Raw genomic sequence first — 56,236 nt, 5'->3', positions numbered from 1 at the left:
ATTGCTGGAGACTTCCGTCGTCTGAGATCTCCAGCTGGTTCAGCTTCTTTTCGTGTCTGTGAGGCGGGAAACCGGCAATGAATATGATAATTTGGCAATTCACATAAAATCATACTGAATGTGATATTTGTCATTAATATAAACATCATATCTGATATGATATATACCACTTCAGTAAATAATCATTCATGAGATGAATTTTCACTTAACCGGACATTATCAGACGGAGCGGGCAGGATGGATGACGAAATGATGTTTTCGCTCAGCTATGAGCAAATGACGCAGATGGCAGAAGAGGAAATAAAGCAATGCGATTTTCGCAGGGATGGAACCCATTATGTCTGGGAAGTGAACAAGGCTCATGACATCCTCCGCTTCTGGTATCTCCTGGCGCTGCGTGGACACACGGGCCTGGCCACCACACGGGTCGAAGCAGACTATAAACGGCTAAAAACGCTCATTTCTCAGAGGAACGAGGGACAATGATGCGGGAAAAATCCCGACGTCCGTCGCCGCTGCAGCGGCGGGTGCTGATTGTGCTGGCCGCCCTCGATGCGAAATGTCCGGGGCCGGTGGCGACGCGCGATATCGAGCGGGTGCTGGAGCAGGGCGGGGACGCCCCGGTGTACGGGCCGAACCTGCGGGCCTCCTGCCGGCGCATGGAAGCCGCGGGCTGGCTGCGCACCCTGCGCGCCCCGAACATGCAGCTGGCCGTTGAGCTGACGGACGCCGGCAGGACGCTGGCCGCCCCGCTTCTCGCTGACGAACAGGCGCGCGTCCTGGCGGAGCAGCGCGCGACGGCAGTCCGGGTTCTGCCCCTGGTCCCGCCTGTCCAGGCAGATGAGGCTGACGACCGGCCGGTGGCGCTGGACGATCGCTGGCACCTGGCGTGCCGGGCCGACTACGTGATCCGTCTTGACGACACCACCTGCCTGCAGCTGTGGAGCACGGCCGGGCAGGTGACACGCCTGGAAGGCGATCCCCTGCAGGTCGCCACCTGGCTGCAGGCCTGCCACGATGCAGGGATTGCGGTCCGGGTGCAGATCAATGAGAGCGCCGCGCCGGAGGCGGGCACGCGGAACGTTACCGCGCCGGCGGACCAGACCGGCACCTGGTACCGCCAGCTGGACGCCGCGCTGCAGGCGCAGGGGATCACCGGGCTGACTGAGGATATTCGACTCGCCGTGGTCAGTCCTGAAGCGTCCCTGCGGGCGCTGCCGGCGCCGGCGCGCCTGCTGCAGGTTCTGCGCGACAGTCCGGAGGCATTCCCGCTCACGGCGACCGGCTTTGAGGATGACACGCAGGCCGCGCTGGCTGACCTGCTGGCCCGCGCGGGGTTCTCGGTCGACCAGGCGCAGGAGCTGCAGTGGCACCGCATCCGCTGGCCGCTGATGAGTCAGGAAGAAGCTGACCGGCGCGACCTGAACAGCCTGCTGGACGACCTGGAGCAGCGCCAGCTGTACTGCAACCGCGAGCAGCTGGCGGAGATTGTGTTTTCGCCGGTACGCAAACCCGGCGAGCACTGGACGGAACGACTGCAGTGGCTCCTGATGACGGACGGATTCGGGTTCTGCAGTCCGCTGTCGCGTGAAGCGGGCGCCATGGCGCTGGCTATCCTGGCCGGTTACATAGGACGGGAGGTGGCGGAGCATCTGGCCAAGGTGATGGTGTGGAACGACGCCGGAACAGGAGAGAGGCCCTGAGCCCATTGTCTTCAGCAAGCCACGTTCATCCTGGCGTGAGCGGCACGCGCTGCAAAAACTGACTGACGATCTCCGGCCCGGAGCATGAGAACCGGGACTGTACCCAACCACCACAAGGAACAAGAGCTGAACCATGAAAGTCACTGAAACCCGACTGGACACCCTGATCGATAATCTGAACACCCTGATTTGTGAAGATGATCTGCTCACCCGCCAGGAGCGTGAAACCCTGGTGCGGGCCGTGGCGGCCATCGGCGCCATGAAAGCACGCGTCAGCATGAAAAAGCCTACGGTACCGGCAGCATCGAAACCGAAGGAAGAGAAACAGGCACCTGTACCTGACCCACGCTTTCCGAATGCCCGCCAGGCCTGGGTGGCTGAAGAGGAAACTTTATTACTGGATGCGCTCGATGGCGTCCCGAATGATGATATTGGTAAGCATCTTTTCTGGCTTTCCGAGAAACTGGGGAGAACGCCGTTCAGCGTCGCCTGTAAAATCGCGTCGCAAAGACATCTGACAAATGGCTGGAAAGAGCAGTTCAGGGAGGTTTCGGATAAAATCCGTTTGTCCGGTCTGAGCATTAGTGAATATCAGAAACAGAACGGCACGGACCTGAACGCCTGAATGCCATTTGCGTTATCGACAAATTATATAATGAGGGGCAGTGATGAAAACAGCGGTATGGTTGGTGGTGTATTTCGCGATTTGTTTTCTGATGTTCACAGGATGGATGTTCGGCTTTGCGCAGTACACACCCTTTAACGGGCAGGAAAAGGTGTTTTCTCTGACGTATCTGCTTAATTTATTTTTTCTGCATGTTGTGATGGAACCGTACTACCATTTTCTTAAGATTGAAACTTACAGCAATGCATTAATGAGTCTTGCAGATGACTCCGGCCAGATGATACGATTTCATCAAACGGTACCTGTTCTCCGGATATACAGCCTTTCCGCACTCATAACTTTTGTGGTTTACATCATATCGGCAAAATGGTTCACTCATAACCGAGTGAAAGGAAAGTATATTACAAAATGAAATTACCGGGACACCTCAGGATGTAGCAGAAGATGACGAAACAGGAATGGATTTTACGACTTCGACGCTGTACCTCGAAGGACACCCTGGAAAGGGTTATAGAAAAAAACAAATATTCCCTGTCAGATGATGAGCTTGAGCATTTCAATGCCGCGGTGGATCACCGGCTGGCGGAGATGACGATGGGAAAGTTATATGACCGGGTACCGCCAGGTATCTGGAAATTTGTGAAATAGAACAGGTGACCTTATGAACAACGATAATCTGAAACTTATATTTCCGTAGGGGATCATCATGACGGGAACAGGAATTTTCACGGTACGTATCGGCGATGAAGTGAAGCACATTACCGATCTCGATGTACTAACACTCATGCATGAATGGTCAAAGCTTAAAAAAGAAAATGCTGCCCTGTATGACTATAACCGTCAGGTTAACCGGGGGGGGCGCGGCTTTATTCTTCGCCTGATGGGTATCCATTTGCCTGACAAAGACCGTGTCCGTCTTCAGGGCATTAATGCCGGAAAAGAATCCATCTATCCTGACTGAAGCCGTGCCGGCAGTGATAGTGTGCAGGTCATTGCAGTAGAGTAGTTATAATTTGACGTTAAGTGCATGATATTTAACATAAAACGCATTAAGCGTAGTGATGATGTAGTAGCTAATTTGAGATGTCCGTCTCGGGGCTGCGGATGTTTTCCTGGACTGTTATGTTGTGATCCCAAGATGCTGCCGGTACTTCACCGGACTCATTGCACCTAATGATAGCTTGATACGTTTCTCGTTATAACAGCGTATGTACCTGTCCAGGAAGCAGATAAATTTTTCCAGCGTGATACCAGCCCAGTTTCTGCCATAGAACATTTCGTTTTTGATACGCCCGAAGAAGCCTTCACACGCAGCATTATCCGACGAGCATCCTTTGCGCGACATGGACCTTATAAGTCCGGATGTGTTGATACGATCGAGCCAGCCCGACCACCGGTAATGGCCACCACGATCGCTGTGTATTACCGGTTTATCATGTTCGTTGAGCGTATCGAGTGCTTCATCGAGCATCGTATTCACCAGCGTCGCGTCCGGGCGTGTTCCTATCGACCAGCTTACAACCTGGCCATCAAAGCAGTCGATAACCGGCGACAGATAGACTTTTCCAGCCGGAAGCTGGAACTCCGTAATATCGGTCAGCCACTTCTCATTTGGCCTGCAGGAACTAAAATCCCGGGCGAGTAAATTTTCCGGTGCCGGGCCGATTTCGCCACAGTAAGGTAAGATAATGCTCAACAGCAGCAATTTTCTGTGTCCGTGAATAGCGTTCTCTTGGCTTTAATTCCCTGGGTAAATCGCCCTTCTCTTCATAAATCCGAACCCAACGGCCCAGCTGTTTTGTGGAAGGATATCCCAGCTCCATGACGACAACGGAGGCTTTCTTTCCGTACCGGTAATAGAGTTCGACGGCCCGGATCCGGTCCTCGTATGAATGCATAAATTAACCCCTGAAGGTCCAGGAATTCGTCCGCACTCCCCTCCCCCCCCTCAGACCAAATAGACATGTCCGCGCTACAGTCTCACCACAGCGATCGCTGCTTTCAAAGTATGAGACTCATGACGGCATACAGAACGATGATTTACTAAATGTTTGGTCAACCCGAGTGAGCTTTCAGCGCTCAGGGTCAACCCACTAACCTGAACGCTTTCTAGCTCTGTTTTTTATTAATCTCATTGCACTTTTTGACTGGGTGAGCCCTAGAGCCATATGGCTTTCATACTCTTTGAATAATAAGTCAAGGCTGTTGTTTATATAAGAAACATATTTCTCAGTAGCAGTTACAATCTCAGGAAAAACCTTAAAAAACTCTTCGGCATGAATATCTAAAAAATAAGATGTCGCTCTCGATAAATGTTTTTTGTTTGAACTTATCGATAGCCTCTCTTTAATCATGTCGTTATTATCCAAACAGAATGTGTAAAGAAAATCATAAGGTGGTATAAATCTTTTACTGAAAATAACCCTATTGTAAATACTTTCAATTATTTCAATTTCATTATATTCATCTTCTCCTCTCAAAAGTTTAAATGTCATGCTTTGGAAATTTTTTGCATCAAAATTGATGCTAACACCGGCTAAAATTGATTTAACCTCTTCAAAGTTAACATACGAAACAACACCATTTCTACTTAATTTCTTAGAAGTGTTGAGGATATTTGATACATAATCATTATAATATCCTATTTCATTTAAACACTTACACATATAACAAAAGTTACGCTCATAAAAACAACTAGCTTCGCTCCAAAATTCTATTTGTTCATCATCTGGCCTTTTTGTAAGGAATCTCGCTGCATAATAATCCTGTATCGATTTATGGATAAATGTATAAGCATCATAACCATCGTTTACAAGAAGATTAGTGAGGTTAATAATGTCCATCATTACATCATACTCGTTTTCAGTTTCTTTATTTATAAACTCTAAGGACTCCTTAAAAATAGATAAGCAGGTGTTTCTGTCAAGCGTTGTTTTTTGATCTAAGTGTGACATGAAAGAAAAATAAATAAAACAATTCTCGAGTTGTATATCATTTAGCGTGCTAAGTCTTTCACGGGAGAAAATTTTGTGGTAGTCATGTTTATATGCCAGAGATGAAAAAAGCGCATCATAATAGGAGGTTACATTCTCAGGGTCTCTGCCTAATCCAAAGCAAGTTACTATAAATATATCAACTAATATGGGCGTTATGATAGATTCATGAAGGAATTTTTTCTCATCTAACATTTTATTGAGTTGCCTGACGGAATTAACATTTGTGATGTTCCGATGTATGATATTTCTTACATCCAGCTCCTTTAAGTATTCTACTTTATAAGTAGTATATGCCGGAAGTTTACAAAATTCCGTATCAGGTCTAGTGGAGCAAATAACACTACAGTTCCATTGCATATCACACTCATCCAAGAATTTTATTGCTCGTTTTCTGTGGCTTACAGGAATTTCATCAAACCCATCAAGATATAAACGCACTGGGTTATTTTTCAATAATGCTGACACGTCAGTTTTACTACAGTCAACGCCGTTTGTTATGAAATGTGTCTCTAGTGCCTCAACTAATGATAATTCCTTTGAGAAATCAAGATTCCTTAAGCTTAGAAAGATTGGAAAAAAAAGAGACTTATTTAAGTCTTCAAGGAACATTTTTTTCATGGTCATTGTCTTACCTTGTCCGGCAACGCCGACAAGACAAATACGCTGCTCTTGTTCTAAGCTTTCATAATCATCTATGGTTATGTTTTTTCTTTTGTAACTGGATACATTAAGCGGATAATATATTTGATCCAAATATACATCTTTATCCCCGCTTAATATTGTTCTGAATGTGAATACCTTTTTCAAAAGGTTTTCAGTGTATTTTTTATTTGAACTGCTGTCACTAAGCGTCTTATAGATGTTTATTGATCGGATAACCTCACCAGCTTTCGAGATGGCTTTCTCTGCGGATTTTTCACCAATTTTTTTTAACAAACCAGAAATAAATGGAATCGTTAATGAGGAAACTGTACTGGCGATCATTCTATTACTCCAAAGAGGATTTAGAAGTAACGTAACAGGAAATGTACTTTATGTCAGCCATCTCACCCTTTTTTATAAATAAAAATCTACTTATTAAAAGTAAGCTTGAAAAGTAGACTTCTGCGGTACGCTCTGACGGTATCATTTACACGCATCGTGCCGGATGATTTCGGTCCGGACAGAGCCTTGGATTAGAGTTCTCCAGGTCTTTAGCACAACCATAATCAGTGCTGGTACATCAGCCTACACGGAAAACCATGTTTGCCGGAAAACCGTCTCCTTTCCTCCCCTGCCTGAAGGACGAGGTTTCCCCAAGGCATCACGGTGTCTGGTTGCATTATTTTCCACGGCCCCGGGTTGCTGTCTGTGCTGCGTTGTTGCTGCCTTTCGCACCAAAAACTTCCACTATCACCTACTGACTGCCTGTTCTGCCGAACAACACATTGCACTGACCTGCACCCCGTTAGTTAACACTAAGTGCTGTGGGCTACTTCCGTTCTTGGCACAAAGCAGACGTTAAAGCCTACAGCATCGGAAATCCTCTGGATGCCGCGTCAGCGGCATGGAGGCGCCTGATGATGTTACATGTATCGGTAGAGTCAAATGGCGCCGAAAGCCCGGCGTAGCCGGTTACCCGTTCATAAATTCTGCCTGTCTACCCCCTGCCCTGGCTAGCTTAAACCCGCTTAAAACGTTACAGATGCTTTTGTACGCGGTCGGAGTGGTCCCGGCAAGGCGTTAGCCGCAGTCGGGGCGTATCTCCGCGTTAGCGGGCCGGAGGGCCGCTTACGAGCGTGTACCAGACAACTGACCGCAGCTCCACCCACAGCGACGAAGAAGAGTAGTTACAACACCCATCATTAAAAGCGACACTACTCCCGGCCTTCGGCCGGGGGCGGCGGCGCTTTTCAGTGGTGGGGAGGGGCACCCGGCTGGCAAACCGGCGCCGGTTTTATGATGAACACCATTATGAATGCTGTAACTAATGTAGTTCTCCGGTCGGGCCCGTCGCGAAGCGATGGGAGCTACTTTTATCTGAGCGACGCGGACGCTTGCGGCCGCTGTAAGCGAAGGCCTCACTGAGTTATTCACAGAGCCGGCAAAGACAAAAGATCTCCCTGCTGCTTGCAATGCAGGGGATTAAAAAAGGGGGGGTAAGACTGTTTTGCAGGTTTGCTGTTTCCCTTTTGCTAAATTCCCTGTTTATTCATTTGCGGTTTTTTGTGGATAAGTGAAAACCTGGTGCGAACGTCACAGGGTATACGTGCTCAAACCAGCGATGGTCCGACGGCCGGAACGTCAGGTGGATAAAAAACAGGCAATTTCATGAATCCGGACAAACGCCAAAAGCCCCGGGCAGGGGCATAGAAAAAATAGCAAAACGATATCCGTCAGGACGGCGGAGCCAGGGCCAGCTCCAGCTGATACAGGTTCTGAATGGCCAGCTGCTGCAGCCGCTCCGTTGTACACCAGTAAGCCTCGTCTGCCGGCATTGTCTTCAGGATATGAAGCGACATTTCGTGGATCTGGCGCTCACGAGAATATCTGGCCAGGCGGTTAGCTCGTTTACGCCCGGCGCCACGCTGCCGACGGAACCTCAGTGCATCGAGAGTTTTTTGACGGTACCAGCGCTCACGTGCTGCACGCGGGGAGATCTCCTCATCTTCACGCAGAATCCCCTCCTCGATAAGACGACGACGCTCTTCGCTTTGCCGGAGCTTTTTTTGTTGTTCCGCATCAAGTTTTTCCAGATCCACTCCCAGCATCTGAAACCCTAACGCGGTGATATAGACGTATTTAGGAAGCCAGGTACGGGATTCCCTGTCCCAGCTATTTTCTTCAGATACAGCCAGGACACCAAAACGAACCTGTTCGTCAATCAACCGGGACAGACGTGAGACTGTTACCTCTGTTTCCGGAATAACTTTTCCATGACTGTCTTTCTGGCTGAGTTCTTTTGCCAGACGAGAAATACACATACCGACCGTCAGCTTGCCAGCATCACAGAAGCTGATCAGCACTGGCCAGATAGCATCCAGCAGACGTTGCTTTTCCGGCCGGAAGCCATACCGGCGGCCAGCCCGACGGCGTTCCCTGACGTACAGCGGATGAAGCGATACGTGCATACGCAGTCGCACCTCACCAGTGGTGCGATCTTTTTGAACAAGACGGTTATAGGCGTGCCCCAGCTGGCCACCCAGTTTTTTGTAATGCTCCGGTCGAAACCAGGTCGGGTTTTCACATTTGGGTTTTGTGGAGTGCTCGCCGCGCCGGCGACGGGTGGATTTCTTCTCCGGGGAAACCAGAAAAGATGCCACATGGCCGTCCTCTACCCCCTGCCAGAAACGGATCTGTTCTTCCGTATCCAGCTGACTCCAGTGTTGCGGATTGTGCGCATTACTCATCTGCACTCTCCCTGCCGCTGTTTTTGGCGGCCAGACACTTCAGTCTGGCTTCGCTCAGAGAGAGTGGAAATACGCCAAGAAATTCGAACAGCTTAGGAGTGAAAAAAACCTCAGCAGTTGAATAGCAATCCGATGAGCAGGCAACAAATTCAAAATCTTTTTCCAGCGATTCCAGTGCCCTGATTGCTCGTGTAATGGACACTTCGCCAGAAAGAGATTTAGTTGCAAGTCCGCACTCCAGGACAATCTCTCTGAGTGAGCGCAAAACTTTATTTGACAGGGGATCGTAATAAAAACACATCGCCATGAGCAACGCATTCATCGCTCTGCGGCGCAAAAATGGGGGTTTACGTTTTCGTATTCCGTCCCTACGCGACATCGCTGATGCGATATCGAAACTGAAACTTTCAGTGAAACCATTGGCTTTTACCATAAGTTTCAGCGAGAAAGGCCAGGGAGTGTAGTCCAGGGGAACCGTGAAAACAGGTTCAGGATTGTTTACCTGAACATACTTGCGTGGGCTTTGTTGGTTATGATCAGTCACCGCTTCCTGCGCTTATGTTGCGCGGAAGGAGTGAGCACAGAAAGTCTTGAACTTTTCTGGGCATAATTCTATACTCCCTGCATAGAGCAACACGTTCTATGCAGTTTATGAAGGCCCCGTTAATCTTCTACTCCGCCAAGAATGGAAAGATTATCGGGGTTTTTGCTTTCTGATTCCGGGGTTATACCTCAGCAGAACCAGTTCCCTGCCACTTTAAGGCGTGGCCAACCAGCAATGTCTAAACGATCAGTAATCTAGCACTCATAGCCAACCGGATCAAGAATGTGACGTCGTTACGTCAATTCCTAGTTTTGCAGATTCCCTTTCTATCAGCCTCTCAATCATTTCTGCCTGAGTAATTCCTTCATTCTCACACATAATTTGAAGCTGGTTTTTAAGCTTGTCCCGCACAAATACTCTCACCTCTTTATGCGTCGCTTTTTTTCGGGCAACAGCTTTCTGCTGACGTTCTGCCGCAGAAACAGGATTGCCCTTTCTATAGGGACGTTTAGATGAGGAAGTAACTCCGTTAACGACCTGTGACATCTCTGCCTCCTCAAGCATATAACTGAATACTTGAACAAAGATACTACACGTCGCTAGATGCAGCGAGAGTTACGTTATTTTTAGTTATATAACCAGCCCTTGTTGGCGCAACGAGCAGGTTATTGAGCTAGGGGATTAATACGAGGAACTCCAGTCTTTTCCCATCTCCCAACGAGTTTGCCAGTGCTGCAGATAGCGTTGAGCTACGACAGGATCATCCCATACGACCAACACGTTCTCTGAATTGACGCGTTCAGCGGCGCGGGTGTAGTTAAAAGACCCGACTTCAATATTGCGGCCATCAGCAATCATGACTTTATCGTGCATGATTTTGTACTGCGACACTGTGCGAACCGGGATGCCGGCATTGACCAGAAGATTCATGGCCGCCAGACTCGCCTGGTTTTGCTTGCCGGTATTGGCTTTCCAGTCCAGAACCACTTTCACATCGACACCACGCCGCTTTGCCCTGACAAGCGCGCTGGCGACTTCAGGTGAGGTAAAGGAATACCCCATCAGCCGGATTTCCTGCTGCGCAGAATCAATAGTCTTCAGGACCAGCTGCAGAGCCGTTCCTTCCGGTGAATATCCCGTCTCGATGCTGGCGGCATACACGGCTGGAACAGGTGCAAACAAAGTCAGACTAATAAGCCCCGACAGACAACATCTGCGGAGTGTACGGTTAATTTTTTTCACAGTATTTCCTTAACGGGTGTTTTAAGAAACGCCGGGAGCGGGGGAAACTGGCTTTTCCCCGTTCCCGGGGTTGGACAACGACGCCATGCGGAGGCGTCAGGATTTTGTGGTATGCCGAAACCAGTAGCAGACGGGTCCGTCGCCGGTATCGTGGACAGAGCCCAGGAGCCAGCCATCATCATCATTCGGCGGTTCCGGTATCCAGCCACGGGCATCCGGGGCTTCATCCGTAAATCCGGCAGCAAAGGCTTCAGGCGCCTCATCGCGCATTGTCATCACAAAGCACTGAAGTTTATGAGTTCTGAGCCAGTAGCTTAATTCTGCGGAAGTTTCACAACCACTGCGTGCCAGCGCTGGATGTGTCCAGTACCCCTGTTCATCACGTTTCACTTCGGCGGCGATAATCATTTTTCTTTCTCCTTGCGTTCAGTATGCTCTGTCGTTGAATTCATACCGGTTATGGATTTTTCGGCAGCATCGGCTCCGCGGTTTTTCAGAAACTCTCCGACCCTTCTTACCAGCCTCTCTGAATCCCGATCGCGTAGTAGTGGAATACCGGCCTGCCTCAGAACCTCTTCCAGCAGAATATCGCGCCGGATACGGTGTTTTTTCAGATGTGAGGCATCATCCAGTTCAACTGCGCCGATGATAGCGAAGGTATGGATGTCAACGATGACCACATCGCAGTGCCACTGTGATGCCATGCGGAAGAGTTGCCACCAGGTCCGGGATCGTGGCCGGATATGGGAAGAGAGTGTGGCAATATCTGCCACCCGGACCTGAGGACACAACAGCCAGCGATTTCGGCTGGTATGCCTCAGTAATGCCCGGAAAAAATGTTGTTCCCGTGGCGTCATCAGTGTGTCATTACCCACCCAGACCTGCTGGCGACACAACCGTTGCTCAGCCTCTGAGGGGCGAATACCCAGGGCTTTGAGTGACATCAGAACCGGGGAAGTCTTCGTTACTGCGCGTCCTTTCAGAAGCAGCACCAGAAACCCCAGCAAACTCAGCACAACAACGGTACTGCCCGCCATCATTAATATCTTTGCCATGTATTTTATTCCCTGATGTTCCTTTCTTTCCCGATGCGTTTTCCTGTCGTCGTCCTCATCTTTCTGTCCCTCTTCTGATAAGGCAGAACTCTGCCGGCAGCCTGTCGAGCAACGCGCGGCGAAATACATTCGGCAATCCTCTCCCGGCTACAACATCAGCGATCAGAACTGATATGACGCTAATCTGCAGGACGAGGCACAGGACAAAACCAATCTGATGCACCAGTTCCGCAGCAGGCATATTACGAAGAGCATTAATCAGCTGGATGGCATCCTGTGGGGAACCCCAGGCGAGAATACCGATACCGACCAGCATCACCGCCGGCGTATACAACAGCCCCCGGCTGATAACCCGTCCGGTCAGGCCTGTAAGCTCCCACCTTTGCTGGCGAAACACCTCATCGTCCCGGAAGATTTCCCATTCCAGCCGGGCCTTTTCATGGCGCGGCACCTCGGCCACCACCTGATTACCGTCGCGAATACTGACCAGCGGTGAGACCTCTGGCTTTCTCATCCGGTCGATGTGACGCGTATATAGGGCAAGGCCTGCCCAGAACAGCGCAACAGACGATAAAAGCAGATAAAACCCACTCCCCCGAAGAACGGAAGGGAACAGGAGCATAAGAACCATCGCTAGCACGATACCGCAGAAATAACAGAACAGCTGCTGCTGTTTGCGCAGAATAAAATATTTAAACATAGTATTATTCCTTTTTATTTGATGATTTACGCACGATATGAAAGCCTGTGCATTTCATATATCGCACGTCGTGATGTAATAAAAATATTGAAATCAGTTAAATACAGACAGTGGATGACTTAAATTGAAAATTGAGCACTTATAAGCGTCACATCGCCCCGGGACGTGGCAGTCCCGAAGAAGCCATTCACGGCACCGAATGGCTTGTCATTCTTCGCGTCTGCCCATACCCGGACAACACACATGCCTCAGCCACAATGCCTTTCGCCATTTACCTCTATTTCGTTTGAATATATTTGTTCTGACTATATACGACAATAAGAAACACAACAGCCCCTTCCGGACAGGAGTAATACCAGAACGGACGTAGTCACGTATAATAACCACACCATACAGGGTAAATGTTTTTAGAAAACGAGGCGTCTGTCAGGCCAGGAATATTCACAACCTGACAGCATATATTTATTTCATTACAGATCTTTCCAGTCAGGTAATTTATTCACCTTTCGCCGCCACAGATGAAAAAGTGCCATCGTCAGGCCAAATAACACGCCCGCGATAAGACTGATTTCGCAGGCGAACAGGAGAGGCATCCCCTGGGCCCGCCACACCGTCCAGTACATCCACAGCCCATATCCAAGGGAGAAATAGCCTGTCATTACGACAAAAACCTGCCAGAACGGAGCAAACGGCAGCGGGGGAATGTTTATCCCCAGCCGCCACAACAGTCGTATCAGAAGCGGTGCATAATTGCTTTTCCACATCTTACGGCTGGCCATGATCGCCAGCGCCTTTTGTTTCCGCGCTTCAAAATCCATTTCCTCTCCCCCGATTGTATTCAGTCAGCTGACTGGCTCCGCATACGCTCAGTTCGCAGGAGTTCTTTCATCATGCGCTCACTGGCGTACTGCGCTTCCTCTGCTGTGACGGTCGCGACGGCATTCCCCTGCAGATCATAGCGGGAGGCCCCCACCTTCATCCGGGACAGATAGCCCGCAGACCGGGTCAGACTCTTCAGGCATTTAATCACCTGTTTATGCGACAGCGGCAGGTCACGGTTCACGATATCCGCAAACAGCTGTTCGCGCATGCCCGTCGCCAGCAGACGTGGCGCGTTTCCGTCGAACAGCTGTGGCCAGAATGCCTTCAGGGTCATGATGGCCTGTTCCGGCGGCAGCAGGCGGAGATAACGCACCGGAGGTGGCGTCTTTACTGCTTTAACCGGCTCCGGCGCCGCGTTACGCGCGGCGGCTTCGGCCGCCTGCTTAACCTTCTCAAGTTTCGCTTTCTTTACCTTCCAGGCCGGCGGGGACGAAACCACCACGACTTTCTTACGGCGCACCACACCAGGAACTGGCGTCGCCTCCGCGGGGGCCGTACTGTCTTCCGCCGGTTTTCGTTTCAGGCTCAGTACAGGGCGTTTTTCTTCACTCATAAGGGGCCATATCAATAAAAGCTACAGGTCTGAGGTATACGATACGCTAACGGTATCATCGTTTCACCTCACAATGCAGTGGACACAACGATGATATCCCCTTGTCACGTTTACGGGCAATGTGCCCTCCCCCGGACCTGTGTCCGGTTTTTTTTTACATCGAGATGACAATACCCAGTACCGCCAGGTGCACTGCATAGAACATCACAAAGAAATGCCGCGGCCAGAAGCGTTTCACACGTTCTCCGGCAGATGAACACACGATCAGCGTCAGCAGCGCAATCGCCAGCCCGGCCGCCGATTCACTCACGTTATGCATATTCATCAGCAACACCATGAGGGCCCACAGCACCCCGTATCCCAGCCGTTCCGGTGCATGCTGTGCGCGGCAAAGCAGCCAGCTGGCGGTGAGCATACCCACTCCGGCCATGCCGTAGCTGCCGGTTGACAGGGGTATCCAGGCGACCAGCAGTCCGACCGCCGGGAGGGTGTAATACCAGGACGGCTGGCTGACCCACCGCAGGACCTGGCCCGTGACGGCAAAGGCAAACAGAATATTCCCGGTATACCACGGGTACCCGATGAGCATAAACGACACCTGGGCAACCAGCGCACAGCCCCACAGGCTGTTCAGCTGCGACTGGCGTATTTCCGCGTGCCGGGCCAGATTCATTCCCCATGCCAGACCAAACAGCGGAAAACAGCCCCGTCCCAGAAGCCGCATTATCTCGTTATTGTGTGCCAGCAGTAACCCGGCATGGTCGGTGACCATCAGGACCAGGGCCACCGTTTTAATCATATCCGTCTGACCCGGTGTCCAGGTCAGTAATGCCTGCAGCCAGCGGTCAGCGGCTCTGAAACCCATTGTGTGTGCTGTCATCTCTGTATCCTTCTCTCTTTTTACCGCGCCCCGGCAGGGGGGCCGGTGTTAACCGGAGGCCCTGCCGGGGCAGACAAGCCGCAGGCGCGTCAGTCGCCCCCGAGGGTTTTCTCGCGGTTCAGGTCACGAACCATGTCCCGCTCCACAGCCTGCAGACGCTCACGCTGCAGACTTTCTGAGGCCACCTGCTGAATCGCCGCCTCCTGGCGCCGGAACTGAGGATCATCCGGTAGCGTCGTTTTCTCCGGGCCCGGCCGGTCACGCTCGAGTCCACGGATGACGTCCCCGATAACCTCTTTCACCCGGTCCACCGGCTCGCCGGCTTTACGCGCCTCCCCGGCCACTTCCCGGGCAGTCTGTTCCGCCTGTTTTTCCATTTCGCGGCGCTGCTGTTCTTCTGCCGCCCGCTGCGCCAGAACCTCTGGCGGGAGGATAATGTCAGCCCCGGCCTGCGGTACCGGAGCCACCGGCGCCGGTTCAGCCCATACCCGCCCGCCGGTCATGGCCCCGGGGTTCCAGGGGCGGTCATCACCGGCCAGCCGCACCACCACCCCGGTATCGGGATTGTCGCGGGCCATTCTGACGCCCTCCCCCATATTCCCGGCCAGCAGGCTTTCACCATTGCGGCTGTTCTGCAGCGCCACGAACCGGGCGTCTTCATTGCCCATAATTCGTCCCTCTCCGCCGATGGCCTCCAGCCGTCCGTCCCGATCGGTCAGCGGGCTGAGCCAGATACCGGCGGCTTTCCCGTTCTTATCGAATGCCGGCAGCGCCACATGCGGCTGAGGGTACTTTTTCCCCGGAGAAATGAATTTTCCCAGTGAATTTCCCTGTGCCAGACCGGACTGCTGCAGGGCTGCCCGGCCAGCGGCGGTTTCATCCAGTGGTCTTGCCCGCCCGAACAGCAGATCGGCGCTTTTCACCGCCCGGTCGTTACGGGGTTCAAGAATATCGTGCGCCGTCGCTTTCTCAGGAGAATGCTTGATGGCCTTTATCCAGCCCTCACGGCTGTCGGTGTAGACCTGAACATGCTGTTTCATGCGGGATAAAGCCACATAGGCAGACTCAAAGCTGGCCATCTGTTCCCGACCACCGGCCACCCCTTCCAGTGCGATGGCATACGGTTCGCTGGCCCCCTGGGCGCCGTGAGCCGTGATGGCGTAGGCGAGGTCGATATGCTGCTGCGCCTGATCCGCCTTCGGGGTCAGCGTGCGGGTGGTTTTGCCATCAGACAGCGTGACACTGTCACCCGAAACAGACTGCACCTCCCAGATGCTGTTGGCTACATAGCCGCGCTCCAGGTCACTTTTGCTGAAGCGCATGCGGTCCCCCTGAGACACGGTGATCTTTTCCTGACGATAGAGCGTGACGCCTTCTGCCGATGCCTCCCGGGGTGAGATATATCGCTCCTTTCCTTCACTGTCTGTCAGGGTGATCAGCTGATTATCCTTATCCACCTTGCTGATACGGTGGTATACGTTATCAACCAGCGCCACCGCCTCCTTGTGAGCCGTCCAGGTCGACAGTTTGCGCAGTTCACCGTCACGGATGTTACTCGTGACCAGCACCGGCAGGGTGATTTCCTCTTTGCCGGTTTCCCCGTTCTCCCGCCGTGCGTCATGGATCAGACTGTTCAGCGCCCGCCTGTCCTTGTTCAGGTGGGTGATCACCAGCGTCTGCGACTGTGCATCCGGGGTCCGTCCGGTATAGTCCTTCACCAGCGCCTCGTAGAGCGTCGCGGGCTGACCTGCCGGCAGGGTTTTCCCCTCGCTCAGCGCCTTTTGTATCGCCTTTTCCTGCGCCGGCGTGAATTCCACCACAGAACTGCCCGGCGCCCAGGCGCCTTCTTTTCTCGGCACCTGCTCCGGCGTGACCTGCTCAATGGTGGTCAGGGCGCGGTGCACATCCCGCTCAATCAGGCTGTAGACCGCCGGTCGCAGCTCAGGCACCTGGCGCACAATCTCTTTCATGATGGCAACGTCGGCGGCGCTGCGCTGCTGCATCAGCCTGAACGGCTGGCCCGGCGCGATGGGCTGCAGCTGGTCGTTATCCCCGCTGGACACCGCCCGTCCACCGCCGGCGACGATGAGCGAGTGGGCTTTTGCCATATCGGCCAGCCCCACCATCGAGCTCTCGTCGAGCAGGAACAGGGTGTTGCTGAAATCGGGTGTCTGGCCATTGCGCTGCAGCAGCTGCGTGTCGTGGAGGAACGACGCCGTCGTGCGCGCATCCACGCCGGCACTCTGCATTTCCCCGACCGCGCGATGCGTCGGCGCCAGACCGATGACGCGCGGACGGGTCTCTTCCGGCAGCAGACTGATGGCACTCATGACTGCCCGGAACTGGGTGGTTTTCCCCACCCCGGCATACCCCTGAACCACCGTGAACCGATCCGTGCTTTCCAGAATCATCCGGGTCGCCGCCCGCTGTCCGGCGGTCAGGTCCGTCATCAGACTGGCCGGCACACGGTCCATCAGGGGGGCCACCGCGTCTTTACCTTCCAGCAAGTGGGTCAGGATGCTTTTTTCTGCGTCCCAGGTCTGACGGGAAATCAGCAGGTCATTGCCGTAGCCGTGCGCCACCGGTACATTCAGCAACTGCCCCGACCTGATTTGTGCCTGAATGGTCGTGTCGATGTCCGCCATAGGAACCTTCCCGCCCCCGGTTTCCAGCGCCGTCGCCAGCAGCTGGGGCCGGGAGAAGGTCAGTTTCTCACTTTCAAGCAGCGGGATGGCCAGGTGAATGGCCTGTTCTGCCGGGGTACGCAGTCCGGCCTTCTGCTGCGCAATGGCCGCATCCAGGTCCGTCTCGCCGGATCGGGTCTTCAGCTGCTCTGAGACCACGCTGAAGGCGGTATGCCGCGACAGCTTCTCCGTCGTGCGAGCCGCATCCTGCGCTGAGTACAGACGGAGATGACTTCCGCTCTGCGCCAGCTGGTTGAGGGTGGCGTTATCCAGCTCACGCTGCGTCACCGACGCAAAGACCGTTGCCGTCTCGCTAACCGACCTGCCGGGACTTTCCACCCAGCCGTGGCCGATTTTAATACCGTCAAACACGCCCGCGCCCACGGCCAGGGTCTGCGTGGTTTTCTGCCCCGGACGCTGTACCGTCAGTTGCCCGTCCTCCACTTTCATCACCGTGATGCTTTCCCCGCCCTTCAGGCGTGTGTCCGGTATCTTCCCGAGCACCGCCAGACGTTCCCCCTCGGCCACCGGCAGTGTATCTGCCCGGAACAGCGTCCACTGGCTGTCGACCGCGGAAACCTTCAGATCCAGACGGCCCCCTTCCCGGTCTTTCAGGGTCAGCATATTGCTGCTCGCGGTCACCCGGTCAATGACAAAGCGATCGTGCGTCCGGGTCTCCGGATCCCAGCGTTCCATCACCATCCCCTCCCGGTAATAATCCCGCACGCCCCGGCTTTTGCTGTCCAGCCATACCGGCGTCAGGGCTGTAATGGTCGTGTCTTTCTCACCCAGCACTCCCTCATTTCTGAGGGAGTCACGGATAAGGCCGTTGAGTACGCTCTGTTCACGCGTCCCGCTGATTTGCGCCACGCTTTCCAGCCCTTCACGCACGCTGACGGCAAACTCCTGTGCCAGCCGGCTGTAGCGTGCGCCTTTATCCGGTTCACTGATGATGTCGGCTGTGGTCTGATGGCCACCCTGCCAGCGATACGTATTCACGCCGCTGTCCTTCAGTACGGTCAGCGCGCTGCCGGTCCCGCTGCGCTTCCCGCTGTCGGAGAGCAGGACCTGCACGTTATGGCGCATCGCGCCATCGAGCAGGGAAATCGTTTCCTTCAGGCTCAGCTTCTCCGCCTGATCCACGATGAGTGTTCCGCCCGGAATAAACGCCGTCCCGTCCTGCAGGGCGGATTTACCGGTCACCGTTTCCCCGGCCAGACGCACATCCCCGGCGAGAAAATCACGTGAGCGGTTATCGGCCGCCAGGATATGGACGTCGCGCCCCTGCTCCCGGGCCATCAGGGTTAACTCGGCCACCCGCTCCCGCTGGCCGGCTGCACCGCCCTGACCGGAAACGATACCCATGACCGGGCGATCCTGCGCCAGCACGCTGACGGCATCGCTGAAAGGGACCTGGCGCACCACAGACGCATCGGGCGTGACGGAGACATGATTCTGGCGCTGCACCTCCTGACTCAGGGCTTTGACGGCGAGTTCATCGAGAACGTGGATGTTTGAGGTGAACAGGCCTTTCTCGCGATCGAGAGGGATCAGCTGCTCCCGTTCAATGGCGGCATCGATGCCCTTTCTCGCCAGCTCAAACACACCGTCCTTCGCCTCCAGCTGGCCGACCGTGCGTGCCAGCAGGTCGGCATACGTGAACTGCACCTTGCGGTCGCTGAGACCGGCAATCGCTTTCGTCACCACATCCGTGATATCCGGACCGTCAGTGTTCACCGGCGCGGCAGGTGCACGGGCCAGCTCTGCGGCTCGCGCATCGGCGGCCTCACGGTACCCCCGGATGTCAAACCCGGTCTCCTTCAGCGTGTTCATCCACTCCACCATCTTCTCTGCCGGATCGATGGCTTCTTTCGACTTGCGGGTATCGAGCGCGGCCACATCCCGGGACTTCAGGGAGGCATCGGGTCCTGCAGCCTCCCGGAGCTCCTGACTGCGCGTGGAAAACGACTCAACCGGCACGCCCTCCATCTCCCACATGCCATTCTTACCCGCATCCACTGTCTTGTAACCCATAGACTCAACATCGGCCCTGAGAGAGTTCTGGTATATCTTTCCCAAAGCGATGCGGTTGGCCAGTATGTTTTCGGAAAACCCGGTTTTACCGACGGTATCGCTGGCCAGCGTCTGCCATTTATCGCCGTTCTGTGTCGCATTGATAACCACGCTGTGCGTGTGTATCTGTGGGTCCTGAGCGCGCGATGTATCGTGGTTAAAGCGGGCAATAATCAGATTCCCGGTCAGGACCGTTTCAGAAACGCCATCTCTCTTTACCCGTGTGGAGGCAAGGGACTCCACCTGGTTAAGAGCTACTGTCACCGCGCGATTATGAGCATCGATAAGACGCTTATCGCCGCCCAGCATAGCCAGCATCGATACACTTTTCGGTGCCGAGAAGGTCAGGTCGTAACCGGGCCGGTGCTTATTCACGCCATCCTGTATCCGGGTCAGGTCGCTGCCATCCGGCAGCTTCCCTTTCAGCAGTTCCGTAAACAGCGCCTTATCCACGGCTTTCCCGTCGATCCCCAGCGCCTCAGCCCCCTTACCCTGCCAGCGTTCGTCCATGCTCCCGATGACGTAGTAATTATCTTTGTTGGTATAGTAATCCGCGGCTTTATCGGCCGATTTAACCTGGCTGAAACTGAGCATCAGATATTCCCTCCAATCTCGACATCATCCTGCTCATCGTGCCGGTGGCTGTGGTTGATATTGACTTCCTCACGCCGCTGCATATCCCGCTGTGTCTGCTCATCTGCCAGCCAGGCGTCATACGCCTGCATGTCCTCAATGACACCGTCCTCGTTCATGCCGGCCGGCAGCATGTCCTGTCCCTGTTCCGCGGACTGCTGCGCCAGTTCCTGTTCTGTCCCGCCTGCAGCAGCTGCAGGGGTACCGGCAGATGATGCTGTTGCGGCAGCAGCGGCTGCTTTTGGGTTGAGCAACGGTTCGGGCGTGACCCGCAGGACGGGAGGCTCCGTTGCTCTGACGGAAGGTTCCGCTGCCGGACTCTTTGTTGTCGGCGGCGCTTTTACCGGTGCCGGAGATACTGTCATGTCTGCTGGCGTAGGCTGACTGATCGGCTCAGGTTGTTCACCGGCGTGACTGTTTGTATCAGCGGGCCCGGATGCCGGCGCATCCGGCGTGAAAAGTGCCCTGGCAAGACTGCCTTCAGCTTCCCGCGCTTCAAGCAACGCACTGAGCCGCGCATCCACCCGCGCATCGAGAGTGCGCGGAATAAATCCTTCGGCAATTTTCGGACGCGGTTTGTATTTGAGGGCCAGCTTCACGGCCGGATACGGCCCGGGCAGCGTGACGTAACAGGACAGGTCCGGCAGCGTCTGTATATCGGAGTAACTGACCAGCGTTTCCCGCTCTTTTTCTTTCCCGGTCGATACCCCATCACGCACCGGGTCAGCACCGTAGGAGTACTGCTCGCTGGCCTTGAGGATTTCCTTCTCGCCAATTTCACCGGCAGCAAACTCCGCAATCTCCTTACTCGGGGAGCGGAAGAAGGCCCGGGTGTTCATTACGTCAAAAAGCGTGGCGGCAGGCTTGACGCCATAGATGTCTTCCAGCTGGGCATAGGACTGAATACCGAACACATAACAACCACCAAATTTACGCGCCTCCGGGAGGATTTCGACCAGGTCCGGCAGCTTGTGCAGCGTGGGAAGTTCGTCAGCGAAGATCCACACACGCCGGTTACGGTTCTCGCCCATCGCCAGGAGGCCGCGGATGGCAATCGACAGCCACATCGAGATAACCGGCTTCAGGGAAGCATGGGTGTCAGCGTTGGAGGAGATAAACAGCCAGCCATTGGGTCGGTCCTCACGGACGCCGCGCATCCAGTCCCGGATAGTGAATGGTTCGCCGTTCTTCTCAATGCCCTGCAGGTAACGAATAGCCTTAACGTAGTTGGTCAGCACAGCTCGAATGGAGATGGCGGTTTTCTCAATTTTCTCTTCAACCAGGTTCGCTGCCGGCGTGTTCTGCAGATAGGCGCGCAGCTTGTCGATCTTAATGGACAGCATGGTATCGACCAGCTTCTCGTAGCTCCGATCGTCGTCTTCGCGCATCAGATACGCGCCTTCGGCAAAGATAGTGCGACCGGAGCCCTGCCAGAACGGATCTTCTTTGGTACCCATCGGGATAAGGGTGTTGGAGATGTTGTCGAAGTCCGGCAGCGTCAGGCACTCTTTCCACAAATCCCAGGCTGCACAGCGCGAGTCCAGCGGGTTGAGGATTTTATCCAGTGACGGGTCGTAATAGCTTTTGACGAACTCACAGGAGCGATCGTAAATGATGGCCATATCGCCCCGGGCACGCACGTAGTTCAGTAGCCGGCGTATAACTTCGGATTTACCGGAACCCACGGTACCGTGGAGGCAGAAGTTCTGAATTTCGGAGTTTTTAAGAATAGGCAGGTCGCCAATTTTAATATCGGAGGCCACTCCATCACGCTTCATCTGGCGGGCCACTTCTTTGGGCTTATCGGAAAGCTGGCGCCCGCCGGTGTTCTCGTCCTCACTCTGCTGTTTCCCCTGGCGGCCCAGCACCCAGCTGGCGATGAAGAACGTCACGATACAGATAACAAGAGAAACCACGGCAGCAAAGGCGAAACCAGTCCACAGCTGCTCTCCGCACCAGACAGTATATTTATCGGCCAGGATTTGTTCTGAGGTATATTCCAGCGACTGGCCGTAATACTGAATGGTGTATACCGGCTGGGAGCGAATAATATCGCGCATCGGACCCAGCGTCGTACACCACCAGTATACGCAGCCGTTCACAAAGGTCTGCCAGCTGAGCCGGTACATCAGCATCAGTCCGCACAGCACCCAGAATAAAATAAACAGCACATAAAAAATAATATTGGCAATCTGACCAAACATGCGAAAGCGCATATTGGCGATCTGACCGCCCTGCGTCATATCTTTGGCATTAAAACTCATGGCACTAATCCGTCAGTAAAATATTAGGGTCGGAAGGACAAATTAATCAGCGGAAATACACCGGCACAGAAAACAGGATTACAGTCATGCCCGGATCCATTGATGACCAGGCCGGATACTGACTGTTATTCAGTGGTGATACAGAAGGTATAGCCCTCAGAGCCCAGGCAATGTCCGCCTTTAATATACGGCTTCGCCACCTGCCGCCCGGCCTCATCGACCAGGGCATGCAGTGTGGATGGCGATGTTTCAGCCGTGTACTGCAGGCAGACGCAGAAATACTTCACGGGATGTTTAATGATATCCGGACGTTCAAACCAGCCTGCCCCCGGGAAAAGCCGGGTACTGCAGAGCCTGTCAGAAGGAAACTGAGTCTGCACGGACCAGGCAAACACGTCGTCAGTGCTGTCGCGGCGATTGACGCCGGGGATATACAAATCTTCAGCTTCGCGCACAACACGGGAGGCGAGAGAGGACAGGACAGAATCATCCGTGCTGGCCGGGCCTTCCACACATATGGAAAGATGGAAATATTCCGGTTTGCTCTGCGCTTCTGGCTTTGCATCGGGAATAACTGACACCGTGCCTCGCTTACGTCCCGCGGAAGACGTCATTAATTTTCGAAAAAAGACACCTGCGATGAAAACAAGGACGAGAATAACCAACGCGCTGCAAAAATACATGATGTGGTCACTGAAGAGAGAACAGACCTCGCGGTGTGACAGGGAATAAGTCTCCCCCACAGCAGGATGCGGATAAATATCGCCAGGCACCAGTTCATGTGTATCAACAGACCTGACAGGTTCAGATATTGTCATAAATAACCTCTGATAAAATAAAGTCAAAAAGACTCCGCCGAAGGCGGCAACGCCTCACAGATGCACAAATAAATTGCGCAACTGTTCACCGTTTAGATGTGGAATTAACTGATTCTTTGACGAATGAATTTTGACACGCCAGAAAGGTGATGCCAGTCTGGCCCGGAGTGCCCGGGCCGAGGAGTAGAAAACCTACAGAATATTTGCGATCGATTTTGCCAGCTGGTCTTCAAGAACAGGCTGGGCTTCAGGGAACTTGAGGTTAACTTTATTAGCGTTCGAGACGACGCGAGTCTGGTATTTGTGCTGATTACCTGTTTCCGTACTTGTCTGCACTTTTGCGCCCGATGTTCCCTGACGTAATACGGCCACGTTATCAGTCTGAACCTGAGTTTTGGTTCTTTCCGCGATCTGAACATCGGTGATCATGGTGTAGTTCACATCTTCCACCATCGCGTCAGCCGCCATTCCGACCAGACCGGCTGCAAGCCCTACTCCCAGGGTTGCTCCCGCGGAACTGGAGTTGTAAGCGGTAATCCCCGCCCCAAGAGCGGCGCCAGTCACAGCGCCCTCATAACCCCGGCTTAACCAGCCCTGAGACTCACGAAGGTCCATTTTATCGGCCTTGAGCACATTAGCCTGGATCCAGTAGCCCGCCGTATCCGGGTTACTGACGACCTGATATCCCTTTGAAGTGACGGCGCTGGCAATTTTTGCCTGCAGGCCACTCATATCCTTATCGGAGGTATTTTTGATTTGCAGATAAACCGTCTTATTATTTGAAGGTTCCAGCCAGATTGTTTCGCTCATCTGGGTTTTTACTTCCAGATTTCTCTTTTTAATGGCGGTTCCCATTGCACTACATCCAGATAACACCAGCGCAGAGCTGACGACCATAACAGTCATCAATTTATTTAATTGCATACATATTCCTTGTGCCATAATCATTATGAGACATACACATTCCATTTCTGCATCCAGAATGCGCAGTTACTATATCCAACTTTTTATTTGAGTGGAAATTTATTAAAATTAATGCACTAATAATTTCGCATGTGTATTTTTAGCCTACCAACTAACCACCATAATTGATAGGCCAAATTTGAGGGGGGATTTTTTAAAACCAGCCACTCTCCCTGCTGAGTTTTAGTGGTCAAATTAGCTTAATCATTTGTTAATGATTCCGATCTATACCATACACGTTTCCTGCAACGTCTACATTTTCAATCATAGGAAGCCCACTCGCAGGATTAATATCATGGGTACTTATAGATATCTCATTTCCATATAGCCCCATAGCACTGCTACATGTACTATTAGGTTGGTCGAGGTTGACTGAACCGTCAGAACAATGCTCAAGCTGATAACTCATAAACTCTCGCTCGAAGAACACTTCCTTGTATGGTAAGGTCGTCAATGATTGTGTTCTCCCGACATAATTCCTGCCGGTCCCATTTTCGAATGCACTTTCATTATCATTACTAAATTTCACAGTTGCAAACTTTATTGCTTTATTCATAACCCAAATTGGGTATAGGACAATACTTATCAAACAGGCTATGGGATTAACAATACAACAGACTCCGGCCAGAACAAGATAAAGATTACTAACATCAGCTACTCGGCGTTTTGTTTTCGCACCAACTTTAATGAAAACATATTTGAACACCAACAACCATATCGCGGATGCTAATACTATAAAAATAGTTTCTGATACTCGCCATCCTGCTAATAGGCACGATATACCCTGAATAAGTAGCAAAGCAATCATTTTCATATTTTACTTTCCTCCCCCCTTAGTTAGGGCTTATGCTTCCGCTCAAATTCCTGGGCCTTAGCTAGGAGTTCGTCTCTTGTATCCGCTCCAGGAAGTGCTCTCTGTTCAGCCTTTTTGTCATTGTATTCTTTCTCAAATTTATTTCCTTCCAAATTATGGTGGTTTTCCAGACGAGTGTGTTCATTCTGAACATCATCCTCCTGCTTATGTATGCTATCTTGCCTATCCTTATGAGCTTGCTGGTTATCGCTAACCATGTGTTCAACCGATTGGTGAACATCATTTTTGATACCTGCATTTTTGGTCATCTCATCGATACTATCACCGTGAGAGTTGTAGTCCGCATATACTGTACCGCTTCCTTTACCTTCAGAAACTGATGGCATATTTGCGCCAATGTTTCTTCTGCCCTCCTGGTACGCCTCATCAACTTTAGGTTCAACCTGTTGTTTCACAAATTCACGAGCCAGTTGCTCCCTTTGGGCAGCGATTTCAGGTGAAGACGTGTCAGTAAGAATAGCTTCAGCATTTTGTGGGGCATTTTTCTGTACGAAATTAGCAAATTGTTGAGTCAGGTTTTCGTTCATCTGGCCGCTCATGCTTTCTGTTCGTGAGGCCATCTCACTATACTCATGGCTACGTGTTTTGCTCGTCGTATACTGGTCATAGCTATTTTTCGCACTGGCCAAAGAGGCGGAAAATTGATCAACCCGAGAAGATGCATTGTTATCAGTGATGTTTCCAGACTGACTTGATTTCTGGTTGATGAAGTAATCAGAAGACTCTCTGAAGTCTTTAACTGCCTGACTGCTGGTATCATGATTGTCAGCATTAGATTGGCGTCCTGACTCAGTAGTATTGTCTTGAGATCCAGAACTTGCTGTCCCTCTCGCCGACATCCTCCCACCGAATTCAGCTTTACCGCCATTACCGAAGAGCTCGAATCCAACACCACCTCTAGCTCCTACATATGCCTCGCCAGAAACATCACCTCTCACTGACTTGTCCATAAGCTGGCCGAATGCTTCATCACGGCTAATATGGTTAGCTTTAGCATACGAATCTACAGCATTCATCATCTTGCTTCTGGCCATCGAATCCTGCGAAGACTCGGTAGTATCGGCCCCGGCCGTTGTTGAGGCGCTGTTCCCTTTATTGGTGCCAAATTGCTGCAGACTATTCCAGGCACTTGTCACGCTGCTGTTATAGCCATGCAGCGCGCTTTCGGCCTGAACATCTGACTCACGGGCCATCTGTTGCTGCGCACTGGCTATCTGACGACCGACGTTGATATCCACCGGCAGTTTTGACATTGCACCACCACTGTCCCAGACCATCGAGCCATCGCGCGTCTGCGTGCTCATTCCCCCGTTCGCCAGCTGCCGTGACATCTGTCCGAAACTCGTTGTACTGTTGGTACCCCAGCTGTAGCCGCTGACGTTCTCCATCTGCATGTTGGCAAACGAGTAATTCCCGTCCACCACGCCGGAGGCTGCCTGCGATGTTGCACCAAGCCCGGAAGAAGAAAAATGGCTGTAGGCACTGGAGAAGGCGGCCCCCATGCTCTTCACGATCCCCCACGACAAAGGCGGTATCATCACGGCAATATAGCCCGCAGTGGTCGCAATATCCGAGTTTTTGAGCTGAACCTGCGACAACTCAGAGAGAACAACCGGCACGCCATTTTGCTTCGCATAGTAGGCCATTGCGCTGTTCAGGATGGCGAACAGCAATGGCCACGTCTGCAGCCAGATAAGCGCAAACACATACCCCTTAAGCACCTGCAGCGTCATCATGTTAAACATGGCGGCCATCACCATGATCGGGAACATCCCAATCATTAACCCCATAATGACGGTCTGCGTCAGCGGAAGTGCGCGAAGCGCCTGATGCCCCATTGTGGCCTGAGCCAGCCGCTGCTTTTCAAGAGATGAGGTGTTAGCGATATTGACCAGACTGGCGGTATCACCGCTGCGGGCTGCATAACTCTGGATCCCGCTGCGCAGGGCGTTCATCGTGACGTTCTGGCGGATAATCTGCCCGGCGCTCTGTCCCGAGCTGTAGAAGTAATTGTAGCTGTCGCCAATCATCTGGCTGAACAGCAGATCGGGATTAGGTTTGCCGCCAAACAGCTGACGAACATAGTAGTTCCAGGTTTTACCGCCTGTCTGGGTATCCAGCGCAAGAGCCGATTTCAGATCCCGTGAGGCCTCCTCGCATGTCTGGAACTGGTTGTTTTTATCAAACACGCCACGCAGTGGACTCGGGTTTGCAAAAATCAGGGTGTACGGGTCAGGTGAATTCAGTAATTCCTCAAAAGTGTACTTATGATTGAGAAAAATATCGCCCATCACACAGTTTTGTACGTAATCGGAAAACAGCGTCGTAATCTGAGGATTTTGTGACAAAAAATCCGTACTTTTCGCGACCAGATTACTGCCAAATAACATCCCCGTTTTACTGTACGTGACACTGTCCGGCAGCGCGAAGACCATCTCATAACTCTGGATAAGCGCGTTTCCCACCCGCGTTGTCAGCGACGCCGGAATAGCCAGACCAATAGGTACATTATCGACTTCATAGACCTGCGCAACGTTACTGTAATCGATGATCTGCACAGGGGTGCGAATGACAATCAGCATAGAAACCAGGGTGAGCGAAAAGACCCAGCCAATCAGCTCCATCACGTTGTGTTTTTTTACCCAGTTCCCCGCCACAATGAGTACCGAAATGGCGATACACATCTTTTCTATGGTCGACCATGTGCCGGTCCCCATAAACGCCGCAATCGCGTTCAGGTTGCCCCGTAACCAGTCACCGCCTGCAATGGCATATACCTCAAGCATTACTGATTCCCCCCAAAATGATAGTTATTCTGGTAGCGGGTCATCATGCGGGCAGAGACCTGCTGGCGCATGTAACTCATTTGCCTGTCCACCACGAGCAAGGCGTCCTGCTGAACCTGAACGCGGGACTGGAAAGCTGCAATCTGCACACTCGCCTGGTTGAGGTTTTCCATGATCATATCCATTGTCGACTGGGGATAATTACCGGTTGAGATCATCGCCCGGGCCTGCTGGATAAGTTCCTGAATGTACTGCAGCAGGATGTCGTAGCCGATATAGTCCGTCAGCTGGTAAATAAGTGAGTTAGACACCCCGAGCATCTGCGGATCGACCAGGTATTTGAATACCGGAATGGTTGTGCTGGAGATAAACCCTTTCTCCTGATCCGTCAGCTTTTCATCAGCCACCGCTTTATTCTGGATACTGCTTAACAAAGCGGAAATCTGGCTTTTCAGCGCCTTACTGGAGGTGATGGTCACGGTGGCATCAGCAACGACCTTAAGACACTTATCCGAATCATTGCAGTGATAGATTTTAGCCGTGCCGCCCTCCATCATGGCTTTAATCAGATCCTGGTCAGTGGTGCGTGCCGGCAGCGGGGTGATCTCACTGTTCTCACCAAAAATCAGCGTCCCGGTCAGGGTCATCACAAACTCTTTCAGCTCCTTATTGCCGTCAAAGAGCCGGTTTTTGGACAGGGCATCCCACATAATGTTGATGTTCTTCATTACACGCTCCTTGTCCTTATCGCTGGCTTTATCCTGCACTTTGTCCATCTGCCCCCCCACCGAACAGCCCTGACGGGAAGCCGCCCAGTCCGCAAAAATGTTGCTCTCGCCGGCAATGTCCTGGCAGACCTTTTGCTGCGCCACCTGGGTCCGTGGAAACAGACCGCCCACAATGCCCTGAGCGGCCTGGCAGGAGCTGAGGTTCATGCTGTTGATGTCGCTGGCCATCTTCTGCAGGAAGTCTTTGGCAGTTTTGATCTCCGGAACCGTGGTCTGCAGGGCAAGGTCAAAGAAGTAGCCCGCGGCGTTGGACATAATTTGTTTGCCGAAGCGCTGCAGCTGCTCGCTGTTGATAAATGAGAACGACCCCAGGTACGCATCGATGCCGCCGCAGCCGGCGTTAATATCCGGCAGGGTCATGCTGACCAGCTGGATCGTTTTCACCTGCGTTCTGGCATACAGCGAACCGCCGGAGGCGTAACCCGCCGCCTGTCCCTGCCAGACCTGCGGCTGGCTGGTATTGGACGCAAAGCCAAGCTTATTGAAGAATTGGTTCATGTCGCCATTCACGTCGGCGGCGGCGCTAAATGACAGGCCAAGCGCGGCACCGCAGAAGAGTGACAGAAGTTTAATTCGCATCCTGTCCTCCATTACGCACAGCATTATTTTTAACTCTGTCATTTCTCAGAATAAAAAGGGTCTTAAGGTGATAACTGAAAAAATTGCGGATCGCTAATGTCACTCCGGCAACAAAGAACCCCACCCCAACAGCGATCAGCGCATAAGGGATGGCGTACATCATAATATTCCACAGGTCTTTTACTCGCAGGTCACCGCTGGCTATCCAGTCAGCCACGCAGAGATTAAATAAAAATCTCATTATCCATAACAGCAGAGCACCTGCAGTGAGAAACACAATGAATAATTCCAGATAGATTTCCATACGCCTTTCCCGGTGGATAAATTCCGGCTTCAGTTGTTCTATTTTTTCTGCTGCTGTCTGCCCGGGTGCTTTTAAACTGGCTGGAAATAAAAACGCATACAGTCCCGTCGAACGTATATATTTGTTCATGGCTATTTTCCTTAATCACTTGCTAAGACCGGATATAACAGAGACTCAGTGCATCATCTGAAATACCGTATCCACTCTGGCCATAAAGCCCTGTGCATCCGTGGCGCCCTGCAGGATCGGGTACGCTGCCAGGGTGTTCACGTTGACCAGAAACGTGGTCGGGGTGGCTACCGGGATATTGGGGAAAAAGGTCTGCATCACGTCAGGAGGCGCCGGCAGCGCCTCAGGAAACGCGTCATCACCCTGTCCGTCAATGGTGTAAGAGAACACGGAGAAGCCATACTGTCCGGCCAGCTGCTTCAGTACCGGGTCAAACTTATGACAGTAGGGACAGTGTCCCTGCATGAACAGCACCACTTTCCAGTCGCGCAGGTCCACCTGCTTTCCGTTGCTGAGTCGTAACCAGCGTGGCTGAGATGCCCCGCTCACCGCCTGGGGAGTGTCGCTCTGCGGGGAAGCCGTTTCAGTACCGGAGATTCCCCGCGGATCCCAGAGCGACTTCACCTCATCGAGCGTGCCCGCCTGTGCCAGTCCGGCCAGAGCAAGGGAAAGAGCCAGCGCCGCCAGCGGCGTCTTAGCGATGTTCTTCAGGCTGCTTTTCACAAGCTTTCTCCTCTTTTTCGGCTTCAGCAATGAGGGCGTTAAGAATGCGGTATCCCCCGAACACCACCATTCCTAATCCCAGAATTTCAGCGGCCTGCACGGCCATTTCAGGCTGTTTTCTGACAAGCCGGGCTATCAGGTGGAAAAACACGCCCACGGCCAGCACCCACATCCCGGTGATATCTAAATCCGGAAAACGAATATTTCGCATGACACACTCCTTAGAAATTCGGTTTAAAGTCGCTGGAGACATAGAGGAACTGTTTCGCCAGGTCGTCCTGACTGATAAAGCCGTAACTGAGAGGCTTCACCTGGCCACTTTTCGGGTTAACCAGCATCATCGCGGGGAAGAACTTCACGCCAAGCTGCTCTGCCTGGCCCTGGTCCTTACGGCTGTCGGGCAGCATGGGGTTAATCACGCCGTCAACCGACACCGGTATCACGCTCAGGCCATAGGTTTCGCGAAAATTTTTAATCACCTGGACCAGCTGGCCATCGATCGCGTCGCGCCCCCGATAGAAGAACATCACACCGTAGTGCTGTGCGAGGGTGGAGATAGCCTGACGCTGTTCGGCATAGTCGGCGGCCAGCTGGTTTTTTACCGTGCCGTTGTAGTGGCTGTACTGCAGGTTGTAATCGAGCTCCGGGTTTTCCAGCATGGCTTTCTTCGCGCTCATGGAGAACAGGCCAGCCTGCTGCGTCCAGTAGTTTTGAAGACGGAAGAACTTCACAAAAGCCGGCACCGAGGGATACAGGATGGCTTCCGCTAATGCTTTTTTCGTTGCATGTTGCAGGACTGCCTGTTTCTCCAGGATATCCATTTGCGGCGGTGGTGCCGCTGGTACGGCTTTCCTGTCCTCATCACGGGGCTTCAGTTTCTCGTTGTACCACTGCCAGCCCGCGTCTTTGGCGAAAGCCGGCATCAGGGCGCAGCAAAGGCACCCCGCCAGCATGGCGGCATGTATTGTTCGCATGGCAAATACCCTTTTATGAATTATTGCGACTGGCGTGACAGATGCTGATAGACACTGTATTTATCGAGCTGGCGCTGTATCTTTCCTGCATCATCACGGGCTTCAAAGCGGTAACCGCTGCAGTACAGAGGCAGATGATTTATCTGAAGGTCCACCCGCTCCCCGTCCCTGACCACCCACGCGGCCTGAGAAACAGTGTCGCACTGGATCCCCCAGGCCCGGTTGGTGGTCATAAATGCGTTAACCTGTCTGTCCCGCCACAGGCTGTACGACATAATGCTCACCAGAAAAACAACAAACACGCTGACAAACAGCACCACCATTCCATACGATTTTCTCTCTTCCATCCCTGCTCCTTTATTTTCCCTTCTGTAAAAGTCTGGTCAGCGCCGAAAAAAACAGATAATTCATAAGCCCGACACCGCCCATGCAGAGAATAAAGACCACACTCTCAACATAATCACTCCCCGATGTCCCTTTGACGGCATCCCAGGAGAAATAAATCACCGGAGATATGATAATTACCGTCAGCGTCAGTCTCAGAGAAAAATCGACGGCAGGATGTTTGTGAAAATTAACTTTCATTCTTTTCTCTCCCGTTATGAGTATTCTGTTTTACACCGTCAGCCTTGTGCAGCCCGATAACGTAGAAAATGAGTGATGCCGCCCCCATCCCCATCGACTCAGACCAGCCCCGGGCAGACAGCCCTGCAAACGCAACGGCAACAGCCGCCTGGCACGCCACGGCCCCCAGGAATATCAGGAGCAGACTGCGGCCTGACATGAACAGGGCGATACAGGCCGGAATGAAAAGAAAGAGCACAAGCAAAACAACGACCATCAAGGACGCAGCCATTTAGTCACCTTTGATATGTTATTAATGGAGAGTTACTTTGCTGAAGACTGCGTGAGAAGTTCTTTAATACGCGCTTTTGTTTTTTCGGTCAGTTCGCTGTTATCCGGGATTTTCTGGTTATTTATTAAATCCTCCATGAAGTTTGTGAAATCCAGCTCGTTAAAATCAATCCCCTGGAGTTCCGCGACGGTAATGCCCCGACAGTCAGGACTGCTGGCGCCGCCAAAACCGATATGCAGCTGGCCGTTTCTGCCCTGCTGCTGAACGATCTGCGCCAGTTTTGAGTCGAACTGGCAATAGCTCCTTTTTTTCTCCAGGCAAATACCCAGAACCTTTTTAGAGCAGAACTCCCCGATACTGACCGTCAGCTTGTCTTTTTTCGCTTTGGCCAGCGCCTTTTCCTCGCTGCTGCAGCGTGCCAGCCCCACATCCTGGCCCCAGCCGCCGTCTTTGCAGCAGTTACTGAAGCCAGCCGCGAATTTTTTGCAGTATTTCGCTTTTCCGGTGAAGGCCCTGACATCCACCCCGTTCAGTGCCGCGACATCCTTCCCTGCAGCCGCCAGCGCTGCCAGCTCAGACACGGCCTGGCCAAAGTCGTTGCTCTTCCCGGACGTGGCTTTGTCACACTCCCCATCGAGGCAGAACACATCCCCGCCACAAACCATCTGTTTCCCGCTCGTCCTGGTTTCACAGGAATATGTCGCATACTCATGCAGGCAGGTTCCGTCTTCGCCGGAGAAGGCACACTGGCGGGATGACAGGGTGCAGGCCGTATTTTTCATCAGGCTTTCACAGGAGCCATAGTCCGCCGGCTGCGTGAGCCAGGTGTCCTTATATTTCCAGCAGGCTTCCGTGAACGAGTAATCCCTGCCTCCGAGGGTGATGGTTCGCGTTCCTCCCGGGCTGATACATTCCTCGCCCGTTTTTGTCCCTTCATCCTTACTGAACGGACAGCTTTCCACCCAGACGACTTCAGGTGCGTAGACGGTTTCGGTTTCCTCCATCACCAGGGTGACCGTGACCTGTACGGGTTTCTGGCTGGCCGATGATACGGTTCGTGATATTTTGCTTACAGCAAAGTTCTGCCCAGCAGTGACCGCTTTGTCCACACCAAACGACTGATGAATCTTCCCCTGCCCGTCATAGGTATACTTCGTACAATGCGTGTTCTGGCCGCCTGAACATATCGATTCTGATCGTGGCCAGCTGATCACATCAATGGGTAACGTTCGTTCAAAGAGGGCCAGGCTTTCACTGACGGCACTCTTGCAGCTATCCCGCACCTTCCCTTCGGCGTCGCATTCTTCAATCCAGGGGATCACCAGAGGCTCACCATCCACCGAGACATTCAGCAGACGCCCATCGGTCGGGATCGTCAGGTTGCCACTCCATTGCCGGGTACTCCGGGCATAATTCAGCGTCACCACCTGCTGATAGGTTCGGTTAACTTTCTGCGTGGTGGCGTTATCCTTCAGGGTCGCTTCCCGTGTGCAAAAATTTTCCACCTGCAGATCACGTTCGCAGGTATGGTTTGTGAACTCGCTGCGGTTCACAACCTGGGCGGTACAGGACTGTCCGGTATCACCGACAATGCTGTCGGCACGGGATTCGGTATCCCTGGCGGCCTGAATAAACGGCGCATCCTGAGATATCTGATCCGGTGGCCGGTTCGTGAACGACTCCGTAATCGTTTTGCCGGTATCCCCCTGGCTGAACTCCAGGGCTGAATCGCTTTTCAGGGAGCTGTCTCCGCTGGCAGTGACGCCGCCGTAGTATTTTGTCTGATCCGGGTTGGCGGTATAACCTGGCAGGTTTTGCTCACCGCTGAAATTTTTCAGTGAGTTCAGGCCATTGCCCTGCACCTGTTTCGCAAAATCCGAACCGGCTTTATAGTCGCTGCCGCTGCCGGCGCAGGCGGGGGATGCCAGCCAGATGAAGGCGCTCAGGACAACGAAATGCACGGTCAGCACGGAAATAACCGTCTTCATTTCCACCCTCCCGCATCCTTCACCATTCCCGGTAACGCCATCATGTCCTGCCGGAGAGTGTTCCGGCGCCAGCGGCTCATGTTGTTATGTGGCTTCGTCGGGTTTAGCCGGAAGCAGAGGGAATACACTGAATCAAAACTGCCGGTGATTTCCCATCCCCAGTTCAGCTCAGGCTCTCCTGATTCGGCATCTGCACGCAGACGCCGGCAAAGCCGTGAGGCCTGGGGAACAGACGAGGTGAACGCGACATAGGGCATCACGATATCGACGGGGTAGCCGTGCCCATGACAGGATGCATACGTCCTGTATGCGTATGCATTCATACAAGCCACCAGGTACCGGATATCGTTGTCGATATAATGGTACGGTTTCTCTTTCATGGCTGGCTCCCGGCGGCATTCGAGGGCGCATCAAGCATCTGCCGGGCCACCTGTGCGCAGTCACCGGTTTGTGCCACTTTCTCCAGCGCCTGTTTGACGTGAATGTTACCGCGTACCACGTCATATCCGGCCTGACACCGTACCACCAGAGACGGCACACTCCGGATGCCGTACTGCGTGTACAGTGTCGGGTCGATCTGCACCCCGTCGGTGACGCCGTCTTTCACCAGCTGCAGCACCGCGTCGGTGGTGGTCCTCATGTCGTTATTGACGAGCCCGCGCAGTGTCGCCGGAATGCCATACTGCCGGGTTTCGTGCAGCATCCGCTTCAGCCCCTCTTCAGGTATCGAGAAGGAGACAAAGTACAGCGCCCCTTCTGCCGGTTTTTCCTGATTCGCCGCTTTCTGCTGGCTGACCAGATTATCGATAAACTGGCGGTCAGATTTGGGCAGAGGATTGCGGCTGATTTGCGCCTCAAGCTCCTGCTGCAGCTGTTTATCCGGATGCTGGCGCAGCTGTTCGCTGAGGTTCTCCTGCTGTTTCAGCCACTGCTGGTCCCCGGGAGTATTAATATTGTCAGCGGCTGACGCCGTCGCACAGAGCAGACTCAGCCCCCAGGCCAGCCCGGTGATTTCTTTATTCATAATTGCCTCTATTACCGATTATAATGACTGATATTTATGTTATCCGGGATAATGACCTGTCCATGCCAAAAGGATACACAGAGTAAAGACAACCAGACCGATGAAAGAAAATATCAGCACTTCATTTTCGAGAGCCAGAGATGTTATAAAAAACAAGGCAAAACCACTAAAGTAAACAGCCAGGGGGGAATAGCCTGAAAATATAACAACCTGAGCTATAAACAAAGCAAAGAAAGCAGCAAGACAGAGATATAACGCTGTATTTTTCCAGGCTGAACACGATGTGAACCTGATAATATCCCCCTCTGTTTCATACCGGGTAATCAGTTTTAAAAAATCCCGGATATCCTTTAGTGCATCGATCATCAGCTGAATATCTGCTGCTCCTTTTGTGTATCGCCCTTCCTCTCTGACCACACTGAATTTATCATCCCGCAACAGGCTGATAAAAAAATCGACCTGTCCTGGTGTAGGGTAATGGTTGTGGTTCAACATCCACTGTATGTCCGAGAGATGGCGTTGCATGATTCTTGTTTTACTCAGTCGGATAAAGGGTTCTTCCGAGAGGCGAAGAAAAATGCCATTTAACCTCTCACGAACATAAGCGAATTCATTTACAGGGTCACAATCATGCATGTTTGATATTTTCATCATCATTCAATCACATATAGATGATGGTATATAAAGGTATATAGCTGTACAGCGACCAGAACAGCCCCACAGGATCTTTGATCCATACGTTAACCACGACGCCAACACCAAGAAACAGCGCCATACTGACAGAGCACACCAGAATCGGCCCCCCGACATAAAGCGCCAGCCAAAATACCAGGAATGCAGGGATAATCAGCAGAATGGACACTATAGTCGATGCACGCGAGGCCTCCCATCCCCGGTAAATCCAGCATGCTTTGAGCACACCGCTGACCTGCCCGAGCAAAGCATTCAGCCGCCGAAGTTCATGTGCCGTCGCTGATGACTGCCCATGAATCTCGACCTCTCGCATTCTTGCAAGCCACAATATGGCATTCAGACGGTTGATCCCCCCCGGTCGGGGAATGATGCCATAACGCAGCCTGGCAGAGATTTTATCACATGCCTGAGAGGCGTCTGATATACCCGGTATCGATGCCAGAGGGGGAGACTTCAGGGTCATACCGACTGTATGTATCGACGTTTTCACAAACGCATAGTCCTTCAACATGTTGCCTCCCGTCGTACTTATTCCGCGTATCGGCTGATTTTATCTCTGAGGGTTTCGCCAATGAATTGCCAGTCTCTGTATTGCTCAGCCGTTAGTACCTTTTCTTCCATGCTGAAAGTGACCCGTGATGTACATGGAGAAGTCTTCTGAGACTGAACCGGTTGTGAGTCGTATTGTTTCTGTTTTTTTTCCATCATTTCTCCTTTCTTGTCAGACTTACAAAAATACGCAGTTATTTTACAAAGCATACTTTCATGATAACGCCAAAAACCAGTTATTGAGGCGGTAAGTATTCGCAAAGAGCAGCAACAGTAAAAATGGTCACCCCCGAGAGAGAAAACACCACACCACCAACCCCAGACTCTTCTAATGCATATATTGAAATAGAAAATAAAATTATCGCAATACAATAAACACCATGCACAGCACCATTATTACCTGAGGCGAGATAAAGGACAGAACAAAAAGACAGTACTACACTGAGGAAGAGCACGGACAGCGTTTTAATATCCCGCCATCTCCACAGTAACCGGGGTGGTTCTTGTACTCTCTCAGGATATCCTGTTAACACAACAAGAAAGTATCTGACATCCCTGAGTCTGGCCATTTGCCTGTCCACCTCAGTGGTGCAGACAATGCTTTGCCGTTGCTGCCTGACACTTCGGAGGAACAAAAGAAGGCTTTCCTCAAAACAGTCGACTTCCAGGGCACATGGCAGACGTCCTTTAATCAGAGACGCCTGAATGTCAGAAAGCAACCCTTTGATATCGACTGGCAGAACAACCTGTCCATATGCCATCTGCGTTAACGCTTCACTGAGGTCATTAAAAACGGCCTTTATGTATTCAATATCCTTTTTTGTACTGATATCAGTCATGTAGACTCTCCGCATCAAAAATATCAATTCAGCATTACCAGAGGAATGAAACTGTACAACGACCAGTAAATGGCTACGCAGTCTTTGGCCCGGACAGCCACGCCAGTTAAACAGACAAGATATCCCCCCAGGATGACCGAGCTTATCCGTAAGTCGCAACCGACACCTACCGCAAGGGAGAAAATAAGGTACGCTGGCAGAATAAATAATCCGGCCAGCGAATATGCAGCACGGCTTGCTTCCCACTGGCGGTACCGCCAGGTTTCCTCTGTTTTCTCCAGTCTCCGTCTGAAGGCTTTCAGTCCTGTAATCCACAGGCTGAGATCCCTGACTTCTCTTAACGATTTACCGTAAATCCGCACCTGTCGATATCGTTCTGCCCGCAGGAGACAGACCGCATACTCAGCCAGGCGCGAAGAGGGGCATTTTTTGTTTAATAGTGTCATTCGCATGGTATCGAGCACTTCCTGTACCTCCCTGGCAGCCTCCGAACGTTGCAGGATATCATCGGCAATCATCTGGCTGATATTGTGTAAGTCCTGCATCAAACAATCCAGATGCTTATGCTTCATGTTCTGCCTCCGGGTTACAAAAATACGCAGTTACGTTTACGCCACATCAGGTAGCCATAGTTCTTGCGGGAGTTGGGTGGATTTTTGCCGGCCTCCCAGCGCATCACGCTGCGTCCAAGCGGATGGCACTGACCGCTGTCCGGATACATGTTCACCATCTGATAGCGCCAGCGTTCTTTCGGGATGATCGGGGAGGGATATTCGTAACAGACCGCCTTGTCCTTCCCGATACTCTCCATAATTTGTCCCTGCCGGTGGAGCTTGAAGGCCATACGCTCACTGACCAGTACCGACGACTGCAGCGGGCTGGACTCATTACTGACCTGGCCGTTAAACGGGTAAAGTGAGCCGTGGCTGCCACCACACCAGAAAAGCACATCCAGCGGCATATGGAATGCACTGGCCAGCGCATCCGCTGCGCAGGCGCCCTGCGCGATGGGGTTGGCAAACAGGATCGCTTCCGGATTCAGGATGGTGGTGAGGCTGCTGTCCACCCAGGTCGGGTCAATCTCGGACAGATAGGCAATATCCATGTCTCCGCCTTCCAGACAGCCTGCCGACGTGATGATGTTCAGCCAGTACGTCAGCGGGTACTTGTACCAGTGAACGTGATAGAAGGCGCCGTTCACCTGCTTATCGTCCTTTCTCGCGGTTCCCATGCCGGTCTTGCCGAGATTGATACTGAAGCCCCCCAGATTGACCATGCAACCTGGCGAACGGCTGACGTCCGTCATGGCCATCGGCTCCCAGTACCCGATGGCCAGACCGGGGCGAACAAAAAGCGGTGGCGGCGCCGGACACAGCTGCAGGGGATTACCGGGATTGCTGGTATCAGGCAGGTCGCCTTTACCAACCTGCACGCTGCCGAGCGACAGAGGGAAGATGCAGCGCCAGCACACATCGGTGATCGGGTTAACAAACCGGCCCTCACAGGAGGGGTCAGCAGCCGCACTGAGGCTGTACCCCCACAACATCAGGGCACTCAGGAAAAGCGTCAGGGTTTTCACAGAAACATCCTTATTTTACAGGGAAGGTCTCAATATTCAGCCGTTCACCGGAGGGCGCCGGCGTGATCCGCGCCGGGACCGCCGTCAGGCCAAATCGCTTGCTCAGTACGCCGTTCTGGTCGAAATAGATCCGGCTGTCCAGCGCTGCGGAGGTGTCCGGGATACTGCCACGCACCAGGATAATTTTGCTCATCAGGGTTTCCGGCACCTGACGCTTCATCCAGGCCAGCTGGTCGGCATCGTCACCATTGATGAAGTACAGGGTCTGGACAAACGGTACGGTTTTAAGCGGGTTCACCACATCGCCCTTGCGGGCAAACACCCGCCCCTCATTGTCCTTCAGGTCTTCGGTCAGGCGGATGCTGGGATCAAACCAGCGCTGCTCGTATTTCTCCGCACGCTTAATGCCTTCCACCGGCGCCGGACGCTGACTGTTCTCGATAACCCGCTGCTTAAACGCGTCCATCGTCTGGTCCCACTGGCCAGAGGATTGCAGCGACTGCAGACGCTGCGTGATGAGCTGCAGCATGTCCTGCTCCCGGACGGGCCATAAATCCCCCCAGGTACCGAGATCAGCCGCCTGAGTCAGCGGCGATAACAGACAGGCGGCGAGCAGACAGCCTTTCAGTCGTATCATTAATGTTCTCCTTTCATCCGGCGGGCAATGTCGTGCTGGATGTTGCGGGTCACATCGGGCGCGCCCTGAACCACGGCAGGTGAAACCAGAATGACCACATGATGCTGCTGCTGATACTCCGCCAGACTCGTCTCCAGCGCGTCGTTAAACCGATCAGAGAGCGCTTTTGACTGCGCCTCTGTCAGTTGCTTCTGGCTGACACTGTCCATAAAACTGTCGAGCGTTTTCTTCATATCAAAAGCCACCACCCGCGGCGTGGAGTACTCCAGAACCACGCGCGAGAGAAACGCGCTGGTTGCCAGGGCGAAAAGCACGAGAGCGACGATGACAGATATCCGGCGAAAAGTATGAGAGGTCGTACTGACCGGTTGTTCGGTGTTGTTTTTCATCACTGTTTATCCTCCATGTCATTCACCGGTATTCGGGATTCAAGCTCAGCCATTTCGTCTTTAAAGTTGCGGCACGCCAGTCCGTACACCGCATCGTGGATATCGACCCCCTCTTCCCGGCGCGCTTTCATGTACTCAAAATCCGGGCCTTTTGAGGAGTACATCGCCCGGCTGAGCGGGTCGACGAACAGGCGGTGCCAGGAGCAGTTCGCTTCCACCTGCAGCATAAAAGAGGAGAACCACTGCTCTTTGGCCGAGCCGAAACCGTTAATCATGTCTTTCTCCAGCTTGCTGAACTGATCCGGGTACAGCTGGTTATATTTGGCAAACTCCTTCGCTGACTGCTTCAGAATGGCCTTGTACGATGAGTTCCCCCACGCTGCACGTGCGGCGCTCGATGCGGTCGGGGAGTCGAAATCCACGATATTCTGGGTGATGGTGATATAGGCCCCGGTATGCCGGCGTGCCGTCCGGTAGCCCTTCTCGATAAAGGTCCCCACCTTTTCGTTTTTGAAGTCCAGCAGTCGCCAGCCTTCATCGATAACGTTGAGTTTTTTCAGGCTGCGCGGGGACTGGTACATCCGGTTTTCGATATAGATGATGAGCGAGAACATCACCGCGACCAGCAGGGACTGGCGCGACTCCAGCCCGCCCAGCTCAAGGACCACCATCCGGGCATCGTCGTGCAGGGACGGCTCATCAGAGTTGAAGTACTCCCCGTACAGCCCGTTCACCGTGTACTGGTCGAGCAGGATAATCATGTCATCAAGACGGCTGCGCACCCCCGGTGAGTCGGCGTATTCCTCACTGTCTTTCTCGCTCCGGAGAAAGGCCACCACATCATCGATACGCGCCTTGTTGCGCTTACTCAGCCAGGCCGCCCGGACCGCCTGCAGGAGAAGACCTTCGTGCACTTCATCCAGGTTGCCGTTGGGACTGGCCATCACCGACATCTGGTCGCGGATACGCTCGGCGGACAGGTCAAAGTTAGCGTCGTCGAGAATATTGGCGAACGGATTAAACTTCAGCGAGTCGCCGTCGAGATACACGCCGCCCATGTTTTCACACAGGGACTTGTAGCCGTCGCCCATGTCGAACACCCAGGCAAACCCGCCGGAGTCGAGCACGCTGCGAATGAGGGGCTGAATCAGACCGGTTTTGCCCGCCCCGGAGGTGCCGCAGACCGCCATGTTGAAATTGGTATTGTTCATTCCCTCGTAGAACAGGTCGATGAACGCCAGCTGGTTACGGTAGGTGGGCGCCAGGAGTCCTGCCGGCGCCAGCGGACTGTCAGCGACAATCGGCAGAAGGTTGGCCACCTGGAACGTCTCCGCCCGCTTCACCACACCTGCCGCCTGCAGCTCTTTGAACAGGCCTTCGCCGCATTTGAACGGCATCATGGCCAGAAAATTACGCAGGTGATGATAGCGGGCCGGGATAAGCTGGAAGCCACCCTTACGGTAACTGTTGAGCACCTGCTGCTCGGTAGCGAGAGAGGCCTCTGCGTTATCGGCGGTATACGTGGTGATGTTAAAGAAGTAGGACACCAGAGAGGTCTGGTTGGTCGCCAGTCTCTGGCGGATATCGCCCCACTCCTGCATTTCCTTTATCACGTTCGGAAAGTACTTCGCGTAGGAGGTTTTGCTTTTCTTCTCCACGTCCATGAATTTCAGGTTGGCTTCGTTCTGGGTCTTCACCTGGTCCTCCACCATCAGCGTCAGTGTGATGACAAAGGGGCAGGAGATGGAGAGCTCCGGGTTCAGCAGGTTGGCGTAGTTGTCCGCAGCGGTCCAGAGAAAGGCGATTTCCGGGTCACACTCCAGGTGATAGTTCGTCACCCGGGTCACGCACTCTTTCCCGTCCCGCCCCAGGCGGCCAATTTTCAGATGACCGGCAGTGACCTGCATGTCAAAGCTGTCATCCACGCACTGATAGTTCAGGTCCTGATACGGGTCCAGCTTGTACGGCACCCGGTACATCTCATGCGGATCCGGGTTAATCAGCTCCCGCATCAGTTCGACCATCCCGGCCGCATCGAGGATACGCGTCGGAATGTAAGCGCCGCCGAGCGATGCCCGTAACACTTTAATCTGATTCTCCAGCTCCACGATTTGCGTGGTGGAGTTCTTCTTCCGGGGCACGCAGCAGGAGATGTACACGCGGTAGTTTCGCAGCGTCAGGGGCAAATCCAGATTGTCCGGCAGGGGAAATTGTGTTTCCGCCGCCCGGAGATAGTAGGCGCGGGTGATGGAATTAAACTTTTTAGCCTGTTTACCGCTCCAGCGGAATTCACGCAGACCATAGTCGATATCATTGCCGACCAGTTTGCTGGAGACCAGATGAAAACTGACCGGGACGCCCCTGGGAAGTTTGCTGCGCAGTAAATGCTCCAGTGTGGCGACGATACTTTTATCTGCACCGGGTAAAGGACGCGCCTCAAACATAAAACCGACGGTTTTGTTATTAATAAACAGACCGGTCGCGGAATCATAATCCTTATAGGGCAGAATACGGCTGAACTGTGGGAAATTCATGCTGCCCAGCGTGTCATTGGCTTTCGCGGATTCGTCGGGCAGCTTCAGTGCTGATACCAGTGAATTCACAGCCTGGGTGACGGCATCGATGATGTTATTACTCATTCGGGCGTTCCTTTAAGAGCATTTCAAAACAACAAGGGTAATAAATGGCAAGAAGAATATTCACAGCGGCACTAGAAACTCCTTCTTATAATGGAAAACACAGGAATGAAAAACAATAAACACATGGAGGCAATAATCTGACCCATAAAGATCACATCCAACAACACCGCCCCTTTCCACAAACAAATAAGCAGAGTGATAAATAATAAAACCACATGAAAGAAAACAATCAGGAACAGAATGTTCGCTGAGAACTCCACATCACTACCCCCCACCTCTAAGCAGAAAAAATAAAAAACGCACAAACTACAGATGATAAAGACACCATCATGTCGAATACTCTGAAAGAAATCAGGAGAAAACTCTCCGACCAGTCCATTGTACGTCAGCCTGACTCCCAGATAGATGAGCCAGTAGACTGGAGGGATAAACAAAAATCCATACTTTCTAAAAAACAGCATCATATCCACCCCCTGATTATTTGCTCATATCGTTCACTGCGTTAAGTTGTTTTTCACGTACTGCTTTAACCTCTTCTTTATCCTTGCATTCTGATGCCATCTTTTTTGCGTCACCAAAAGTTAATGTCGCTGACGAAGTGACAGTATTAGTTTGAAGAGCCATCCGAAAAGCCTCAGCAGCACAAGGTGTGTCATGAATAATACTTTGCAGTTGTTCAAGAGTAGCGGGCTGCCTATCAAGAAAATTGTCATGCTGCACAAAAAGATATCCAGTTAACACAATTAAAAGAAGAACCACCAAAAAACCATATTGCTGGTCAATTTCTTGTTGTCTTTCCATTGTTCCATCCCTACCGGTCAATCCAGTTTGTTAATCAGCATTTTATTTTGTTTTAGCTTTATATAACTCCCACTGATGGATATATACATCATACTGTCCCTGAGGCACATTAATGATGATGCCATCACAGTCCAGTTTATTAACAGGGCTGGTAAAAGCGCCTGTCGGCATGTTTACCTCAAGTGTCTTGCAGTCGTCTTTCCAGTGTCTACCTGCTTCAAGTTCATCCATCGAAAATGAGTGAATGGAGATAACGAACATCCCGGAAAACCCAACCACCGCTATAAGCGCACAGTATATGAATGTATCGCCTCTGTTAACTCGAAGATTGAATTTTTCAGGGATGGCAACCATTGCCAGCGCACCGACCACACCAATAACAAAAAGAATCAGGCATATACCGTTAAGCCATGCAACGTTATGTCCGAGTATATAGTAAGCTCTCACGCCCCGTTTCCTGTCAGGAAGTTAAAATTAAGTGCATCTCTAACGAGGCCTTTTTCTCTTATTAACACCTCTGATATTTTCTTCACCATGAATTCCGGCGATTCTTCGGGTGGAAAAGACAATGTCATGAGTTCGCTTTCAGCGGGTAGCTTTGCCGTTTTCAACAAATGTATAATCTTTTCTTTTCCATTCAAGGGAACTGGGAAAAACCGCATCACCATGAAATACATCACCAGGCCTGAAACTATGCCTGCAAACATCCCCCACGCAGAATAATCACAAAGATAAAATTCTGCCATTATTAAAACACCGCTAAAAACAATTGCAACAGAAGTACGGGGGGAATAGCCACCCTGCCTCCCTTTATACTTATCCATTATCATCATGATAAGAACAATTCTGGATTCAATTTCCCCTAATCTTTCATACCATAAGGAGAGTTGTTCAGGAGAAAGCCTGGCAATATCTTTATGTTTTTCGATTATTTCACTCATCATTAAACCTTATTAAAAAAGCGGGAAACGATATTGAAGAGTTTTTTTGCAAACACGCCACCTTGCAATTCACGCGAGAGTGTTAATACTGACCATCGGTCTTACTATTCACCTGCCCCCATCCGTTCAAAGGAATAAATCAAGACATAAAACATATAAAAGATGACTGTGGCTGTAAAAAATCCCGTTATTACTGACAGCGTCAAATCAGGAGAACCGGTCCACATGTTTTTATCCATGAATACCATGAAAGAAAATAAAGCACTGAGACCTGTAAGCCCAAACAACATTAAAATACAGGCAAGCGTATCTCTTACAAAAACACCAATAATTACATAGCCGTAACCACAGATAATGATTGCCATTGCAAAAAAAAGTCGTACAAACCCATCAAAACTTAACTGGTATTCAGCCATTTACCCACCCTCACTCAATGTTTCCATCACGCTGTTCAAAGGCTCGCGGGTTTTAATTTCAATGCACTCTCCTGTATTACTTCCGTAACCTCTGCCTCCACGTGCTTCGAGTACCCGTAGCATTTTTATGCAGACATCTGTATTAGGCATGGGAGTAATATCCCAAATTCCACCACCACTACTCGGTGTCATCAGCACCAGAAAAATAAAGGCATGCATACTTTATTGCCCATGTTTATATATTAACGACTGAATATCCCTTCGATTAACTCCTGTAAGGTGACCGGCTTTTTCCCGCTTATCGCCTGTTCATACTCATCTGTACTGACATTTTCAATGACATCACCACACTGAAGCCGGTTTTGCGTGGGAGAGAATAAACCTTTATCAATATTCCTCTCCAGCAAGTGGCAGTCATGAGTCCAGTGGTGTGCTAGCGCTTCTGGTACAGGGTCATTACTGAAAGCAAACAGCAATAGATATACTGAAAAAGCAAGAGCAAGCAGCCATTTGAATAATTCATCCATCACGTTACTTACCCTCCGTGCTAAGTTTATTAACCTCTGCCTTATCTCTGTATCTCACATCCATATACCGTGTTACGCCATCCGGACAAGACCAGCCATCTTTCGCTTTAGCCAGAAACCCTGCCTGCTGCGCTTCAAATGCGGAGATTCTGCAGTTTTTCAGCGTATAGTTGACATCCTGTTTTCTGGTTTGAATCTGTTTATATGTTGACTCAGGCTCAAGAAAGCCAAAAACTTCTGTAATCGCGACGACAATACACATTATCAGAATGATTGACTTACCCCACCATGACACAAACAACCTCTGCAAAAAGAAAGACATTACTACGGCAGTGCCAACAATCAACATCAACATAAAAATATATGACGAATCTTCGCGCAAAAGCAGCCATAGATATTTTATTGAGTCAGTCATTTTTCAAATCCTTTCATTTTTCGTTATCGACGTTCATTTCACACGCTACCGCCCATCCCTTTCAACGCAGAGGGCACTCGTTATAATTCAGAAATGAAAACTTACTGCAGCGCCAGTAATGGCGCTGTGAATCAATTAAGGCGAGGTTGTCCCCACGCCGATGGTGTCACGACAAAAAGAACCGTTGCTGGCTGGTGATATACATCATCTGCATCCACATACGGCGCTATCCACAATGACGTTGTCTCCTCCCCTTTTCTTAATGGTCGGGGATAATTACCTGGCAGCGTTGATGGCGACGTAAACGTTGACGCCACAACTGGTAAAGACATTTTCACTACCGGCAAAGACTGGCTCCTTTTCTCGGTTTCGAAATATGCTGCCTCATTCTTTGCCGTTGGATTATTTAGGTACACTGCCCGTGCTCGATCTTTCTCCGCTGCCACTCTGGCCCGGTTCAGGTTAGGTTGAGGCGGCAACGGGTACGAATTAACTGACGTGGTTCTGAAATTACCCTCAGCCAGTTGTGGCAACCCGGCCGCAGCCGGCTTTGCGTCACTGCGTTCCTCTTTCAGCTTCGCTTTTTCATTTGCCTGCTCCATCGTCATACAGGTATCCGACGTCGTGGCATTACATTGAAATTCGGTCTCTGTGCCCGCACACCCGGTTAAGAGCAAAGCGCTGCCCAGAGGAATTAACAGCATTAATTCCTTCATATATTCACCCGTAATCTGTTTATTTTTTAAAAATCGATTTCCAGTCAGTCTTCCTGAATACTGCTTCTGCAAGATTATTAGCAGCCCTTACAAGCTCCTCATAAATTTTGGGGTCTAAATAATTTGCAGATTGAGGTACAGGCTTAGGCTCCTTTTTCTCCTGCTTCCTGTTCATTACGCAGGTACCCCCCCTGACATCCTTCACCCGAGAAATCCCCTGCGGACAGGAGTCCTACGGAAAACCACAGCCATCCCGGTAAACACCACAGACATAAGCAGCCAGAGCCAGAGAATATTATGCGTATAGCTCTGGTCGATACATGCTGCATACCCTGCCGCATCCGTACTGACGGTGGTGCAGTCTTCCTGTAAAACCGGAGGCAGTGGTGCGTTCACCGCATCACCATTGAGTTCTTTCGGCCCGGTGCAGTCCTGAATGACATATCCCTCCTGCTGCACAGACTCTACGGTTTTCACCAGCGTCTGGCCGAACGTGTACGGTCCCGTCCGGAACACCAGAACAACCAGTAACATCATCATGGCCAGCGGATAGACCACCGCACACTTAACCAGCCAGTGAGCCCAGCGCAGTGCTGACAGAACAGCAGTAATGAGAGACTTAGCCATTATTTTCCCCCTGCGGCGCTGCGCCCGGAGAGAACTCACGCGGATCAAGTTTGCCCAGCTTCTTCAGCATCTCGTCAGTATTGAATCCGTTCATACCGCCGCCTGACTGATGATGTGCATCAGCCTGCGGTGCTGGCTCCGCCTCCTGATTCTGAGCCTGCTGTTGCCCGTTCTTTTCCGCTTCCAGTTCCTCAATGGTTTTCAGCTGAAAACCATCCTGAAAGACCACGGTTACTTCATTGCCGGCGCCAATCGGAATGACCGGGTGATACTGCTCGGCCCTTTTGATGTAGTACTCGCTCAGCGTCTGCGCAGCTTTAGATGCACCACCGCCGACGCCCATTTTCAGAACATCACCGGCGCCAACAGATGCGGTTGCCCCCAGGCCAACTGCCGGCTGTGAAGCCCGTTCCATGCCCTGACCAATACCGTCAACAAAACCGGCGCCCCATGCCCAGCCGAGGATTTTGCCGTTGCGCATCACCACTTCACCTTTCACGCCGTTCTTGCCCATAAAGGACACATGCCCGGCTATCGGCTGGTCGATGGTTTTGTCGCCTTTGATGCAACTGATATTCCGGGTACGAACGATGGCGCGCTCACTGGAGACGTCCCCCCAGGCTTCGAGCCCCACAAAACACCCTGTCAGGTCGTAGGTTTTGCTGTTTGGCATTTCCACGCGACCGGTGATACGCAGCTGCATCGGTACAGTGGATTCATTCCCGGTAACAGACGCGTTGGCATCTGCCCCCTCGATAAGCATGCTTTTTGCAAAGCTCCCCGACGGAATGTACGGCAATGACTTCGCTTTCTTTCCTTTGTCGTAACTGAACGTTTTACGCTGTATCTGGTTTGGTACCGGCACAGACTGGTAGCTGACCTGCGGCGGCGGTGTCATACCATTCCCCGGATAGAATGCCGTCGGAGGCGGTACCGCGGCGCCGGTCTGCGGCGGATAACTGGCTGGCTGCGGCTCACCTTCCGGCCCGGGTGGCGGTGACGGAGGAGTCGGCGCGGGCTCGCCACCAGAGACAGCCGGTTTCACGCCCAGCGCCTTCAGCTGATTCTGCATGGCTTCATTGTCACTGCTGAGTTTGTCGATACGTATCTGGTCAGCGGTTCGCGCCTTACTCAGCAGGTCCACTTCCCCCTGCAGGGAGTCAAAACGCTTGTTGAGATCAGCGGCAGTCGCCTGCATTTCGGTGGTCGCGTGCTGCTCCACCTTACTGTTGAAGCTGCTGTCGACCACCCCGGTCATATCCGGCGCGGGTTCGCCCTGAGCCGGGGCTTCCTCATCAGAGCTCATGTTCAGATCTGACAGATACAACCCGCCTCCGACTGCTGCTGCGCCGCCCGCCAGAATGAGTCCCAGCCAGATATATTGCTTACGTTTGATCAGCGTGTTGAAGTTGGCCATCAGCGCTTCACTCCTTCATCTGACGTCGTGACCCAGATCTGCATGCGACCACCGGCGGTCAGCAAGCCCGCCGGGGTACTGAACATGACGGCACGTGTTCCGGGCTGCCAGAAATCGCTTTCACGCACCATACGGGGCGACAGGGAGACATTGTCCAGACTGTAACGGACAACTTTCAGGTGATGACCGACCCAGACCCTGTCGGCAGTGGCGCGCAGACCAGCTGGCACCTGCAGCACTTCAGAAGTGACGGGGACAGACTGATACTCATCGGGTACGCTGCCCTGGCGCACGGCGCGATTCAGCGAAACCAGTAACGATTCATAGGGGTTCGACTCTTCCCAGGCTTTTGCCGGACCGGGTGTCCCCGCCAGCTCGCTGACCAGCTGAATTGTCCGGCCTGAGCCTGCACGGGGCACGGCACGAATGGAGAAGTTCAGCCCGCGTTCGGTTTCCACAATGAAGGTGAATGGTTTTTTACTGACGGTCGCCAGAATGGCGCCGCCGCTGTCGGTCTGCTCCTGGTTTGTCAGGCCACCGTCCAGGCTGTTTATCGCCGTGATGCGATCGCCAGGTACTGTGAACAGATTCGGATCGGTGTTACTCACGGCAATATTTGCCTGACCGCCATTGGTCAGGGGGACCACTGTCGGTGCCAGCGTACCGCTGAGGGTCGCTGACATCGCGGGGGCGACCAACAGCAGACAGCATGAAATAAATAACGGGTTAATTTTTTTCATTATTTATTTCTCCAAAACGCGCCAGCCAGCTGACACCATCGACACGACTGAACTGAATGACATAGCTTTTAATTTCACTGTAGGGTTTGGAATCCCCAATCCACGTTTTCAGCTCACCCCGGATATCCACGCGGTTCTCTGCCGGCCAGGCACGGATCGACGTCATATAAAAGGTGGCATTAACGTTATTGTCTTTAATGCGTTTCGCATCTTCAGCCAGCTGGACCTTGAGGCTGTTCTGCGAGGCGGGTAATACATACCGGAGTAGCTGCTGATGCTGAGCATCAACCGTTTCCGGGGTGACATTCAGACGCAAGGCAACAAAGGACATGCCCAGCTGCTCAATATAAGAGGCGTCAGCCTGGTTCTGAGACACCGCAAAGGGAGCACTGAATAACATCGGTGTCACTGCCACTTTCTGTTCCGTCTGGAGACGGTAATTATTTATGCCCTGGATAATATTGGTCGCAAGACTGAGGGTCAGGAGTGTCCCCAGACTGATAAATCCCACAGCGATAACGCGGGTGGTATTTTGTCTGGCACCATGTTCCATATGTTATTTCCCCGTTTATTTATTTAATCCACTGCCGGAAACAGGAGTCCGGAACATCATGAAAGAAACCTTTAAGAAGGGAGGTTGGCAGATACCAGTAAATCAGGTCGCGTAGCCAGGAACTGCCCCGCCCTTTTTTCAGTTTCTTGATACCCCAGAAAACCAGTGCCGCTGCAGCCATACCAAAAATGAACTTGCTGGTCCAGAAACCCCAGCCGAGACAAATCACGGCCGGGATAAGTTCATCGAGATATAAGCCAAACCAGCGGGACTGGTTAGTCAGTGTTTCCGGGAAACGGTATCGCTTTAATTCGTCTCCCGTCATCACGAGCGTCCTGTCAGTAACCGGCGACTGACATACCGATGGTGATAAAGGTGGAAATAATCGCGAAGCCGAACAGGAACTTCACGTTTTTGGTCATCATGTACATGATGCCGCCGGCGACGACTTCTGCCAGAACCACCCATTTGACGACGCTGGAAGACTTACCAAACGTGCCTTTAACGGTCGCATCCCCGGATTTCATCAGGTCGGTTGCCGTGGTGGTGGCCATCGCAGCATCCGGGAAGAACGCCGCCACAGCAGCAACCGGCAGCGCAACTTTAGCGACTTTCAGGGCTTTCTTTTTATTGAAAACGCGGGACATAAAAGACGGTTTTGTTTTTTCAGAGACAGCAGAGCCCTGAACACTTAATACAGCATTCATATTTATTTCCTTTAAAAAGAATGGTTGATATATAAAACAGATTTTTGACTATGATGTTAAATCCTCTTCCTTTTCACCTCCTGGTACGGCTAGTTCCGAGTTATAAAAGTCCGGAAAACGTTCTAGATGATCTTTCAGTCTCAAATAAGCTTCAGCTGTTTTACTTCTTCTGCTTCTGTCTTTTGCTTTGATGAGTCGACGATTAGTTTCTTCATCTAATTTTAAAAGCACATTTTTTCCAGGCGCAGGTCGTGCGTTGCTCCTAATCGCTCTTTCCAATCGACCTCCAAAGTAAGATTACCAACCTTTAATAAATCTTACATTGGAGGATTTAAAAGTAAACAAACTAAGGAGAAATCTTGAGTAAATTATTTTCACAAATCAAAAGTACCGACGGTACTATTGATTTAACAAAAAATTAACACCACCTTTTAATATCGAAACCACATTCGATATAAACTTTTCATAACTTAGAGTATAGATCGATGACATTATGATATAGTCACGATCATCAAAGCTCAGTTCCTTTTTTATTTTACTAACTGTATTTTTTGAGGTTTGCACCCCAACACCTGTAATCTTAGAAATAGATGCATGAGAAAACCCAACCGCATACAGATTAAAGATAGCCCAGTCAGACTTTGCTGAACGCTGAATTCTTTCGATATATCTTTGCATCTTTATAGAAAAGTCATTGTATTCCATTGAAGGATGAGGTATCGGTTCATCTTCATTTATAAAAACCCATTTACTGTATGTATCTTCATTAATCGAGAACGTTTCAATAAAAACAGTCCAAAGTGAACCTGCCAACCAAATATTTTTAACAAGTACAGCAGAACCTTCTGAAAATGATTTCAGTTCTGACTGCATCAGTTCCAGTTTGATCTCCAGGGAGAGATCCAGAAACCAGCTTCCAGGTGCTCTGGGTGTATCAAATGCTCCAGTTCCACCAGATGTTAAGAAAATTTTGTCAAAGGTTGGGCTGGTGTGAATTACTTCGCCCCGGGAATCACGAATAAAAGCAGGGCAAGATGAAATATTAAGCATCTCGCGCATAGAATGAATGGAATCTGTTTGACTGCGCACAGCAATATGACTACGATCCTTCGCACACATAGGCGCCTCCTGGAAAGGACACTATGGATAGTTGACGTTCGGGGGGACTAGCCCCGGACGTCAACGCTTCAACAAATTTTATTACAACCCTGTAAGTATTCTATATTCCTTATTCTTCCATGTCACTTTTTAAAGCTAGATCATTATTCTTTTTTTACTGCTGAATTAATTACAAACCACCATAAACACACACCAGCTCTTACTCTTCTTCCTGCTCGGGGAAGAAGTGAGAAATAACATCTTTTGCATCTTCTCGAATGTTACTCACCATGCTGCGGAACTCGAATCGTTCATCACCTGTAACATGAGGGCTTAGAGAGCCAATAGCCAAAAGTTTGGATACGGTAAACTGAGTCTTCATGACATTCTCAAGCAAAATCTTATTAAACTCAGTTTGGTTAAACCCTGAATCTTTTCTTTCCATTTGAGCCTCATAAACCCTAAGCCCTAATTCAAGGAGCATCGAAGCGACACTTGAAAAACTGACATCCTTTTCCTTTGCCCCTTCAGCCCTTCGCTTTTCCACTATTGCATTAATTTTCTCTGCAACTTCATCACTAGCATAAGCTTGTACCCTGGCCATATCGGTTCCTTTATTAAAAACAGCATCAAGCAAGTTATTATGGCGAGAAGATAACGCGAGTTTACCTTCTTTACAACTCTAAACTTAAGTCTAGAGTCTAAGAAAGTTGCATTACGAGTCACATGGCGACTTAAGTCTAGAGTTAAGTCGCTTTAAATATATGATTATAAATGAGTGAGTCATAAATGAGTCGCTATAGACTTACCGACGACTTACTACTGACTCGCCGGCAACTCACATATATATAAATAAAAATAACATAACGTAATATAACTACAGTTAAGCCACTGAAGCTAAAGTGAAATCTGCAAAATTTTAATTTTGCGTAGTGTGTGGTGATTTTGTGGTGAGGAGTGCATATCTGTTGAGTCTGGTTCTGGTCTGGGTTAACGTATTTGCAGGAATCGACCCGGAGGGAGTCTTTTGAGAAAACAACTGGTATTAGCCACCCTGCTTTTAATTTCCATGCCTGCCTGGTCTGCGGATTGTTTTGATATGGCAGGACGGGACTATCGAATAGATCCCGATCTGCTGCGGGCTATTTCATGGCAGGAGTCTAAATGGAAGGTGAATGCCATCGGGAAAAACCCGGGAGCTGGCTACGGTGCCGGACTGATGCAGATCGACTCGCAACACCAGGGTGAACTGTCGCAGTACGGTATTAAACCGGGACACCTTCTGACTGATGCCTGTCTGAATATTTACACCGGTGCTTATTATCTGGCACTGGCTTTTAAAAAATGGGGAGTCAGCTGGGAGGCAGTCGGCGCCTACAACGCCGGGTTCCGGAGAACGGACAGGCAGGCCATGCGACGACTGGAGTACGCCAGGAAGATTGAGGCCATCTACCTGGCTATCAAGAAAAATAAAAATGCCGGCCAGTCATCTTTAACAACAAAATGAAGACCTCATTCCTGAGGTCTTCAGAACAGGGAAGTGATTAATCAATTGCCCGCCATATTAAATGCCGTTCGGGATGATGAATAATGCTGATATAATCCTTCAGTGCATCCTGCCGTGAAACCAGACGCCTGCAGATCTGGTCATATTGCGGCCCCATTTCAGCCACGTGCCATGACAGCCTGTTCATAATCATCAGCGTGGCAATAATGCCTGCTGCATCAGCGCTGACCTCACCTTCGAAATAATTTCCCGGGATGCACATCCTGTAACGCTGCTCACCTTCAGGTGCGATATATCCGGTCTGCGTGGTAATGAACTGGATGCTGTTGGGTGCAATATTCCCGCCGACACCCTGTGGAATAACCCAGTAAGACCAGGAACCGCCGTCGTATTCAGAATGCTGGCGTAACCAGTTCGCGGCCATAGTATCGGCTAACGGCGTAAAAAAGAGCTCCGGGATAAAATCCAGGCGAGCTTTACCATTGGTTACGGCACTGCGCAGATATTTATCTGTTTTAAACTGTTCGTCTGATTCACGAGTGGCGGTGTTGACTTTCATTGTGCGCATACTGATTTTCTCCTTCGCGGTTTATTAAATCGTTCGACTTCATCACTGAGCGGCGAAGGGCAATTTGCAGCCGACGGGGAGGAAATAAAGGGGCGCGCGGCGTTTATATACCCCTTTATTTCCTCCACGGCTGATGCTAAAAGCAGCCCTCCGCGAAAGATGAAGTCGGGCGATATCGAGCAGGAGTGAGAATGCGCACAACCCTGAACGTCAATCCGGTGTTTATCGGATTCTCGTTCAGGCCCTGGAGTGGCGGGTATTTATCGCCACGGTGAGAGCGGCGCATCCTGATAAGGATGCAGCAAGCGAGATTTTGAATTTGCGTCAGGATGGAAGCCCGACAGGGCAGAGACAGCTTGCTGGCTCTGTTCACGACAGCCGTGTCCCGACAGGGACGACGCCCGGGTCAGTATTTATTTAATCTTTCATCAGAGATAAATAGCGGAAAAGATACACAGCAGAATAGCGGAAGCGATGTAACAGGGATGAATAAAGAATATTGATGAGATAATACCGCGCCGGAGTAATACGGGCGGCGCGTAGCGCAGCCGGTATTATTCAGCGCCACAGGCGCTGCGGCCTTTCAGCGCAGTCGGGCAGGTTATCCCCTGCCCTTCCGGTTATTTACGCGGCCTCCTGTATTCCGCGCATAAAGTCCCGCATAGCCCTGAACCGGCGCAGATCTGCCAGTCGTTTTTCAAAGTCATTGAGGTAGAAAACCGGGGTATACCTCACCCGCCGGATCTGCATCGTGAGCGTGTTGCCCGTCACCACTTCCGCCGCTATCCCCAGCAGTGACAGCTGGATGAATGCCATATCGGCCGCCACCGGATCGATGTCAATGCAGCTGCCGAACATGTGCATGGAGGGGTTGATATCCGCTTCAAGCAGGCACTCTGCATAGGCGATCAGCATCCCGGCAGCCCCACACGCCGGATCGCTGACGGTGGCAATCCCTTCCCGGCGGATAGTGTCTCTGACGCCTGGCATCAGCATCCGCGCCATCAGACACTGCACTGAATACGGGGTAAAATACTGCCCGCGAAAGTTATCTCCGAGTTCAAGCTCCATGAAAATGGCACCGAGAAAATCATGAAATTTCGCCTCCAGCGCACACACCATCAGGCAGAACATTTCCTGCATGTTCGCGATGTCGGTGGCCTCGTACCGGGCGCAGATTTTCCGGCAGTGCTCCATGCTCTCCGGCGTTCTTATCCGGGCCATATCCAGCTCACTGGCGGCGAGTGACAGAAAATCACTGAACACTTCCCAGCGCCCAAGATGGCGGCCCGTATCCTTAAAAAGGCTGATAAAACGGCCCCGGCTGTACTGCTCGCTCATCATACGATGAACCGCAGGCACCTGTTCCGCGATCTGCTGCCCTGCCTGAATGACAGGGCTGTTATCCGCAGTTTCTCTGGCCATATTGAACACATCGGCAAAACTCAGCTGTGACATAGCATTATCTCCGCTGTTGCCGCTCCCGAAGGAGCGGCTCACCTTATCAGTTACATGCGCGTTTGAGTTCAAGCGTGCGGAGCACCTGCCCGAAGGCGGTGTTGTTCATCGCGGGGATATGGACACCACGCCCCTTGCGAACGCTCCGGGCAATATGCCGCCCGAAAGCCTTCAGCGCCGGGTCAATCTCCTGTGCGGCGATGTCGTCCCGCAGGTTGCGCTGATGACGGCGGGGCTTTACAGCCTCAGTGGAAGGTGAAAGAATAGATAGGTTCATATGTACCTCTAAGTTAATTTGAACAGCCGAAAAAATCGTTACCGCGACTTTTACGGCGTGGATAAAGCAGGGTTTTCCCTGCTTTTTTCATTTCCGGAACAGGTTAAATTCCTCCTTAATGCGCGTTGTAATCTGCGCATGGCTCAGGTTGCACACATCCCGCAGCCGGAAATATCTGGCTCCGTAGCGGGCGTATATCTCTGTCACGTCACAGCAGACCATCTCCTGCAGCATGAACGTTTCCCACTCGCCGTTCTCACTTGTTGACCAGTTGAGCGGATACATCAGGCCCAGCGCCTCGTGAAAGGCATGAACGTCGATTTCTTCCGGTGCTTTCACCGCATCGTTACGGCGACTCAACCAGTACGCACGTTCTGCCTCTGCGGTGGTCTGCATTCCCAGGACTGCAGAGGATTCGATCAGGTGTAAGTTCATACATCTCTCCTTATGTGGATCACCGGCGGCCCCCGGACCGCCAGATGTTGGGTAAAAAAGCAGATTCATGGCATAAGGCGTTCAGCGCGCATTGAGTCAGCAATGTATTTGCGTGCGTCATTCCACGCTTCCTCACCGATATCACCATAAAGAAGCTCAACGAGTTTCCGGGACTGAAGCCACGGTTGTGCAACGCCGAAATGCACCTGCAGAACGTCAGCGTGCCAGTCAACCACTCCCGCACCCAGGACGTTATCAGCCATGCGCATCAACGTGCCCCATACCAGTTCACTTCTTTCGCTTTCTCTCAGGCGCTTGTTTTTAAGCTCCGCCAGATACATAAGGAGGCTCTTTTGCTCGCTAATCGCGTTGGCCAGAAGGTTTTCAACCCATCTTTCGGTAGATTCTTTGGTGGCGGTTTTGACGTTGACGTTCTGTGTGTTCATTCTGCTTTTCCTCTGGTCTGGTGGTTAATCCATCTCTCGGTGAGTTCCCTGGCGGCAAAGGGCAAAGGAGCAACGTCGTAAGGAGGAGAACAAGGGGCGGAGACAAAAAGTTTTTGCGGTCCCTGGCAAAAAGTTTTTGGCGGAGTTTATTTACCCCTTGGGTGACGACACGGCGGTGCTACGACCAGCCCTTCGCCGGGGAACGGACGAGAGATGACTCACCAGGGGAAGGGATGAGAATGAACACACCCGACACGACGGAACGGCGTGGCGCCATCAGAGTGCCGGTAGCTTTATCGCCGGCACGGTGAAAGCGGCGCGGCCGGAACGGTCGCAGCAAGCGCTGCCGTTGA

67 protein-coding genes and 2 pseudogenes are annotated in these 56,236 nt (G+C 51.8%); 7 read left to right on the top strand and 62 right to left on the bottom strand.

What is annotated here, in order from left to right; all coding sequences use genetic code 11:
- Window positions 1–237: 237 nt before the first annotated feature.
- The 6 genes from CWM61_RS24190 to CWM61_RS24165 all read left to right on the top strand — a co-directional run bounded on the left by CWM61_RS24190 (window position 238) and on the right by CWM61_RS24165 (window position 3,289).
- Entirely contained in the window at window positions 238–486 is a 249-nt protein-coding gene (locus tag CWM61_RS24190; RefSeq protein ID WP_032415726.1) for a hypothetical protein, read from the top strand.
- 374 nt (window positions 487–860) lie between these two features.
- Window positions 861–1,703 carry a hypothetical protein gene (locus tag CWM61_RS24185; RefSeq protein ID WP_227521399.1) on the top strand — a complete coding sequence of 281 codons (843 nt, stop codon included), beginning with the start codon at window positions 861–863 and terminating at the stop codon, window positions 1,701–1,703.
- Between the two features lie 133 nt (window positions 1,704–1,836).
- Window positions 1,837–2,328, top strand: a complete 492-nt coding sequence (locus CWM61_RS24180) for a DNA-binding protein (protein ID WP_100632055.1) — start codon at window positions 1,837–1,839, stop codon at window positions 2,326–2,328.
- 43 nt (window positions 2,329–2,371) lie between these two features.
- A complete protein-coding gene (locus CWM61_RS24175) occupies window positions 2,372–2,740 on the top strand; it encodes a hypothetical protein (RefSeq protein ID WP_100632054.1) in 369 nt (122 codons plus the stop codon).
- Between the two features lie 32 nt (window positions 2,741–2,772).
- Window positions 2,773–2,976, top strand: coding sequence for an HHA domain-containing protein (locus tag CWM61_RS24170; RefSeq protein ID WP_032736775.1), 204 nt, complete (start codon window positions 2,773–2,775; stop codon window positions 2,974–2,976).
- Between the two features lie 58 nt (window positions 2,977–3,034).
- Window positions 3,035–3,289, top strand: coding sequence for a hypothetical protein (locus CWM61_RS24165; RefSeq protein ID WP_100632053.1), 255 nt, complete (start codon window positions 3,035–3,037; stop codon window positions 3,287–3,289).
- A gap of 159 nt (window positions 3,290–3,448) precedes the next feature.
- On the opposite strand, the pseudogene CWM61_RS24160 reads toward CWM61_RS24165, so the two are convergent.
- The 57 genes and pseudogenes from CWM61_RS24160 to traM form a co-directional block, all read right to left on the bottom strand.
- Window positions 3,449–4,006, bottom strand: a pseudogene (locus CWM61_RS24160) (IS3 family transposase); the annotation flags it as partial.
- Window positions 4,007–4,421: 415 nt separating this feature from the next.
- On the bottom strand, window positions 4,422–6,308 hold the full coding sequence (locus CWM61_RS24155; protein WP_100632052.1) for an NACHT domain-containing protein: 1,887 nt from the start codon (window positions 6,306–6,308) through the stop codon (window positions 4,422–4,424).
- A gap of 1,391 nt (window positions 6,309–7,699) precedes the next feature.
- Window positions 7,700–8,713 carry a plasmid replication initiator RepA gene (gene repA, locus CWM61_RS24145; protein WP_025712717.1) on the bottom strand — a complete coding sequence of 338 codons (1,014 nt, stop codon included), beginning with the start codon at window positions 8,711–8,713 and terminating at the stop codon, window positions 7,700–7,702.
- On the bottom strand, window positions 8,706–9,257 hold the full coding sequence (repA, locus tag CWM61_RS24140; protein WP_100632050.1) for a plasmid replication initiator RepA: 552 nt from the start codon (window positions 9,255–9,257) through the stop codon (window positions 8,706–8,708). The genes repA (CWM61_RS24145) and repA (CWM61_RS24140) overlap by 8 nt, the downstream gene beginning before the upstream one ends.
- Entirely contained in the window at window positions 9,250–9,321 is a 72-nt protein-coding gene (gene tap, locus CWM61_RS24135; protein WP_100632104.1) for a RepA leader peptide Tap, read from the bottom strand. Before tap ends, repA (CWM61_RS24140) begins: the two co-directional genes overlap by 8 nt.
- 212 nt (window positions 9,322–9,533) lie before the next feature.
- The gene (locus CWM61_RS24125) at window positions 9,534–9,803 is read right to left on the bottom strand and encodes a replication regulatory protein RepA (RefSeq protein ID WP_025712715.1); all 270 of its coding nucleotides are present in this window, start codon (window positions 9,801–9,803) and stop codon (window positions 9,534–9,536) included.
- Window positions 9,804–9,938: 135 nt separating this feature from the next.
- Entirely contained in the window at window positions 9,939–10,490 is a 552-nt protein-coding gene (locus CWM61_RS24120) for a phospholipase D family protein (protein ID WP_100632103.1), read from the bottom strand.
- Between the two features lie 105 nt (window positions 10,491–10,595).
- Window positions 10,596–10,907 carry a hypothetical protein gene (locus CWM61_RS24115; protein ID WP_100632049.1) on the bottom strand — a complete coding sequence of 104 codons (312 nt, stop codon included), beginning with the start codon at window positions 10,905–10,907 and terminating at the stop codon, window positions 10,596–10,598.
- Window positions 10,904–11,554, bottom strand: a complete 651-nt coding sequence (locus tag CWM61_RS24110) for a DUF2726 domain-containing protein (RefSeq protein ID WP_060598856.1) — start codon at window positions 11,552–11,554, stop codon at window positions 10,904–10,906. The genes CWM61_RS24115 and CWM61_RS24110 overlap by 4 nt, the downstream gene beginning before the upstream one ends.
- Before the next feature lie 55 nt (window positions 11,555–11,609).
- Window positions 11,610–12,254 carry a hypothetical protein gene (locus CWM61_RS24105; protein ID WP_049246155.1) on the bottom strand — a complete coding sequence of 215 codons (645 nt, stop codon included), beginning with the start codon at window positions 12,252–12,254 and terminating at the stop codon, window positions 11,610–11,612.
- 470 nt (window positions 12,255–12,724) lie between these two features.
- Window positions 12,725–13,072 carry a DUF6404 family protein gene (locus tag CWM61_RS24100; RefSeq protein WP_015632524.1) on the bottom strand — a complete coding sequence of 116 codons (348 nt, stop codon included), beginning with the start codon at window positions 13,070–13,072 and terminating at the stop codon, window positions 12,725–12,727.
- Between the two features lie 20 nt (window positions 13,073–13,092).
- Window positions 13,093–13,689 (bottom strand): fertility inhibition protein FinO, encoded by a 597-nt coding sequence (locus tag CWM61_RS24095; RefSeq protein WP_077138885.1) that lies wholly within the window; start codon window positions 13,687–13,689, stop codon window positions 13,093–13,095.
- 154 nt (window positions 13,690–13,843) lie between these two features.
- A complete protein-coding gene (gene traX, locus CWM61_RS24090) occupies window positions 13,844–14,569 on the bottom strand; it encodes a type-F conjugative transfer system pilin acetylase TraX (protein WP_100632048.1) in 726 nt (241 codons plus the stop codon).
- An 89-nt stretch (window positions 14,570–14,658) separates the two neighbouring features.
- Window positions 14,659–19,920 (bottom strand): conjugative transfer relaxase/helicase TraI, encoded by a 5,262-nt coding sequence (gene traI, locus CWM61_RS24085; RefSeq protein WP_100632047.1) that lies wholly within the window; start codon window positions 19,918–19,920, stop codon window positions 14,659–14,661.
- Window positions 19,920–22,223 (bottom strand): type IV conjugative transfer system coupling protein TraD, encoded by a 2,304-nt coding sequence (traD, locus tag CWM61_RS24080; protein ID WP_100632046.1) that lies wholly within the window; start codon window positions 22,221–22,223, stop codon window positions 19,920–19,922. Before traD ends, traI begins: the two co-directional genes overlap by 1 nt.
- A 125-nt stretch (window positions 22,224–22,348) precedes the next feature.
- Entirely contained in the window at window positions 22,349–23,041 is a 693-nt protein-coding gene (locus CWM61_RS29510; RefSeq protein ID WP_164845841.1) for a hypothetical protein, read from the bottom strand.
- Window positions 23,042–23,233: 192 nt separating this feature from the next.
- Window positions 23,234–23,965, bottom strand: a complete 732-nt coding sequence (gene traT / locus CWM61_RS24070) for a conjugal transfer complement resistance protein TraT (RefSeq protein WP_016831056.1) — start codon at window positions 23,963–23,965, stop codon at window positions 23,234–23,236.
- A 250-nt stretch (window positions 23,966–24,215) separates the two neighbouring features.
- Window positions 24,216–24,818 (bottom strand): hypothetical protein, encoded by a 603-nt coding sequence (locus CWM61_RS24065; protein WP_100632045.1) that lies wholly within the window; start codon window positions 24,816–24,818, stop codon window positions 24,216–24,218.
- Between the two features lie 23 nt (window positions 24,819–24,841).
- Entirely contained in the window at window positions 24,842–27,664 is a 2,823-nt protein-coding gene (gene traG, locus CWM61_RS24060; protein ID WP_100632044.1) for a conjugal transfer mating-pair stabilization protein TraG, read from the bottom strand.
- On the bottom strand, window positions 27,664–29,043 hold the full coding sequence (gene traH, locus CWM61_RS24055) for a conjugal transfer pilus assembly protein TraH (protein WP_072198238.1): 1,380 nt from the start codon (window positions 29,041–29,043) through the stop codon (window positions 27,664–27,666). Before traH ends, traG begins: the two co-directional genes overlap by 1 nt.
- Complete coding sequence (gene trbF / locus CWM61_RS24050) at window positions 29,021–29,464, bottom strand: F-type conjugal transfer protein TrbF (protein ID WP_020316643.1); 444 nt, start codon at window positions 29,462–29,464, stop codon at window positions 29,021–29,023. The genes traH and trbF overlap by 23 nt, the downstream gene beginning before the upstream one ends.
- Window positions 29,465–29,509: 45 nt before the next feature.
- Window positions 29,510–30,067, bottom strand: a complete 558-nt coding sequence (gene trbB / locus CWM61_RS24045) for a type-F conjugative transfer system pilin assembly thiol-disulfide isomerase TrbB (RefSeq protein ID WP_020804677.1) — start codon at window positions 30,065–30,067, stop codon at window positions 29,510–29,512.
- The gene (traQ, locus tag CWM61_RS24040; protein ID WP_023340931.1) at window positions 30,039–30,278 is read right to left on the bottom strand and encodes a type-F conjugative transfer system pilin chaperone TraQ; all 240 of its coding nucleotides are present in this window, start codon (window positions 30,276–30,278) and stop codon (window positions 30,039–30,041) included. Before traQ ends, trbB begins: the two co-directional genes overlap by 29 nt.
- Before the next feature lie 10 nt (window positions 30,279–30,288).
- Window positions 30,289–31,041, bottom strand: a complete 753-nt coding sequence (gene traF / locus CWM61_RS24035; protein ID WP_100632043.1) for a type-F conjugative transfer system pilin assembly protein TraF — start codon at window positions 31,039–31,041, stop codon at window positions 30,289–30,291.
- Between the two features lie 20 nt (window positions 31,042–31,061).
- The gene (locus tag CWM61_RS24030) at window positions 31,062–31,388 is read right to left on the bottom strand and encodes a hypothetical protein (RefSeq protein ID WP_020323521.1); all 327 of its coding nucleotides are present in this window, start codon (window positions 31,386–31,388) and stop codon (window positions 31,062–31,064) included.
- A gap of 10 nt (window positions 31,389–31,398) precedes the next feature.
- Complete coding sequence (locus CWM61_RS24025; protein WP_012540032.1) at window positions 31,399–31,626, bottom strand: conjugal transfer protein TrbE; 228 nt, start codon at window positions 31,624–31,626, stop codon at window positions 31,399–31,401.
- A complete protein-coding gene (locus CWM61_RS24020; RefSeq protein WP_022644736.1) occupies window positions 31,616–31,897 on the bottom strand; it encodes a hypothetical protein in 282 nt (93 codons plus the stop codon). Before CWM61_RS24020 ends, CWM61_RS24025 begins: the two co-directional genes overlap by 11 nt.
- A 32-nt stretch (window positions 31,898–31,929) precedes the next feature.
- Window positions 31,930–33,885, bottom strand: a complete 1,956-nt coding sequence (traN, locus tag CWM61_RS24015; protein WP_100632042.1) for a type-F conjugative transfer system mating-pair stabilization protein TraN — start codon at window positions 33,883–33,885, stop codon at window positions 31,930–31,932.
- Window positions 33,882–34,265, bottom strand: a complete 384-nt coding sequence (locus tag CWM61_RS24010; RefSeq protein ID WP_032738552.1) for a hypothetical protein — start codon at window positions 34,263–34,265, stop codon at window positions 33,882–33,884. Before CWM61_RS24010 ends, traN begins: the two co-directional genes overlap by 4 nt.
- Complete coding sequence (gene trbC / locus CWM61_RS24005) at window positions 34,262–34,909, bottom strand: type-F conjugative transfer system pilin assembly protein TrbC (RefSeq protein ID WP_100632041.1); 648 nt, start codon at window positions 34,907–34,909, stop codon at window positions 34,262–34,264. Before trbC ends, CWM61_RS24010 begins: the two co-directional genes overlap by 4 nt.
- Window positions 34,910–34,948: 39 nt before the next feature.
- On the bottom strand, window positions 34,949–35,566 hold the full coding sequence (locus CWM61_RS24000) for a hypothetical protein (protein ID WP_227521398.1): 618 nt from the start codon (window positions 35,564–35,566) through the stop codon (window positions 34,949–34,951).
- Window positions 35,567–35,570: 4 nt separating this feature from the next.
- The gene (locus tag CWM61_RS23995) at window positions 35,571–36,113 is read right to left on the bottom strand and encodes a hypothetical protein (RefSeq protein ID WP_100632040.1); all 543 of its coding nucleotides are present in this window, start codon (window positions 36,111–36,113) and stop codon (window positions 35,571–35,573) included.
- Between the two features lie 274 nt (window positions 36,114–36,387).
- Window positions 36,388–36,990, bottom strand: a complete 603-nt coding sequence (locus CWM61_RS23990) for a hypothetical protein (RefSeq protein WP_048263627.1) — start codon at window positions 36,988–36,990, stop codon at window positions 36,388–36,390.
- A 23-nt stretch (window positions 36,991–37,013) separates the two neighbouring features.
- Window positions 37,014–37,562, bottom strand: coding sequence for a hypothetical protein (locus tag CWM61_RS23985; protein ID WP_100632039.1), 549 nt, complete (start codon window positions 37,560–37,562; stop codon window positions 37,014–37,016).
- Window positions 37,563–37,576: 14 nt separating this feature from the next.
- Entirely contained in the window at window positions 37,577–38,560 is a 984-nt protein-coding gene (gene traU, locus CWM61_RS23980) for a conjugal transfer pilus assembly protein TraU (protein ID WP_223176982.1), read from the bottom strand.
- A gap of 19 nt (window positions 38,561–38,579) precedes the next feature.
- On the bottom strand, window positions 38,580–39,206 hold the full coding sequence (traW, locus tag CWM61_RS23975; RefSeq protein WP_020314628.1) for a type-F conjugative transfer system protein TraW: 627 nt from the start codon (window positions 39,204–39,206) through the stop codon (window positions 38,580–38,582).
- A complete protein-coding gene (trbI, locus tag CWM61_RS23970; protein ID WP_100632038.1) occupies window positions 39,206–39,595 on the bottom strand; it encodes a type-F conjugative transfer system protein TrbI in 390 nt (129 codons plus the stop codon). Before trbI ends, traW begins: the two co-directional genes overlap by 1 nt.
- A complete protein-coding gene (gene traC, locus CWM61_RS23965; protein ID WP_100632037.1) occupies window positions 39,595–42,234 on the bottom strand; it encodes a type IV secretion system protein TraC in 2,640 nt (879 codons plus the stop codon). The genes trbI and traC overlap by 1 nt, the downstream gene beginning before the upstream one ends.
- Window positions 42,235–42,305: 71 nt before the next feature.
- Window positions 42,306–42,704, bottom strand: coding sequence for a hypothetical protein (locus CWM61_RS23960; RefSeq protein ID WP_072198239.1), 399 nt, complete (start codon window positions 42,702–42,704; stop codon window positions 42,306–42,308).
- 7 nt (window positions 42,705–42,711) lie between these two features.
- Window positions 42,712–43,035, bottom strand: a complete 324-nt coding sequence (locus CWM61_RS23955) for a hypothetical protein (protein WP_227521397.1) — start codon at window positions 43,033–43,035, stop codon at window positions 42,712–42,714.
- A gap of 42 nt (window positions 43,036–43,077) precedes the next feature.
- Window positions 43,078–43,482 carry a hypothetical protein gene (locus tag CWM61_RS23950; RefSeq protein ID WP_100632036.1) on the bottom strand — a complete coding sequence of 135 codons (405 nt, stop codon included), beginning with the start codon at window positions 43,480–43,482 and terminating at the stop codon, window positions 43,078–43,080.
- Complete coding sequence (locus CWM61_RS23945) at window positions 43,479–43,979, bottom strand: hypothetical protein (RefSeq protein WP_165785305.1); 501 nt, start codon at window positions 43,977–43,979, stop codon at window positions 43,479–43,481. Before CWM61_RS23945 ends, CWM61_RS23950 begins: the two co-directional genes overlap by 4 nt.
- Window positions 43,980–44,080: 101 nt before the next feature.
- Window positions 44,081–44,392, bottom strand: coding sequence for a hypothetical protein (locus tag CWM61_RS23940; protein ID WP_100632034.1), 312 nt, complete (start codon window positions 44,390–44,392; stop codon window positions 44,081–44,083).
- Window positions 44,393–44,611 carry a hypothetical protein gene (locus CWM61_RS23935; RefSeq protein WP_004171484.1) on the bottom strand — a complete coding sequence of 73 codons (219 nt, stop codon included), beginning with the start codon at window positions 44,609–44,611 and terminating at the stop codon, window positions 44,393–44,395.
- A gap of 23 nt (window positions 44,612–44,634) precedes the next feature.
- Window positions 44,635–44,919: a hypothetical protein gene (locus CWM61_RS23930; RefSeq protein ID WP_060598886.1), complete on the bottom strand. Its 285-nt coding sequence runs from the start codon at window positions 44,917–44,919 to the stop codon at window positions 44,635–44,637.
- Between the two features lie 4 nt (window positions 44,920–44,923).
- The gene (locus CWM61_RS23925) at window positions 44,924–45,334 is read right to left on the bottom strand and encodes a hypothetical protein (RefSeq protein WP_100632033.1); all 411 of its coding nucleotides are present in this window, start codon (window positions 45,332–45,334) and stop codon (window positions 44,924–44,926) included.
- Window positions 45,335–45,465: 131 nt separating this feature from the next.
- Window positions 45,466–46,050 (bottom strand): type IV conjugative transfer system lipoprotein TraV, encoded by a 585-nt coding sequence (traV, locus tag CWM61_RS23920; RefSeq protein ID WP_015632500.1) that lies wholly within the window; start codon window positions 46,048–46,050, stop codon window positions 45,466–45,468.
- Window positions 46,051–46,069: 19 nt separating this feature from the next.
- Window positions 46,070–46,225: a hypothetical protein gene (locus CWM61_RS29500; protein ID WP_165785304.1), complete on the bottom strand. Its 156-nt coding sequence runs from the start codon at window positions 46,223–46,225 to the stop codon at window positions 46,070–46,072.
- A gap of 32 nt (window positions 46,226–46,257) precedes the next feature.
- Window positions 46,258–46,677: pseudogene (gene traP, locus CWM61_RS23910) on the bottom strand (conjugal transfer pilus-stabilizing protein TraP); the annotation flags it as partial.
- On the bottom strand, window positions 46,670–48,094 hold the full coding sequence (traB, locus tag CWM61_RS23905; protein WP_100632030.1) for an F-type conjugal transfer pilus assembly protein TraB: 1,425 nt from the start codon (window positions 48,092–48,094) through the stop codon (window positions 46,670–46,672). The pseudogene traP and the gene traB, both read right to left, overlap by 8 nt.
- Complete coding sequence (gene traK / locus CWM61_RS23900) at window positions 48,094–48,834, bottom strand: type-F conjugative transfer system secretin TraK (RefSeq protein ID WP_023340945.1); 741 nt, start codon at window positions 48,832–48,834, stop codon at window positions 48,094–48,096. The genes traB and traK overlap by 1 nt, the downstream gene beginning before the upstream one ends.
- Window positions 48,821–49,387, bottom strand: a complete 567-nt coding sequence (traE, locus tag CWM61_RS23895; RefSeq protein WP_020804842.1) for a type IV conjugative transfer system protein TraE — start codon at window positions 49,385–49,387, stop codon at window positions 48,821–48,823. Before traE ends, traK begins: the two co-directional genes overlap by 14 nt.
- A 19-nt stretch (window positions 49,388–49,406) precedes the next feature.
- Complete coding sequence (gene traL, locus CWM61_RS23890; protein ID WP_004178059.1) at window positions 49,407–49,712, bottom strand: type IV conjugative transfer system protein TraL; 306 nt, start codon at window positions 49,710–49,712, stop codon at window positions 49,407–49,409.
- A 13-nt stretch (window positions 49,713–49,725) separates the two neighbouring features.
- On the bottom strand, window positions 49,726–50,094 hold the full coding sequence (gene traA / locus CWM61_RS23885; protein ID WP_063267011.1) for a type IV conjugative transfer system pilin TraA: 369 nt from the start codon (window positions 50,092–50,094) through the stop codon (window positions 49,726–49,728).
- A 48-nt stretch (window positions 50,095–50,142) separates the two neighbouring features.
- Window positions 50,143–50,325 carry a TraY domain-containing protein gene (locus CWM61_RS23880; protein ID WP_049192503.1) on the bottom strand — a complete coding sequence of 61 codons (183 nt, stop codon included), beginning with the start codon at window positions 50,323–50,325 and terminating at the stop codon, window positions 50,143–50,145.
- A gap of 168 nt (window positions 50,326–50,493) precedes the next feature.
- Window positions 50,494–51,213, bottom strand: a complete 720-nt coding sequence (locus CWM61_RS23875) for a conjugal transfer protein TrbJ (protein ID WP_165785303.1) — start codon at window positions 51,211–51,213, stop codon at window positions 50,494–50,496.
- A 199-nt stretch (window positions 51,214–51,412) separates the two neighbouring features.
- Window positions 51,413–51,829 (bottom strand): conjugal transfer relaxosome DNA-binding protein TraM, encoded by a 417-nt coding sequence (gene traM, locus CWM61_RS23870; protein ID WP_072145360.1) that lies wholly within the window; start codon window positions 51,827–51,829, stop codon window positions 51,413–51,415.
- A gap of 432 nt (window positions 51,830–52,261) precedes the next feature.
- Here traM and CWM61_RS23865 point away from each other — a divergent pair, with 432 nt between their 5' ends.
- The gene (locus CWM61_RS23865; protein WP_015632492.1) at window positions 52,262–52,699 is read left to right on the top strand and encodes a transglycosylase SLT domain-containing protein; all 438 of its coding nucleotides are present in this window, start codon (window positions 52,262–52,264) and stop codon (window positions 52,697–52,699) included.
- 37 nt (window positions 52,700–52,736) lie between these two features.
- On the opposite strand, the gene CWM61_RS23860 is transcribed toward CWM61_RS23865, so the two are convergent.
- The 5 genes from CWM61_RS23860 to CWM61_RS23840 form a co-directional block, all read right to left on the bottom strand.
- A complete protein-coding gene (locus CWM61_RS23860; protein WP_015632491.1) occupies window positions 52,737–53,267 on the bottom strand; it encodes an antirestriction protein in 531 nt (176 codons plus the stop codon).
- 624 nt (window positions 53,268–53,891) lie between these two features.
- Window positions 53,892–54,725 carry an N-6 DNA methylase gene (locus CWM61_RS23855; protein ID WP_015632490.1) on the bottom strand — a complete coding sequence of 278 codons (834 nt, stop codon included), beginning with the start codon at window positions 54,723–54,725 and terminating at the stop codon, window positions 53,892–53,894.
- Between the two features lie 46 nt (window positions 54,726–54,771).
- Entirely contained in the window at window positions 54,772–55,002 is a 231-nt protein-coding gene (locus CWM61_RS23850) for a hypothetical protein (protein WP_004197732.1), read from the bottom strand.
- An 87-nt stretch (window positions 55,003–55,089) separates the two neighbouring features.
- The gene (locus CWM61_RS23845) at window positions 55,090–55,437 is read right to left on the bottom strand and encodes a hypothetical protein (RefSeq protein ID WP_020316654.1); all 348 of its coding nucleotides are present in this window, start codon (window positions 55,435–55,437) and stop codon (window positions 55,090–55,092) included.
- 65 nt (window positions 55,438–55,502) lie between these two features.
- Window positions 55,503–55,883: a hypothetical protein gene (locus CWM61_RS23840; protein WP_100632029.1), complete on the bottom strand. Its 381-nt coding sequence runs from the start codon at window positions 55,881–55,883 to the stop codon at window positions 55,503–55,505.
- Window positions 55,884–56,236: the final 353 nt, after the last annotated feature.

The organism is Klebsiella sp. K-Nf6 (assembly GCF_002806655.1).
Classification (GTDB): Bacteria; Pseudomonadota; Gammaproteobacteria; order Enterobacterales; family Enterobacteriaceae; genus Klebsiella; species Klebsiella variicola.
The sequence above is the reverse complement of the archived record's forward strand: the minus strand, read 5'-3'. Positions and strand labels throughout refer to the sequence as shown.

Coding starts and splice junctions, on each gene's coding strand:
- CWM61_RS24190 (WP_032415726.1), top strand. CDS start 238: ATGGATGACGAAATGATGTTTTCGCTCAGCTATGAGCAAATGACGCAG.
- CWM61_RS24180 (WP_100632055.1), top strand. CDS start 1,837: ATGAAAGTCACTGAAACCCGACTGGACACCCTGATCGATAATCTGAAC.
- CWM61_RS24175 (WP_100632054.1), top strand. CDS start 2,372: ATGAAAACAGCGGTATGGTTGGTGGTGTATTTCGCGATTTGTTTTCTG.
- CWM61_RS24170 (WP_032736775.1), top strand. CDS start 2,773: ATGACGAAACAGGAATGGATTTTACGACTTCGACGCTGTACCTCGAAG.
- CWM61_RS24165 (WP_100632053.1), top strand. CDS start 3,035: ATGACGGGAACAGGAATTTTCACGGTACGTATCGGCGATGAAGTGAAG.
- CWM61_RS24155 (WP_100632052.1), bottom strand. CDS start 6,308: ATGATCGCCAGTACAGTTTCCTCATTAACGATTCCATTTATTTCTGGT.
- repA (WP_025712717.1), bottom strand. CDS start 8,713: ATGAGTAATGCGCACAATCCGCAACACTGGAGTCAGCTGGATACGGAA.
- CWM61_RS24125 (WP_025712715.1), bottom strand. CDS start 9,803: ATGTCACAGGTCGTTAACGGAGTTACTTCCTCATCTAAACGTCCCTAT.
- CWM61_RS24115 (WP_100632049.1), bottom strand. CDS start 10,907: ATGATTATCGCCGCCGAAGTGAAACGTGATGAACAGGGGTACTGGACA.
- CWM61_RS24110 (WP_060598856.1), bottom strand. CDS start 11,554: ATGGCAAAGATATTAATGATGGCGGGCAGTACCGTTGTTGTGCTGAGT.
- CWM61_RS24105 (WP_049246155.1), bottom strand. CDS start 12,254: ATGTTTAAATATTTTATTCTGCGCAAACAGCAGCAGCTGTTCTGTTAT.
- CWM61_RS24100 (WP_015632524.1), bottom strand. CDS start 13,072: ATGGATTTTGAAGCGCGGAAACAAAAGGCGCTGGCGATCATGGCCAGC.
- CWM61_RS24095 (WP_077138885.1), bottom strand. CDS start 13,689: ATGAGTGAAGAAAAACGCCCTGTACTGAGCCTGAAACGAAAACCGGCG.
- traX (WP_100632048.1), bottom strand. CDS start 14,569: ATGACAGCACACACAATGGGTTTCAGAGCCGCTGACCGCTGGCTGCAG.
- traI (WP_100632047.1), bottom strand. CDS start 19,920: ATGCTCAGTTTCAGCCAGGTTAAATCGGCCGATAAAGCCGCGGATTAC.
- traD (WP_100632046.1), bottom strand. CDS start 22,223: ATGAGTTTTAATGCCAAAGATATGACGCAGGGCGGTCAGATCGCCAAT.
- CWM61_RS29510 (WP_164845841.1), bottom strand. CDS start 23,041: ATGACAATATCTGAACCTGTCAGGTCTGTTGATACACATGAACTGGTG.
- traT (WP_016831056.1), bottom strand. CDS start 23,965: ATGCAATTAAATAAATTGATGACTGTTATGGTCGTCAGCTCTGCGCTG.
- CWM61_RS24065 (WP_100632045.1), bottom strand. CDS start 24,818: ATGAAAATGATTGCTTTGCTACTTATTCAGGGTATATCGTGCCTATTA.
- traG (WP_100632044.1), bottom strand. CDS start 27,664: ATGCTTGAGGTATATGCCATTGCAGGCGGTGACTGGTTACGGGGCAAC.
- traH (WP_072198238.1), bottom strand. CDS start 29,043: ATGGAGGACAGGATGCGAATTAAACTTCTGTCACTCTTCTGCGGTGCC.
- trbF (WP_020316643.1), bottom strand. CDS start 29,464: ATGAACAAATATATACGTTCGACGGGACTGTATGCGTTTTTATTTCCA.
- traQ (WP_023340931.1), bottom strand. CDS start 30,278: ATGCGAAATATTCGTTTTCCGGATTTAGATATCACCGGGATGTGGGTG.
- traF (WP_100632043.1), bottom strand. CDS start 31,041: ATGCGAACAATACATGCCGCCATGCTGGCGGGGTGCCTTTGCTGCGCC.
- CWM61_RS24030 (WP_020323521.1), bottom strand. CDS start 31,388: ATGGAAGAGAGAAAATCGTATGGAATGGTGGTGCTGTTTGTCAGCGTG.
- CWM61_RS24025 (WP_012540032.1), bottom strand. CDS start 31,626: ATGAAAGTTAATTTTCACAAACATCCTGCCGTCGATTTTTCTCTGAGA.
- CWM61_RS24020 (WP_022644736.1), bottom strand. CDS start 31,897: ATGGCTGCGTCCTTGATGGTCGTTGTTTTGCTTGTGCTCTTTCTTTTC.
- traN (WP_100632042.1), bottom strand. CDS start 33,885: ATGAAGACGGTTATTTCCGTGCTGACCGTGCATTTCGTTGTCCTGAGC.
- CWM61_RS24010 (WP_032738552.1), bottom strand. CDS start 34,265: ATGAAAGAGAAACCGTACCATTATATCGACAACGATATCCGGTACCTG.
- trbC (WP_100632041.1), bottom strand. CDS start 34,909: ATGAATAAAGAAATCACCGGGCTGGCCTGGGGGCTGAGTCTGCTCTGT.
- CWM61_RS24000 (WP_227521398.1), bottom strand. CDS start 35,566: ATGATGATGAAAATATCAAACATGCATGATTGTGACCCTGTAAATGAA.
- CWM61_RS23995 (WP_100632040.1), bottom strand. CDS start 36,113: ATGTTGAAGGACTATGCGTTTGTGAAAACGTCGATACATACAGTCGGT.
- CWM61_RS23990 (WP_048263627.1), bottom strand. CDS start 36,990: ATGACTGATATCAGTACAAAAAAGGATATTGAATACATAAAGGCCGTT.
- CWM61_RS23985 (WP_100632039.1), bottom strand. CDS start 37,562: ATGAAGCATAAGCATCTGGATTGTTTGATGCAGGACTTACACAATATC.
- traW (WP_020314628.1), bottom strand. CDS start 39,206: ATGATACGACTGAAAGGCTGTCTGCTCGCCGCCTGTCTGTTATCGCCG.
- trbI (WP_100632038.1), bottom strand. CDS start 39,595: ATGAAAAACAACACCGAACAACCGGTCAGTACGACCTCTCATACTTTT.
- traC (WP_100632037.1), bottom strand. CDS start 42,234: ATGAGTAATAACATCATCGATGCCGTCACCCAGGCTGTGAATTCACTG.
- CWM61_RS23955 (WP_227521397.1), bottom strand. CDS start 43,035: ATGGAAAGACAACAAGAAATTGACCAGCAATATGGTTTTTTGGTGGTT.
- CWM61_RS23945 (WP_165785305.1), bottom strand. CDS start 43,979: ATGATGAGTGAAATAATCGAAAAACATAAAGATATTGCCAGGCTTTCT.
- CWM61_RS23940 (WP_100632034.1), bottom strand. CDS start 44,392: ATGGCTGAATACCAGTTAAGTTTTGATGGGTTTGTACGACTTTTTTTT.
- CWM61_RS23935 (WP_004171484.1), bottom strand. CDS start 44,611: ATGCATGCCTTTATTTTTCTGGTGCTGATGACACCGAGTAGTGGTGGT.
- CWM61_RS23930 (WP_060598886.1), bottom strand. CDS start 44,919: ATGGATGAATTATTCAAATGGCTGCTTGCTCTTGCTTTTTCAGTATAT.
- CWM61_RS23925 (WP_100632033.1), bottom strand. CDS start 45,334: ATGACTGACTCAATAAAATATCTATGGCTGCTTTTGCGCGAAGATTCG.
- traV (WP_015632500.1), bottom strand. CDS start 46,050: ATGAAGGAATTAATGCTGTTAATTCCTCTGGGCAGCGCTTTGCTCTTA.
- CWM61_RS29500 (WP_165785304.1), bottom strand. CDS start 46,225: ATGAACAGGAAGCAGGAGAAAAAGGAGCCTAAGCCTGTACCTCAATCT.
- traB (WP_100632030.1), bottom strand. CDS start 48,094: ATGGCCAACTTCAACACGCTGATCAAACGTAAGCAATATATCTGGCTG.
- traK (WP_023340945.1), bottom strand. CDS start 48,834: ATGAAAAAAATTAACCCGTTATTTATTTCATGCTGTCTGCTGTTGGTC.
- traE (WP_020804842.1), bottom strand. CDS start 49,387: ATGGAACATGGTGCCAGACAAAATACCACCCGCGTTATCGCTGTGGGA.
- traL (WP_004178059.1), bottom strand. CDS start 49,712: ATGACGGGAGACGAATTAAAGCGATACCGTTTCCCGGAAACACTGACT.
- traA (WP_063267011.1), bottom strand. CDS start 50,094: ATGAATGCTGTATTAAGTGTTCAGGGCTCTGCTGTCTCTGAAAAAACA.
- CWM61_RS23875 (WP_165785303.1), bottom strand. CDS start 51,213: ATGTGTGCGAAGGATCGTAGTCATATTGCTGTGCGCAGTCAAACAGAT.
- CWM61_RS23865 (WP_015632492.1), top strand. CDS start 52,262: ATGCCTGCCTGGTCTGCGGATTGTTTTGATATGGCAGGACGGGACTAT.
- CWM61_RS23860 (WP_015632491.1), bottom strand. CDS start 53,267: ATGCGCACAATGAAAGTCAACACCGCCACTCGTGAATCAGACGAACAG.
- CWM61_RS23855 (WP_015632490.1), bottom strand. CDS start 54,725: ATGTCACAGCTGAGTTTTGCCGATGTGTTCAATATGGCCAGAGAAACT.
- CWM61_RS23850 (WP_004197732.1), bottom strand. CDS start 55,002: ATGAACCTATCTATTCTTTCACCTTCCACTGAGGCTGTAAAGCCCCGC.
- CWM61_RS23845 (WP_020316654.1), bottom strand. CDS start 55,437: ATGAACTTACACCTGATCGAATCCTCTGCAGTCCTGGGAATGCAGACC.
- CWM61_RS23840 (WP_100632029.1), bottom strand. CDS start 55,883: ATGAACACACAGAACGTCAACGTCAAAACCGCCACCAAAGAATCTACC.